The sequence below is a fragment of the Tsukamurella ocularis genome (assembly GCF_024807615.1).
Lineage (GTDB): Bacteria > Actinomycetota > Actinomycetes > Mycobacteriales > Mycobacteriaceae > Tsukamurella > Tsukamurella ocularis.
In genome coordinates this window covers 1-55,392 of the sequence record NZ_JANUCJ010000005.1, presented here as the reverse complement: position 1 = coordinate 55,392, position 55,392 = coordinate 1, and the positions used below count along the sequence as shown (strand labels likewise).

57 protein-coding genes (1 of these 57 only partly in view) are annotated in these 55,392 nt (G+C 70.6%); 34 read left to right on the top strand and 23 right to left on the bottom strand.

Annotation, left to right across the window (positions count from 1 at the left end):
* Positions 1–606: the 3' portion of an ABC transporter ATP-binding protein gene (locus HNP44_RS19075; RefSeq protein ID WP_259144516.1), read on the top strand. 456 nt of this gene lie to the left of the window's left edge; 606 of the gene's 1,062 nt are visible here — the last part of the coding sequence; its start codon lies beyond the left edge, outside the window; it ends in the stop codon at positions 604–606.
* On the opposite strand, the gene HNP44_RS19070 is transcribed toward HNP44_RS19075, so the two are convergent.
* The 3 genes from HNP44_RS19070 to HNP44_RS19060 form a co-directional block, all read right to left on the bottom strand.
* Positions 597–1,181 (bottom strand): DUF6928 family protein, encoded by a 585-nt coding sequence (locus HNP44_RS19070; RefSeq protein WP_259144518.1) that lies wholly within the window; start codon positions 1,179–1,181, stop codon positions 597–599. The genes HNP44_RS19075 and HNP44_RS19070 overlap by 10 nt on opposite strands.
* 67 nt (positions 1,182–1,248) lie before the next feature.
* Positions 1,249–3,222 (bottom strand): gamma-glutamyltransferase family protein, encoded by a 1,974-nt coding sequence (locus HNP44_RS19065; protein ID WP_259144519.1) that lies wholly within the window; start codon positions 3,220–3,222, stop codon positions 1,249–1,251.
* 74 nt (positions 3,223–3,296) lie between these two features.
* Positions 3,297–3,770 (bottom strand): M15 family metallopeptidase, encoded by a 474-nt coding sequence (locus HNP44_RS19060; protein ID WP_374758809.1) that lies wholly within the window; start codon positions 3,768–3,770, stop codon positions 3,297–3,299.
* A gap of 185 nt (positions 3,771–3,955) precedes the next feature.
* Here HNP44_RS19060 and rapZ point away from each other — a divergent pair, with 185 nt between their 5' ends.
* From rapZ to HNP44_RS19015, 9 genes are all read left to right on the top strand, one after another.
* On the top strand, positions 3,956–4,813 hold the full coding sequence (gene rapZ, locus HNP44_RS19055) for an RNase adapter RapZ (RefSeq protein WP_164711730.1): 858 nt from the start codon (positions 3,956–3,958) through the stop codon (positions 4,811–4,813).
* A complete protein-coding gene (locus HNP44_RS19050) occupies positions 4,810–5,772 on the top strand; it encodes a gluconeogenesis factor YvcK family protein (protein ID WP_259144520.1) in 963 nt (320 codons plus the stop codon). Before rapZ ends, HNP44_RS19050 begins: the two co-directional genes overlap by 4 nt.
* A 63-nt stretch (positions 5,773–5,835) precedes the next feature.
* Positions 5,836–6,813, top strand: a complete 978-nt coding sequence (gene whiA, locus HNP44_RS19045; RefSeq protein ID WP_259144606.1) for a DNA-binding protein WhiA — start codon at positions 5,836–5,838, stop codon at positions 6,811–6,813.
* Positions 6,814–6,895: 82 nt separating this feature from the next.
* The gene (gene gap / locus HNP44_RS19040; protein ID WP_259144521.1) at positions 6,896–7,912 is read left to right on the top strand and encodes a type I glyceraldehyde-3-phosphate dehydrogenase; all 1,017 of its coding nucleotides are present in this window, start codon (positions 6,896–6,898) and stop codon (positions 7,910–7,912) included.
* The gene (locus tag HNP44_RS19035) at positions 7,912–9,150 is read left to right on the top strand and encodes a phosphoglycerate kinase (RefSeq protein ID WP_259144523.1); all 1,239 of its coding nucleotides are present in this window, start codon (positions 7,912–7,914) and stop codon (positions 9,148–9,150) included. Before gap ends, HNP44_RS19035 begins: the two co-directional genes overlap by 1 nt.
* On the top strand, positions 9,147–9,929 hold the full coding sequence (tpiA, locus tag HNP44_RS19030) for a triose-phosphate isomerase (RefSeq protein ID WP_259144524.1): 783 nt from the start codon (positions 9,147–9,149) through the stop codon (positions 9,927–9,929). Before HNP44_RS19035 ends, tpiA begins: the two co-directional genes overlap by 4 nt.
* Before the next feature lie 89 nt (positions 9,930–10,018).
* Positions 10,019–10,255, top strand: coding sequence for a preprotein translocase subunit SecG (gene secG / locus HNP44_RS19025; protein ID WP_068520767.1), 237 nt, complete (start codon positions 10,019–10,021; stop codon positions 10,253–10,255).
* Positions 10,256–10,398: 143 nt separating this feature from the next.
* Positions 10,399–13,152 carry a phosphoenolpyruvate carboxylase gene (ppc, locus tag HNP44_RS19020; RefSeq protein WP_259144525.1) on the top strand — a complete coding sequence of 918 codons (2,754 nt, stop codon included), beginning with the start codon at positions 10,399–10,401 and terminating at the stop codon, positions 13,150–13,152.
* Positions 13,153–13,207: 55 nt separating this feature from the next.
* The gene (locus tag HNP44_RS19015) at positions 13,208–13,651 is read left to right on the top strand and encodes a limonene-1,2-epoxide hydrolase family protein (protein ID WP_259144526.1); all 444 of its coding nucleotides are present in this window, start codon (positions 13,208–13,210) and stop codon (positions 13,649–13,651) included.
* Between the two features lie 200 nt (positions 13,652–13,851).
* Here HNP44_RS19015 and HNP44_RS19010 read toward each other — a convergent pair whose 3' ends face one another.
* Positions 13,852–15,000 carry an acyl-CoA dehydrogenase family protein gene (locus tag HNP44_RS19010; protein ID WP_259144528.1) on the bottom strand — a complete coding sequence of 383 codons (1,149 nt, stop codon included), beginning with the start codon at positions 14,998–15,000 and terminating at the stop codon, positions 13,852–13,854.
* Between the two features lie 109 nt (positions 15,001–15,109).
* Positions 15,110–16,396 (bottom strand): hypothetical protein, encoded by a 1,287-nt coding sequence (locus HNP44_RS19005; RefSeq protein WP_259144530.1) that lies wholly within the window; start codon positions 16,394–16,396, stop codon positions 15,110–15,112.
* A 32-nt stretch (positions 16,397–16,428) separates the two neighbouring features.
* Between HNP44_RS19005 and HNP44_RS19000 the strand changes: the two genes are divergently transcribed.
* From HNP44_RS19000 to HNP44_RS18980, 5 genes are all read left to right on the top strand, one after another.
* Positions 16,429–17,841, top strand: a complete 1,413-nt coding sequence (locus HNP44_RS19000; RefSeq protein ID WP_374758808.1) for a lipase family protein — start codon at positions 16,429–16,431, stop codon at positions 17,839–17,841.
* A 175-nt stretch (positions 17,842–18,016) separates the two neighbouring features.
* Positions 18,017–18,388 (top strand): YbaB/EbfC family nucleoid-associated protein, encoded by a 372-nt coding sequence (locus HNP44_RS18995; RefSeq protein WP_259144532.1) that lies wholly within the window; start codon positions 18,017–18,019, stop codon positions 18,386–18,388.
* Positions 18,385–18,693 (top strand): hypothetical protein, encoded by a 309-nt coding sequence (locus tag HNP44_RS18990; protein ID WP_259256925.1) that lies wholly within the window; start codon positions 18,385–18,387, stop codon positions 18,691–18,693. The genes HNP44_RS18995 and HNP44_RS18990 overlap by 4 nt, the downstream gene beginning before the upstream one ends.
* Positions 18,690–19,631: a WXG100-like domain-containing protein gene (locus tag HNP44_RS18985; RefSeq protein WP_259144536.1), complete on the top strand. Its 942-nt coding sequence runs from the start codon at positions 18,690–18,692 to the stop codon at positions 19,629–19,631. The genes HNP44_RS18990 and HNP44_RS18985 overlap by 4 nt, the downstream gene beginning before the upstream one ends.
* 23 nt (positions 19,632–19,654) lie before the next feature.
* Positions 19,655–20,347, top strand: coding sequence for a VOC family protein (locus HNP44_RS18980; RefSeq protein WP_259144538.1), 693 nt, complete (start codon positions 19,655–19,657; stop codon positions 20,345–20,347).
* Here HNP44_RS18980 and pgl read toward each other — a convergent pair.
* From pgl to tkt, 5 genes are all read right to left on the bottom strand, one after another.
* On the bottom strand, positions 20,344–21,102 hold the full coding sequence (gene pgl / locus HNP44_RS18975) for a 6-phosphogluconolactonase (protein WP_259144540.1): 759 nt from the start codon (positions 21,100–21,102) through the stop codon (positions 20,344–20,346). The genes HNP44_RS18980 and pgl overlap by 4 nt on opposite strands.
* Positions 21,102–22,016, bottom strand: a complete 915-nt coding sequence (gene opcA, locus HNP44_RS18970) for a glucose-6-phosphate dehydrogenase assembly protein OpcA (RefSeq protein WP_259144541.1) — start codon at positions 22,014–22,016, stop codon at positions 21,102–21,104. The genes pgl and opcA overlap by 1 nt, the downstream gene beginning before the upstream one ends.
* A complete protein-coding gene (zwf, locus tag HNP44_RS18965) occupies positions 22,013–23,533 on the bottom strand; it encodes a glucose-6-phosphate dehydrogenase (protein WP_259144542.1) in 1,521 nt (506 codons plus the stop codon). The genes opcA and zwf overlap by 4 nt, the downstream gene beginning before the upstream one ends.
* Before the next feature lie 65 nt (positions 23,534–23,598).
* Entirely contained in the window at positions 23,599–24,705 is a 1,107-nt protein-coding gene (tal, locus tag HNP44_RS18960) for a transaldolase (RefSeq protein WP_259144543.1), read from the bottom strand.
* A gap of 8 nt (positions 24,706–24,713) precedes the next feature.
* Positions 24,714–26,813: a transketolase gene (gene tkt, locus HNP44_RS18955; protein WP_259144544.1), complete on the bottom strand. Its 2,100-nt coding sequence runs from the start codon at positions 26,811–26,813 to the stop codon at positions 24,714–24,716.
* 305 nt (positions 26,814–27,118) lie between these two features.
* Here tkt and HNP44_RS18950 point away from each other — a divergent pair, with 305 nt between their 5' ends.
* The gene (locus tag HNP44_RS18950; RefSeq protein ID WP_259144545.1) at positions 27,119–28,099 is read left to right on the top strand and encodes a heme o synthase; all 981 of its coding nucleotides are present in this window, start codon (positions 27,119–27,121) and stop codon (positions 28,097–28,099) included.
* Entirely contained in the window at positions 28,099–28,728 is a 630-nt protein-coding gene (locus HNP44_RS18945; protein WP_259144546.1) for a maleylpyruvate isomerase family mycothiol-dependent enzyme, read from the top strand. The genes HNP44_RS18950 and HNP44_RS18945 overlap by 1 nt, the downstream gene beginning before the upstream one ends.
* An 11-nt stretch (positions 28,729–28,739) precedes the next feature.
* Here the strand turns inward: HNP44_RS18945 and HNP44_RS18940 are convergent, their stop codons facing one another.
* Positions 28,740–29,318 carry a TetR/AcrR family transcriptional regulator gene (locus tag HNP44_RS18940; RefSeq protein WP_259144547.1) on the bottom strand — a complete coding sequence of 193 codons (579 nt, stop codon included), beginning with the start codon at positions 29,316–29,318 and terminating at the stop codon, positions 28,740–28,742.
* A gap of 93 nt (positions 29,319–29,411) precedes the next feature.
* Between HNP44_RS18940 and HNP44_RS18935 the strand changes: the two genes are divergently transcribed.
* A complete protein-coding gene (locus HNP44_RS18935; RefSeq protein WP_259144548.1) occupies positions 29,412–30,716 on the top strand; it encodes an NADH:flavin oxidoreductase/NADH oxidase family protein in 1,305 nt (434 codons plus the stop codon).
* Here the strand turns inward: HNP44_RS18935 and HNP44_RS18930 are convergent.
* The gene (locus HNP44_RS18930; RefSeq protein ID WP_259144549.1) at positions 30,705–31,670 is read right to left on the bottom strand and encodes a quinone oxidoreductase family protein; all 966 of its coding nucleotides are present in this window, start codon (positions 31,668–31,670) and stop codon (positions 30,705–30,707) included. The genes HNP44_RS18935 and HNP44_RS18930 overlap by 12 nt on opposite strands.
* 86 nt (positions 31,671–31,756) lie before the next feature.
* Here HNP44_RS18930 and HNP44_RS18925 point away from each other — a divergent pair, with 86 nt between their 5' ends.
* A complete protein-coding gene (locus HNP44_RS18925; RefSeq protein WP_259144551.1) occupies positions 31,757–32,326 on the top strand; it encodes a dihydrofolate reductase family protein in 570 nt (189 codons plus the stop codon).
* A 34-nt stretch (positions 32,327–32,360) separates the two neighbouring features.
* On the opposite strand, the gene HNP44_RS18920 is transcribed toward HNP44_RS18925, so the two are convergent.
* The 5 genes from HNP44_RS18920 to mptB are packed head-to-tail and all read right to left on the bottom strand — an operon-like array spanning position 32,361 to position 37,193.
* Positions 32,361–32,654: a hypothetical protein gene (locus HNP44_RS18920; RefSeq protein ID WP_224648657.1), complete on the bottom strand. Its 294-nt coding sequence runs from the start codon at positions 32,652–32,654 to the stop codon at positions 32,361–32,363.
* Positions 32,651–33,631 (bottom strand): COX15/CtaA family protein, encoded by a 981-nt coding sequence (locus HNP44_RS18915; RefSeq protein WP_259144553.1) that lies wholly within the window; start codon positions 33,629–33,631, stop codon positions 32,651–32,653. The genes HNP44_RS18920 and HNP44_RS18915 overlap by 4 nt, the downstream gene beginning before the upstream one ends.
* 39 nt (positions 33,632–33,670) lie before the next feature.
* Positions 33,671–34,456, bottom strand: coding sequence for an ABC transporter permease (locus HNP44_RS18910; RefSeq protein ID WP_259144555.1), 786 nt, complete (start codon positions 34,454–34,456; stop codon positions 33,671–33,673).
* Between the two features lies 1 nt (position 34,457).
* Entirely contained in the window at positions 34,458–35,390 is a 933-nt protein-coding gene (locus HNP44_RS18905; protein WP_259144557.1) for an ABC transporter ATP-binding protein, read from the bottom strand.
* Between the two features lie 6 nt (positions 35,391–35,396).
* Positions 35,397–37,193, bottom strand: coding sequence for a polyprenol phosphomannose-dependent alpha 1,6 mannosyltransferase MptB (mptB, locus tag HNP44_RS18900; protein WP_374758807.1), 1,797 nt, complete (start codon positions 37,191–37,193; stop codon positions 35,397–35,399).
* 112 nt (positions 37,194–37,305) lie between these two features.
* On the opposite strand from mptB, the gene HNP44_RS18895 reads away from it, so the two are divergent.
* From HNP44_RS18895 to HNP44_RS18860, 8 genes are read left to right on the top strand one after another with little or no spacing between them, the layout of a single operon-like run.
* Positions 37,306–38,007, top strand: coding sequence for a helix-turn-helix transcriptional regulator (locus tag HNP44_RS18895; RefSeq protein ID WP_224648714.1), 702 nt, complete (start codon positions 37,306–37,308; stop codon positions 38,005–38,007).
* Positions 38,004–39,434 (top strand): Fe-S cluster assembly protein SufB, encoded by a 1,431-nt coding sequence (gene sufB, locus HNP44_RS18890; protein ID WP_259144560.1) that lies wholly within the window; start codon positions 38,004–38,006, stop codon positions 39,432–39,434. The genes HNP44_RS18895 and sufB overlap by 4 nt, the downstream gene beginning before the upstream one ends.
* Positions 39,434–40,609: a Fe-S cluster assembly protein SufD gene (sufD, locus tag HNP44_RS18885; RefSeq protein ID WP_259144562.1), complete on the top strand. Its 1,176-nt coding sequence runs from the start codon at positions 39,434–39,436 to the stop codon at positions 40,607–40,609. The genes sufB and sufD overlap by 1 nt, the downstream gene beginning before the upstream one ends.
* A gap of 18 nt (positions 40,610–40,627) precedes the next feature.
* A complete protein-coding gene (gene sufC, locus HNP44_RS18880; RefSeq protein ID WP_259144564.1) occupies positions 40,628–41,398 on the top strand; it encodes a Fe-S cluster assembly ATPase SufC in 771 nt (256 codons plus the stop codon).
* Entirely contained in the window at positions 41,395–42,666 is a 1,272-nt protein-coding gene (locus HNP44_RS18875; RefSeq protein WP_259144565.1) for a cysteine desulfurase, read from the top strand. Before sufC ends, HNP44_RS18875 begins: the two co-directional genes overlap by 4 nt.
* Positions 42,666–43,124 (top strand): Fe-S cluster assembly sulfur transfer protein SufU, encoded by a 459-nt coding sequence (gene sufU / locus HNP44_RS18870; protein WP_259144566.1) that lies wholly within the window; start codon positions 42,666–42,668, stop codon positions 43,122–43,124. The genes HNP44_RS18875 and sufU overlap by 1 nt, the downstream gene beginning before the upstream one ends.
* Complete coding sequence (locus HNP44_RS18865; protein WP_259144567.1) at positions 43,121–43,507, top strand: metal-sulfur cluster assembly factor; 387 nt, start codon at positions 43,121–43,123, stop codon at positions 43,505–43,507. Before sufU ends, HNP44_RS18865 begins: the two co-directional genes overlap by 4 nt.
* 12 nt (positions 43,508–43,519) lie before the next feature.
* Positions 43,520–44,110 (top strand): hypothetical protein, encoded by a 591-nt coding sequence (locus HNP44_RS18860; RefSeq protein ID WP_259144568.1) that lies wholly within the window; start codon positions 43,520–43,522, stop codon positions 44,108–44,110.
* A 14-nt stretch (positions 44,111–44,124) separates the two neighbouring features.
* On the opposite strand, the gene HNP44_RS18855 is transcribed toward HNP44_RS18860, so the two are convergent.
* Positions 44,125–45,009 (bottom strand): bifunctional helix-turn-helix transcriptional regulator/GNAT family N-acetyltransferase, encoded by an 885-nt coding sequence (locus tag HNP44_RS18855; protein WP_259144569.1) that lies wholly within the window; start codon positions 45,007–45,009, stop codon positions 44,125–44,127.
* 112 nt (positions 45,010–45,121) lie between these two features.
* Here HNP44_RS18855 and HNP44_RS18850 point away from each other — a divergent pair, with 112 nt between their 5' ends.
* The gene (locus HNP44_RS18850; protein WP_259144570.1) at positions 45,122–46,642 is read left to right on the top strand and encodes an AMP-binding protein; all 1,521 of its coding nucleotides are present in this window, start codon (positions 45,122–45,124) and stop codon (positions 46,640–46,642) included.
* A gap of 1 nt (position 46,643) precedes the next feature.
* On the opposite strand, the gene HNP44_RS18845 is transcribed toward HNP44_RS18850, so the two are convergent.
* Positions 46,644–47,093 (bottom strand): MarR family winged helix-turn-helix transcriptional regulator, encoded by a 450-nt coding sequence (locus tag HNP44_RS18845; RefSeq protein ID WP_259144571.1) that lies wholly within the window; start codon positions 47,091–47,093, stop codon positions 46,644–46,646.
* A gap of 128 nt (positions 47,094–47,221) precedes the next feature.
* Between HNP44_RS18845 and HNP44_RS18840 the strand changes: the two genes are divergently transcribed.
* A complete protein-coding gene (locus HNP44_RS18840) occupies positions 47,222–48,445 on the top strand; it encodes an acyl-CoA dehydrogenase family protein (protein ID WP_259144613.1) in 1,224 nt (407 codons plus the stop codon).
* Between the two features lie 116 nt (positions 48,446–48,561).
* Positions 48,562–48,693: a hypothetical protein gene (locus tag HNP44_RS18835; RefSeq protein ID WP_259144573.1), complete on the top strand. Its 132-nt coding sequence runs from the start codon at positions 48,562–48,564 to the stop codon at positions 48,691–48,693.
* Positions 48,694–48,768: 75 nt separating this feature from the next.
* Here the strand turns inward: HNP44_RS18835 and HNP44_RS18830 are convergent, their stop codons facing one another.
* Positions 48,769–49,332 carry a LysM peptidoglycan-binding domain-containing protein gene (locus HNP44_RS18830; RefSeq protein ID WP_259144576.1) on the bottom strand — a complete coding sequence of 188 codons (564 nt, stop codon included), beginning with the start codon at positions 49,330–49,332 and terminating at the stop codon, positions 48,769–48,771.
* Positions 49,333–49,462: 130 nt separating this feature from the next.
* Between HNP44_RS18830 and trxA the strand changes: the two genes are divergently transcribed.
* On the top strand, positions 49,463–49,831 hold the full coding sequence (trxA, locus tag HNP44_RS18825; protein WP_224648586.1) for a thioredoxin: 369 nt from the start codon (positions 49,463–49,465) through the stop codon (positions 49,829–49,831).
* Here the strand turns inward: trxA and HNP44_RS18820 are convergent.
* The 3 genes from HNP44_RS18820 to HNP44_RS18810 are packed head-to-tail and all read right to left on the bottom strand — an operon-like array spanning position 49,800 to position 52,596.
* Positions 49,800–50,876: a lycopene cyclase family protein gene (locus tag HNP44_RS18820; RefSeq protein WP_259256924.1), complete on the bottom strand. Its 1,077-nt coding sequence runs from the start codon at positions 50,874–50,876 to the stop codon at positions 49,800–49,802. The two genes, trxA and HNP44_RS18820, sit on opposite strands and share 32 nt — an antisense overlap.
* A complete protein-coding gene (locus HNP44_RS18815) occupies positions 50,873–51,502 on the bottom strand; it encodes a response regulator (protein WP_259144578.1) in 630 nt (209 codons plus the stop codon). Before HNP44_RS18815 ends, HNP44_RS18820 begins: the two co-directional genes overlap by 4 nt.
* Entirely contained in the window at positions 51,499–52,596 is a 1,098-nt protein-coding gene (locus tag HNP44_RS18810) for a sensor histidine kinase (RefSeq protein ID WP_259144579.1), read from the bottom strand. Before HNP44_RS18810 ends, HNP44_RS18815 begins: the two co-directional genes overlap by 4 nt.
* Positions 52,597–52,704: 108 nt before the next feature.
* On the opposite strand from HNP44_RS18810, the gene HNP44_RS18805 reads away from it, so the two are divergent.
* The 3 genes from HNP44_RS18805 to HNP44_RS18795 all read left to right on the top strand — a co-directional run.
* A complete protein-coding gene (locus HNP44_RS18805) occupies positions 52,705–54,228 on the top strand; it encodes an ArnT family glycosyltransferase (RefSeq protein ID WP_259144580.1) in 1,524 nt (507 codons plus the stop codon).
* A 33-nt stretch (positions 54,229–54,261) separates the two neighbouring features.
* The gene (gene lgt / locus HNP44_RS18800) at positions 54,262–55,287 is read left to right on the top strand and encodes a prolipoprotein diacylglyceryl transferase (protein ID WP_259144581.1); all 1,026 of its coding nucleotides are present in this window, start codon (positions 54,262–54,264) and stop codon (positions 55,285–55,287) included.
* Positions 55,288–55,297: 10 nt separating this feature from the next.
* A partial coding sequence (locus HNP44_RS18795; RefSeq protein WP_259144614.1) for a pyruvate kinase occupies positions 55,298–55,392 on the top strand: 95 nt, incomplete at its 3' end.

The following is a 55,392-nucleotide window of genomic DNA, read 5'->3' as shown; positions in this document are numbered from 1 at the left end:
CGGGCGCTCGCCGGGGCGCCGCAGATCATGCTGCTCGACGAATCCTTCTCCGCCCTCGACGCGGGCCTGCGCGTCGCGACCCGCGCCGCCGTCGCCGACGTCCTCGGCGCCGCGGGCATCACCACGGTCCTCGTCACCCACGACCAGGCGGAGGCGCTCTCCTTCGCCGACCAGGTGGCCGTGCTTCGCGGCGGCGCCCTGGAACAGGTCGGCCCGCCGGCCGGCGTCTACGCGCGCCCCGCATCGGAGGTCGTTGCGCGGTTCCTCGGCGACGTCGTCGTGCTCGACGGTGCGCTCGATGGTGCCGCCGCCGAGACGGTGCTGGGGCGGATCCGCGTCGCCGGGAACGACGGTGCCGCGGCGCCCGGCCCGGTGCCGCTTCTGTTGCGCCCCGAGCAGATCCGGATTGCGGGGGAGGGCGTGCCCGCCACCGTCACCCGGGTCGAGTTCTTCGGTCCGGACGCCACCGTGGGGCTGAGCCTCGCCGACGGGACGAGCATCGAGATCCGGCATCCCAGCACCGAACTGCCCGCGCCAGGCGATGGCGTGCGGCTGCAGGTGGTGGGGGAGGCCGTGATTCTCGAATCGCCCGCGGCTCAGCGGTAGACGAGGAGGGGCACCGTCGCCGGATCGAGGTTGTCAGCGGAGTACGGACCTTCGTAGCAGTACCCGAGGCGATCGAGGATGGCGTGCTCGGTGATCCAGCCGAAATCGTCGTCCTCACCGTGGAGGACGCGCTCGAACGGCAGCCTTCCGCCCTCGTCCACGATCACCCCGTCGTCACTCGAGCCGGCGAACGACCGGATCAGTTCTCCGCGGCGCCAGGCGGCGAAGCATCCCATGTCGACGACGGAATGGAGTACGAACACGTCCGCGTCGTAGCCGTCGATCAGCGCCACGCCCCAGCCCTCGACGGTCTGCTCGAACCAGGACAGAACATCGTCGCTGGCGACGATGACGAGGTCGCCGTAGACCGCCACCGCGATCTCGCCGTCCTCGGGGTAGACGTCGACAAGGAGATCACCTCTCCGGTGCGATCGGCGCGATCGGCCCCAAGAACGCTTGCCGAGGACCGCGGTCGCCAAGGCGTCGCTCGCCTCGACGTCCAGCGGTGGCAGATTCCGAAGCCGTTCCGCCGGATCGGATCGGCACGCGACGACGAAGTTGCACTTCATTCCCATGCCGGGGAGCGTAGGCGCGGTGCCTTGCGCGGCGCTTGGACCGGGCCAGTGGGCTCCGGGGCTCGGATCAGCTGCCGCCGAGGACGACCCCCTCGCGGCGTGGATCGACGCCACCCTCGTACACCTCGCCCTGCTTGACGATCGCGGAGAGCCCCGACACCTGTGGCGCGAGGTTCAGCTGGTGTCCGAGCGCTCGGAGTTGCTCGACGACCTTGCGCCCCTCGTCGGTGTTCAGCGTCGGGTGCGCGCTGTCCACGTTCGTCTTCGCCGTGTTCGCCGCGCCGAAGTTCGCGAGGCCGACGGCCTGCTGCGGGTTCAGCTTCCAGTCGGTGAGGCCGATGATCGTCTTGATGACGTACTGGATGATGACCGCGCCGCCGGGGGAGCCGAGCGCGCCGATCGCCTCGCCGCGCGCACCGTTCGCGCCGCGGCCGAAGAGGATGGTCGGCGACATCGAGCTGCGCGGGCGCTTGTTCGGCTGTACCCGGTTCGCCACCGGTAGGCCCGCGGAGTCGGCGGGCTCTGCGGAGAAGTCGGTGAGCTGGTTGTTCAGCAGGAAGCCGTCGACCATGCGGTACGAGCCGAAGGCCGACTCGATCGTGGTGGTCATCGACGCGACGTTGCCGGCCTTGTCGAGCACCGTGATGTGGCTGGTGCCGTGCTCGGGCGTCGTCGTGACGCCCGGTGTGGCGGTGGCGAACTCGCCGGGCTTCGCTGTGCCCATGGTCTTGTTCCGGTCGATGAGCTTCGCGCGGCCCGCCAGGTACGCCGGGTCGACGAGCGCTGCCGGCGAGCCTCCGGGCAGCGGGATGAAGTCGGGATCGGCGATGTACTTGTCGCGGTCCGCGTAGGCGAGGCGCTCGGCCTCGGAGATCAGGTGGATGGCCTCCGCGGTGGGGATGCCGCCGTCGGGCCCCGGATCGCCGCCGTGCACCGCGGCGGGACCGAGGTTCGACAGATCGAAGGAGTTGAGGATGCCGAGCGCCTGCGCCACCGTGATCCCGCCCGACGAGGGTGCGGGCATGCCGCACAGCTCGCGGTCGCGATAGGGCGTGCACACCGCCTCGCGGGTCTTCACCGCGTACTGCTCGAGGTCCTGCACGGTCATCGTGCCGGCGGTGCGGCCGCCGGTCGTATCGCGCACGGAGGCGACGATCGCCTCGGCGATCGGCCCGGTGTAGAAGGCCTTGGCGCCCTCGGAGGCAATGGCGCCCAGGGTCTTCGCGTACGCCGGGTTGGTGAGCTTGACGCCGGCCTTCTTCGGCGCACCGTCGGGCTCGAGGAAGTAGGCCCGCAGGTCCGCGTCGTTGGCGAAGTTCTTCGCTTCGTCGGCGATCGCGCCGGCCAGGCGCGGGCTGATCTCGAAGCCGTCGTCGGCGATCCTCACCGCGGGGTCGAAGAGCTCGCGCCAGGTCTTGCTGCCGTGCTCGCCGTGGACGGCCTCCAACAGTCGCAGCGCGCCGGGCACGCCGACGGCGCGGCCGGACGAGCGGGCGTCGGGCTTGGGCTCCGTCCGGTCCTCGGGGGAGACCCACCGGAGGTAGTTCTCGTCGGCGCTCGCGGGTGCGGTCTCGCGGCCGTCGTACGCCTGCACCTTCTTCGACTTCGCGTCGTAGTACAGCAGGAAGGCGCCGCCGGCGATTCCGGAGGACTGCGGCTCGACGAGGCCGAGCACCGTCTGCGCCGCCACGAGGGCGTCGGCCGCACTCCCGCCCTGCGCGAGCACCTCGCAGGCGGCTTTCGTGGCGATCGGGTTCGCGGTGGCGACGCCGTAGTCCTTGGTGTGCGTGACGGGCAGGCCGGACCGGTACCCGGACGCGCCCTCCGGGTTGGTGCTGATGTCGCGCGGCCCGGTCGGCGACGCCGTGGCCGAGGGCCGGTACATCGTGCCCGTCGGGCTGGCGGCGTCGCATCCGCCCGCCGCGATCGTCACGGACGACGGTCCGCCGGACGGTCCGCCATCCGAACCGGAAGTACCGCACGCCGTGAGCGCGAGGGGAATGACGACTGCGGCCGCGGCCGCCGACCTGAGACGGAGCATGACGTCCTCCACGAGAATCGGGTCATCGAAACCTAGCACCGGCCCATGAGCCGCGCGAAGGGTTCGCCGAGACGTCAGCGGTAGGAGGCGTCGGGCACCATCGGCGGGCAGGCACTGCCCGGGGACGTGGCGAGTTCGAAGTGCCACCACTCATTGTCGAAGGTGCGGCACAGGCCCCACCGGTTCCCGTTCGCCTGCAGCCATGCCGCGCCGCGCCATGGGCCGACGTCGACCGCCTCGCCGGCGACGTGCGGGGACTCGGCGGGCGGGAGCACCCAGCGGCGCGCCGCCGCGGGGGAGCCGTACCGGGCGAGCCCGTCCTCCCACAGCCACTGCTGTTGGCTCCACGAGCGTTTGCCGGACGTGATGCTGAGCACCACACCGTTCGCGGCGGCGGCGCGGTACGCCGCCGAGTAGGCCTCCGCGAGGGCCGGATCGAGACCCGCGGTGCCGGGCGCCGTGTCCGCCGACGCCGCGGGAGCCACCAGCACGGACGCCGCCACGGCGAGGGCTGCGGCGGTCAGGGTGGCGGTACGGGGGACGGACACGACGATGACTCTAGGCGGTCGGCGGTCGCGAGTGGACGGCCCGCCGAGACCACCGCGGGAAGCTGCTGCGGTGGCTAGGCTGGAGCAGTACCGACGAGCCAGGAGGAGGGTCCGTGCGCCCGACCGGGAATCCGGACGACCGAGCCGAGGAACGGACCGTCGGCGAACACCGCAGCGACGGTCCCATGGACGTGCTCCTGGTGACCGGCCTGTCCGGGGCCGGCCGCGGCACGGCGGCCAAGGTCCTCGAAGATCTCGGCTGGTACGTCGCCGACAACCTGCCGCCCGCGCTGATCAGCAACATGGTCGACATTTCGCTGGCCGACGAGTCGCGGATCCACCGGCTGTGCATCGTGACCGACGTGCGCAGCCGCACCTTCACCGGTGACTTCGCGAACATCCGGCGGGAGTTGGCGGAGAAGGATATCGAGCCCCGCGTACTGTTCCTCGACGCCTCCGACGAGACCCTCATCCGCCGGTTCGAGCAGGTGCGTCGTAAGCACCCGCTGCAGGGCAGCGGCACGCTCGCCGAGGGCATCGCCGCGGAGCGCCGGATCCTGCAGCCCATCCGGTCGACCGCCGACCTGGTGCTGGACACCTCGACGCTCTCGGTCGCCCGGCTGCGCGAGACGATCGAGAACTCTTTCCGGACGCTGCGCTCGGGCACGATCACCGTCACCGTCGAGTCCTTCGGCTTCAAGAACGGCATCCTGCTGGACGCGGACATGGTGCTGGACGTGCGCTTCCTCCCGAACCCGTTCTGGGTGCCCGAGCTGCGTCCGCTCAACGGTTTGACCGAGGAGGTCTCGGGGTACGTGCTGGGGCAGCCCGGCGCGTCCGATTTCCTCGACACCTACGCGCAGCTGCTCGACCCGCTGCTCGCCGGCTATCGGCGCGAGGGCAAGACCTACCTCACGGTGGGCATCGGCTGTACCGGCGGCAAGCACCGCAGCGTCGCGATGACCGAGGAGCTGGTGCGCCGGCTCGCGGGCCGGCCGGGCATCGAAGTCCGTGCCGCGCACCGGGATCTGGGGCTCGAATGACGGCCTTGAAACTGGCCTCCCTCGGCGGTGGCCACGGTCTGTTCGCGACCCTGCGCGCGGGTCGCGCCCTCGGTGCGGAGATCACCGCCATCGTGACCGTCGCCGACGACGGCGGATCCTCGGGCCGGCTGCGGAGCGAGCTCGGCATCATCCCGCCCGGCGACCTGCGCATGGCGCTGGCGGCTCTCATGCCGGACGACGACCGCGGCGAGTTCTGGGCCGGGATCCTGCAGCACCGTTTCGGCGGCGGCGGCGCGATGGCCGGACACCCCGTCGGGAACCTACTGCTGGCCGGGCTGTGCGAGGTCCTGGGCGACCCCGTCGACGCCCTGGACGCGATCGCCGACCGGTTCGGCGTCCAGGGCCGGGTGCTGCCGATGGTGCCGGGGCCCTTGCGGATCGAAGCCGATGTGACCGGGCTCGAGGACGACCCGCGGCTGTCGCGCGTGATCCGCGGGCAGGTCGCCGTGGCCGTGACGCCGGGGCAGGTGCGCCGCGTCCGGCTGCTGCCCGCGCATCCCGAGGCGTGCGCCGACGCGGTCGAGGCCATCCTCGCCGCCGACGTCGTGACGCTCGGCCCCGGCTCGTGGTTCAGCTCCGTCATCCCGCACGTCCTCGTGCCCGAGCAGATGGACGCGCTGCGGCGTACGTCGGCCCGGCGGGTACTGATCCTGAACCTGGCACCCGAGCCCGAGGAGACGGGGGGCTACTCGCCCGAGCGACACCTGCACGTGCTCGCCGCCCACGCCGACGGGTTGCGCTTCGACGACGTCCTCGTCGACGCCCGGACAGTGCCCCCGGGCACCGAGCGCGAGCACCTCATCCGCGCCACCGCGCTCCTCGGTGCGACGCCCCACTTCGTGGACGTCGGCATGCCCGGGACGCACCAGCACGACCCCGAGGCACTGGCAGCCGCGATCGCGAAAGTGGCCTACAGTGAACTCTCGGACCGCGAATAGTCAACCTTTTCCTTTCCCATCCGATGTAGTCGACATTTTCCCTAGGAGGGTCCAGCTGTGGCGCTGACATCCCAGGTCAAGGACGAGCTGAGCCGGCTCTCCATCACCCAGGTGAGCGCGCGCCGCGCCGAGGTCGCCTCGTTGCTGCGCTTCGCGGGGGGCCTCCACATCCAGGGCGGCCGGGTGATCGTCGAGGCCGAGGTCGACACGGGGATCACCGCCCGGCGGCTCCGCAAGGAGATCCTCGACCTGTACGGCTACAACTCGGACGTGCACGTGCTCAGCGCGGGCGGCCTGCGCAAGGCAGCGCGCTACATCGTCCGCGTGGTCAAGGATGGGGAAGCGCTCGCCCGGCAGACAGGTCTGCTCGACATGCGCGGCCGGCCGGTCGTCGGGCTGCCCTCGCAGATCGTCGGCGGCTCGGTGCACGACGCCGAGGCCGCGTGGCGCGGTGCCTTCCTGGCGCACGGCTCGCTCACCGAGCCCGGCCGCTCGAGCGCGCTCGAGGTCTCGTGCCCGGGCCCCGAGGTGGCACTCGCCCTCGTCGGCTGCGCGCGCCGGCTCGGCGTCACCGCCAAGGCCCGCGAGGTGCGCGGCGCCGACCGCGTCGTCGTCCGCGACGGCGAGGCCATCGGCGCGCTGCTCACCCGCATGGGTGCCAACGACACGCGCCTCGTCTGGGAGGAGCGCCGTATGCGGCGCGAGGTCCGGGCGACGGCTAACCGGCTCGCGAACTTCGACGACGCCAATCTCCGTCGCTCCGCCCGGGCCGCCGTCGCGGCCGCGGCGCGCGTCGAGCGGGCACTCGAGATCCTGGGCCCCGACGTGCCCGACCACCTGGCGCAGGCGGGCTCGCTGCGCGTGCAGCACCGTCAGGCCTCGCTCGAGGAACTGGGGCAGCTCGCCGACCCGCCCATGACCAAGGACGCCGTCGCCGGACGGATCCGCCGCCTGCTGTCCATGGCGGACAAGCGCGCCGCCACCGACGGGGTGCCCGACACCGAGTCCGCTGTCACCGCGGACATGCTCGACGAGGGCTGAGCGTCTCGGTAACGCCGAGCGGCGGGGGTGTTCCGGGGCTACCGTTGACGGGCAGGTATTCCTGACCCGAAGGAGCACTACAGTGACGGTTCGCGTAGGTGTCAACGGATTCGGTCGGATCGGCCGCAACTTCTTCCGGGCGGTCGCCGCCCAGAAGGCCCTGGGGACCACGGACGTGGAGATCGTGGCGGTCAACGACCTGACCGACAACGCCATGCTCGCCCATCTTCTCAAGTTCGACTCCATCCTCGGCCGTCTCGACGCGGACGTCGTTGCCGACGGCGACACGATCCGTGTGGGCGATCAGGTGATCAAGGCGCTCGAGGTCCGCGAGGGGCCGTCGGCGCTGCCCTGGGGCGACCTCGGCGTCGACGTGGTGATCGAGTCGACGGGCATCTTCACCGCCCGCGACAAGGCGCAGGGTCACCTGGACTCCGGAGCCAAGAAAGTGATCGTCTCGGCGCCCGCGGCCGGCGCCGACCTCACCGTGGTGATGGGCGTCAACGACGACAAGTACGACGGCAGCCAGCACGTCATCTCCAACGCCTCGTGCACGACGAACTGCCTCGGCCCGCTGGCGAAGGTGGTCAACGACGAGTTCGGCATCGTCAAAGGTCTGATGACCACGGTCCACGCGTACACGCAGGACCAGAACCTGCAGGACGGCCCGCACAAAGACCCGCGCCGCGCCCGCGCCGCCGCGATCAACGTGGTGCCCACCTCGACGGGAGCGGCAAAGGCGATCGGGCTTGTGCTGCCCGAGCTGGAGGGCAAGCTCGACGGCTACGCGCTGCGGGTGCCGATCCCCACGGGCTCGGTCACCGACCTCACCGTGCAACTCGCGAACAAGGCGAGCGTCGAGGAGATCAACGCCGCGATGAAGGCCGCGGCCGAGGGGAAGCTCAGGGGCATCCTCAAGTACTACGACGCCCCGATCGTCTCGTCGGACATCGTCACCGACCCGCACAGCTCACTCTTCGACGCGGGTTTGACCAAGGTGATCGACGATCAGGCTAAGGTCGTGTCCTGGTATGACAACGAATGGGGCTACAGCAATCGCCTCGTCGACGTGACTGATCTGGTAGGTAAATCGCTCTGATGACCGTTTCCACTCTTTCCGACCTGCTGTCCGAGGGCGTCGAGGGACGCACCGTGCTCGTCCGCAGCGACCTCAACGTGCCGCTCGACGATGCCGGCGTGATCACCGACGCCGGTCGCATCATCGCCTCGGTGCCCACGCTCAAGGCGCTCGCCGAGGCCGGGGCCAAGGTGATCGTCACCGCGCACCTCGGCCGCCCGAAGGGCGCACCCGACCCGAAGTTCTCGCTCGCGCCCGTCGCGAAGGAGCTGGGGGAGCGGCTGGGCCGCAACGTCCAGCTCGCGGGCGACGTGGTGGGCCAGGACGCGCTCGCGCGCGCCGAGGGCCTCACCGACGGTGATGTCCTCCTCCTCGAGAACGTGCGCTTCGACCCGCGCGAGACCAGCAAGGACGACGCCGAGCGCGAGGCGCTCGCCCGCGACCTCGCCGAGCTCGTCGACGTCTCCTCGCACGCAGGCGAGGGCGCCTTCGTCTCCGACGGCTTCGGCGTCGTGCACCGCAAGCAGGCCTCCGTCTTCGACGTCGCGAAGCTGCTCCCGGCCTACGCCGGCGGCCTCGTCGACGCCGAGGTCACGGTGCTGGCGCAGCTGACCGAGAACCCGTCGCGGCCCTACGCCGTGGTGCTCGGCGGCTCCAAGGTCTCCGACAAGCTGGGCGTGATCCGCGCGCTGGCCCCCAAGGTCGACACCCTGGTGATCGGCGGCGGCATGGCCTTCACCTTCCTCGCCGCGCAGGGCTACTCCGTGGGCACCTCGCTGCTGCAGGAGGACCAGATCGAGACCTGCAAGCAGCTGCTGGAGGAGTTCGGCGACGTGCTGCACCTGCCGGTCGACGTCGTGGTCGCCGACGCCTTCGCCGCCGACGCCGCGTCGAAGACGGTGGCCGCCGACGCCATCGAGGACGGCTGGATGGGCCTCGACATCGGCCCCGAGTCCGCCCAGCGCTTCGGCGCCGTGCTCACCCAGGCCAAGACGGTGTTCTGGAACGGCCCCATGGGCGTCTTCGAGTTCCCGGCCTTCGCGGCCGGCACGAAGGCTGTCGCCGAGTCGGTCATCAAGGCCACGAGCAACGGCGCCTTCACCGTGGTGGGCGGCGGTGACTCGGCCGCGGCCGTGCGCACGCTGGGCCTCGACGAGGACGGCTTCAGCCACATCTCCACCGGTGGCGGCGCCTCGCTGGAGTACCTCGAGGGCAAGGAGCTCCCGGGGCTGAAGGTCCTCGAAAGGGGTGACGCATGAGCCGTAAGCCGCTCATCGCCGGCAACTGGAAGATGAACCTCAACCACCTCGAAGCGATCGCGGTGGTGCAGAAGCTGGCCTTCGCGTTGCCGGACAAGTACTTCGCGCACGTCGACGTGACGGTGATCCCGCCGTTCACCGACCTGCGCTCGGTGCAGACGGCCGTCGACGGCGACGACCTGAAGATCACCTACGGCGCGCAGGACCTCTCGCCGCACGACTCCGGCGCCTACACGGGCGACATCTCCGGCGCCTTCCTCGCCAAGCTCGGGTGCACCTACGTGGTGGTCGGGCACAGCGAACGCCGCACCATCCACGGCGAGACGAACGAGATCGTGCTCGCCAAGACCACGGCGGCGCTGCGGCACGGCCTGACCCCGATCGTCTGCATCGGCGAGGGCCTCGACATCCGCGAGCAGGGCACCCAGGTCGAGTACAACGTCGAGCAGCTCAAGGGTTCGCTCGCCGGGCTGACCGCCGAGGAGCTGTCCAAGACGGTCATCGCGTACGAGCCCGTCTGGGCGATCGGCACCGGCAAGGTCGCGACCCCGCAGGACGCGCAGGAGGTGTGCGCCGCGGTGCGGGCCACCATCGCCGAGCTCGGCGGCGCCGAGGTGGCCGCGGGGATCCGCGTGCTCTACGGCGGCTCGGTGTCCAGCAAGAACGTGGGCGAGCTCGTCGCGCAGCCCGACGTGGACGGCGGCCTCGTGGGCGGCGCCTCGCTCAAGCCCGACGAGTTCGCCGCGCTCAGCGCCATCGCCGCGGGCGGGCCGCTCTGATCCGGAGCGGGCCGCTGTTGGCCGCCACGCCCGCCACGCCCTGAACGACCGACGTCGACCGGAAGGTACACTGGATCCTCGTGGAAACATTGCAGCTGGTGCTGAAGATCGCCATCCTCGTGCTGAGCCTGCTGCTGGTGGTGCTCGTCCTGCTCCACCGCGGTAAGGGTGGCGGCCTGTCGTCGCTGTTCGGCGGCGGTGTGCAGTCGTCACTCTCGGGCTCCTCGGTGGTGGAGAAGAACCTCGACCGGGTGACGATCTTCGTCGGCATCATCTGGACGGTGTGCATCGTCGGCGTCACGCTGAGCATCAAGCTGACGTCCTAGACGTCGCCCCGAAGACTTCGGCGAGGCGCCTCGAACCCGCAGGGTTCGGGGCGCCTTCGTCGTTGGCGGGGGTGCCGCCGGGCAGGGCGCCCATATGAGCGCTGGCCTCGAAATCTGAGCAGGCGGTAGGAATACTGCCCAGCATGACCAGTGAGCCGGCGCGCGCCGCCACCGAACCCCTCCGTGACGACATCCGGCTGCTGGGCGGGATCCTCGGCGACACCATCCGCGAGCAGGCCGGGCCGCAGATCTTCGACCTCGTCGAACGCGCCCGGCAGGAGTCCTTCGCCGTGCGCCGCTCCGAACTGGACCGCGAGCAGCTCGCCGCGCTGTTCTCCGACGTCCCGACCGGCGAGGCGATCCCGGTCATCCGCGCCTTCTCGCACTTCGCGCTGCTCGCCAACCTCGCCGAGGACCTGCACCGCGAGCGCCGGCGCGCCATCCACGTCCGCGCGGGAGAGCCGCCGCAGGCCTCGTCCCTCGCGCATACCTATGGCCTCCTGGAGGACGCGGGCCTTGACGGTGCCGACGTCGCCGCGGCGCTCCGGCACGCGCTCGTCGTGCCCGTGATCACCGCCCACCCGACCGAGACCCGGCGGCGCACCGTCTTCGACACCCAGCACCGGATCACCGAGCTCATGCGCTACCGCGACCGGACCCAGCTGGATGCGCGCGAGGAGGAGCAGACCCAGGTCGCGCTCCGGCGCCAGATCCTCACCCTGTGGGACACCGCGCTGGTGCGGCTCGAGCGGCTGCGCATCCAGGACGAGATCGAGAACGGCCTGCGGTACTTCGATTCCGCCTTCCTGCAGGTGATGCCCGCGATCAACCGAGAGGCCCGGATCCGACTGCGCGAGCTGTACCCCGGGACGAACCTGTTGTCCGAGCCCATCGTGCGCCCCGGATCGTGGATCGGCGGCGACCGCGACGGCAACCCGTACGTCACCGACGAGGTGGTCACCATGGCCTCGCGGCGGGCCGCCGCCACCGCCATCGGGCACTACCTGCGCGAGCTGCTGCAACTGGAGCAGGAGCTCGCGCTCAGCTCCCGCCTCACGACCGTCGCCGACGAGCTGCTGGCCCTTGCCGCTTGGGACGATTCTCCGCGCCGCGCCGACGAGCCCTACCGACGCGCGCTGCACGGCATCCGCGGCCGCCTCACCGCCACGGCGGACGGGCTGCTCGACGAGCAGCTGGACGCGCGCACCGACATCGGGGCCGAGCCCTACGGCGGACCGTCGGAGCTGCTCGCTGACCTGAGTGTCGTGGACGCCTCCCTGCGGGCCGGCGGCGACGGCCTCATTGCCGACGACCGCCTGCAGTCGCTGCGGGAGGCCGTGAACACCTTCGGCTTCCACCTCTCAGGCCTCGACATGCGGCAGAACTCCGACGTGCACGAGGAGACCGTCGCGGAGCTCTTCGCGTGGGCCGGCGTGCACGCCGACTACGCGGCCCTTGACGAGGAGGACCGGGTGCGCCTGCTCACCGCCGAACTCCGCCTGCGGCGGCCGCTCGTGGGACCGGGCGCGGAGTTCTCCGACCAGACGGCGAAGGAGCTCGGCGTGCTCCGGGCCGCGGCGCGCGCCGTGGAATCCCTCGGCGCCAAGGCGATCCCGAACTACATCATCTCGATGTGCACCTCTGTCTCCGACCTGCTCGAGGCCGCGGTGCTGCTCAAGGAGGCGGGGCTACTGCGCCCCGACACCGACGGCGGCGCCGACTGCCCGGTCAACATCGTCCCGCTCTTCGAGACGATCGAGGATCTGCAACAAGGCGCGGCGACGATGCGCGCCGCGTTCGCCGTGCCGGCCTATCGCTCGCTGGTCGACGGCAAGGGCGGGCTGCAGGAGATCATGCTGGGCTACAGCGATTCCAACAAGGACGGCGGCTACCTCGCGGCCAACTGGGCGCTGTACCGCGCCGAGCTGGACCTCGTTGCGATGGCGCGGGACGCCGGGATCACGCTGCGGCTCTTCCACGGCCGCGGTGGCACCGTCGGGCGCGGCGGCGGGCCGAGCTACGACGCGATCCTCGCGCAGCCCCCGGGCGCTGTCCGCGGCTCGCTGCGGCTCACCGAGCAGGGCGAGATCATCGCCGCCAAGTACGCCGAACCCGCACTGGCCGTGCGGAACCTGGAGTCCCTGGTGGCGGCGACGCTGGAGTCCTCGCTGCTGGACGTCGAGGGCCTCGGCGACGACGCGGAGGACGCGTACGCGGTGCTCGATGAGCTCGCCGCCCTCGCGCGCGACGCCTACGGCGACCTCGTGCACCGCACCGAGGGCTTCGTCGAGTACTTCACGACCGCGACGCCCGTGGGGGAGATCGGCTCGCTGAACATCGGCTCGCGGCCCAGCTCGCGGAAGCAGACGTCGAAGATCTCCGACCTGCGCGCCATCCCGTGGGTGATGGCGTGGTCGCTGTCGCGGGTCATGCTGCCGGGCTTCTACGGCACGGGAACGGCGTTCGAGACGTGGATCGGGGGAGACCCGGCCCGCCTGGACCGGCTGCGGGACCTGTACCGGCGGTGGCCCTTCTTCCGGTCGGTGCTCTCCAACATGGCGCAGGTCCTCGCCAAGTCCGACCTGGGCCTGGCGGCCCGCTACGCGGATCTCGTGCCGGACCCGGCGCTGCGCGAGCGCGTCTTCGGCAAGATCGCCGACGAGCACCGCCGCACCATCGAGATGTACTTCGCGATCGCCGAGACCGACGACCTGCTCGCCGACAACCACGCCCTCAAACGCTCCGTCTTCAACCGGTTCCCCTACCTCGAGCCGCTCAATCACCTGCAGGTGGAGTTGTTGCGTCGGTACCGTGCGGGCGACGAGGATCCGCTGGTCCAGCGCGGCATCCTGCTGACCATGAACGGCCTCGCGACGGCGCTGCGCAACTCGGGCTAGCGTCTCCGCCCCAGGGCGGAGGACGGGGGCGCCGCGCGGCGGTACTGTCGGCCGCATGACTGACGTAGTGGTGCAGGACGAACGGGCGACGGTACTGACCTTCCTCGCCGATATGCAGGACGGTCGGGCGGAGGAGGCGGTCGCCGCCTTCGACGAGGACGTGGTTTACACGAACGTGGGCCTCGCGACCCTGCGCGGGCGCAACCGCGCGGGCCGGGTGATCCGGTTGCTCGCGCAGCCGGCCCTCGGCTTCGGCGTGGAGGTCACCTCCATCTCGTCCGACGGTGCCGTCGTCCTCACTGAGCGCATCGATGAGCTTCGGGTGGGCTCGCTGCGCGTGCGGTTCTGGGTGTGTGGACGGTTCGACGTCCACGACGGCCGGATCGTGCTGTGGCGCGACTACTTCGACAACCTTGATATCGCCAAGGGTGTCGTGCGCGGTGTGCTCGCGCTGGTGATCCCGGCCGCGCAGCGGAAGCTGTCGCCGCTCCAGCGCTGAGACGTCAGTTCTCGCTCGTGTGCGGATCTCACCGCGGATGTCGGCCTTGTGGTTGCCCCCGAGCCCGACGCCGAGCAGGTAAGGGGAGCCCGACTCGTAGCGCGGGGCGACAGACGACCGGATGCGTCGGTCCCCGACCGACGGCTGCGCCCGGGTGTCATCCGAACGGATGACACCCGGGCGCCGGGGATCTCGTGTGCTCAGAGCGTGCGCGCGATGATCTCCTTCATGATCTCGTTCGTGCCCGCGTAGATCATGTTCACCCGGTTGTCGACGAAGAACCGCGCAGCGGGGTACTCGGCCATGTAGCCATAGCCGCCGAAGAGCTGCATCATTTCGCTGGCCGCGTGCTGGGCGCGGTCCGAGGTCCACCACTTGGCCATGGCGACCGTCGGGATGTCGAGCTCGCCCTTGATGTGCTTCTCGATGCAGTCGTCCACGAAGATGCGGGCGATCGTGGTCTCGGTGTGCACCTCGGCGAGCTTGAACTTGGTGTTCTGGAAGCCGAAGACGGGCCGGCCGAACGCCTCCCGCTCCTTGGTGTAGCGGAGGGTCTCCTCGAAGATGACCTCCATGCCGGCGACGCACGCCTGGCCGATGATGAGGCGCTCCTGGGGCAGCTGCTGCATGAGCTGGTAGAAGCCCTGGCCCTCTTCGGTGCCGAGCAGGTTCGCGACGGGCACGTGGACGTCGTCGAAGAAGAGCTCGGACGTGTCCTGTCCCTTCTGGCCGATCTTGTTGAGGATGTTGCCCTTGCGGAAGCCCTCGCGGTCGGCCTCGACCAGGATCAGCGAGATGCCGGCGGCGCCCTCGTCGGGGTTGGTCTTGCAGACTAGGACCACGATATCGGCCTGCTGGCCGTTGGTGATGAACGTCTTGCTGCCGTTGATCACGTACTCGTCGCCGGTCTTGATGGCACGGGTCTTCACGCTCTGCAGGTCCGAGCCGGTGCCCGGCTCGGTCATCGCGATGGCGCCCACGGCCTCGCCTGAGGCCATCTTCGGCAGCCAGGTCCGCTTCTGCTCCTCGGTGCCGTACGCGAGGATGTAGTGCGCGACGATGCCGTTGTGCAGCGAGACGCCCCAGCTGGTGTCGACGGCCTGCGCCTGCGCGGCGATGAGCACCGCCTCGTGCCGGAAGTCGCCGCCACCGCCCCCGTACTCCTCGGGGATGGATAGGCACAGCAGGCCGAGCTCGCCGGCCTTGTTCCACAGGTCGCGATCGACGTGGTGCTGCTCGGCGAACTTCTCGATGTTGGGGGTGAGTTCCTTGGACAGGAACTTGTCCGCGAGGTCGCGGAGGGCGTCGAGCTCGTCGTTCATCCAGCTCGAGCGGCGGCGTGCGGCCATTGGGGTGACCACCTTTCTGCGGAGGGTTGCCGCACCACTTAATCAGAACCGGATCGACGAAAACAAGCACGGGTGCAGGATTTGATGCTGACCTGCAGGCCGACGACGCCTACGGGTAGTCCACTTTCAGGCCGTTCACCAGAGAAGTAAGCATCTGCGGCAGCGATGCGATCGGCCGGTGGGACTGCATCTGCACCTCGTACGGGGTGCGGAAGGTCCGCTCGAGTGACGCCCAGTCGTTCCTGAACGTCCATTGGTACTTCGGGACCAGTTGCTCGGTGATGTAGTCCCAGCGCTCGGAGAAGACGGACCAGTTCCAACTCGGCAGTGGCAGAGTGACCACGGCCCGCTTCCCGTTCTGCGCGATCACGGTGTACCGCACCGGGCGGTACTCGCGTAGCGGGATCACGCCGGCGACGGACGGCGATCCCGCCACGGTCGACAGGTAGGTGATGGCCTCACCCACGTCGCCTTTGTACCGTCGAACCTGGTCCCATTGCGCGCCGATGTTGTCCCGCTGCTCGCGACGCAGCAGGGCCGCGTTGCCCGCCGTGATACGCGCTTCGTCGCCCGAGGCCACGTCGCGCCACGCCGCCATGATCGCGTCATCGAACAGGCCCGCTCGGTGCATCTCCTCCAGTGCCGCAATGCCCTTCTCGGAGTAGGCGATGTGCATGGGCATCAGGTCGGAGTAGATGTTCTTCTGCATGACCAGGATCATCCCGATACTCCAGTTCAGATCCTGCGGGGTGATCGTTCGCGCGGCGCGCAGCAATGCGGCCATCCCCGTGGGTAGGAGCGAGATCGCCTGCGGCCCGAGCCTGTCAGTGAGCACCTTGTCGATCTCGTTGACGGCGCCTTGGAGCCCGGGGAGGCTGAACGCCGCACCCGCCATCTCGAAGTCCAGGAGGCCTCCTCCGAAGTCGGCGCCCACCTGTCCGCCCTGGCCCGCCCACCGCAGTTCGCGGTGTTGTAACTGGAGCTGCTCGTACAGCGCGTAGGACTTGTTGAGGTTGTCGTAGTTCGCGCCGACTCCTGCGCGGGGATTCCAGGCGGCGAGGTCGATGCCGGCACGCTCGGTCGACCGCACGAGCCAGTACTGCTGCAGCAGTGTGGCGTAGCGCTTCGCCGGAGTTCCCGCGCGCCGTGCGTCGCCGAGCGCGCGTGTGAGGGGTGCCAGGGTCGTGGGCAGGGCGGGGTTCAGTCCGCCGGGAGCAGTCGAGGCGTCGCGGTTCGTCATCGTCATATCCAGATACGACGGTGCCGCGCTCACGGCGGGCACGGACGGGATGGCGAGTGCGCCGGCCAGCGCTACGGCGCTCGCCGCGAGCACTCCACGTAGCCGTCGAGCGGGGGGCGCGATGGCGCGAGTATTGCGCATGATGAGTGATGCCATGGACGCATCATTGCATCTGTACACTCACCGAAATGACGTTGGGTATTGGATCGCAAAAATCGCCTAAGCTCGGGCAGGCCCCGTCGCGTCTCCCGCGATTCGTGGTCGCGGTCGTTGCGCTGTGCGTGACAGCCACGACGATGGCGCCGGCGGCCTTCGCCGAGCCGGCCACGCCCACCGCTCCGCCCGTCGAGCCCTCGACACCGAGCCTCGAGAAGGTGTTCAACGGCTACGTCGCGGGTGCATTGACGTCGGCACGACCGGGATCGCCGGAGGAGATCTTCACAGCGCTCACTGAGGACGATCCCTTCTACATGGAGCCCGCGCTGAAGGATTCCGATCGGCCCGGCACGCTTCTCAAGGCGATGAAGGTCGACGTGATGTTCACGGGAGTGAAGCCGGGGCGCCTCGACGCCTGGCGCACCATGTACGTCACCACAGGGATCGACGGCACCTCACGGCGGATCTCGACCGGCATCGTGATGATTCCGCAGACAGGGAACCCGAACCGGGAGAAGTCGATCATCGGCTATCAAGAGGCGAACGACTCCGTCGGCTGGGGCTGCCACCCCAGCACGCAGTGGACAGGCAAGAATCCGATCGACGGCGCCTCGTGGTCGGCGCTCGGACCGCTCGCTCTGATGCTCGGCAATGGCGATGCAGTCGCGATCAGCGACGTCGGCAACGATGCCGACCGAACGCCGCATGGCGTCTTCGCCAGCAAGTTCGCAGGCCACGCGCTCCTCGACGGTGTCAGAGCGGCGCAGAAGCTCACGGAGGCGGGCCTGTCGAAGGACGCGCCGGTCGGCCTGTTCGGGATTGCGGGCGGCGGTGTCGGTGCTGCGACCGCCGCTACGGCGGCGAAGCAGTACGCCCCTGACCTCCGGGTCAAGGCGACGGTGCTCGAGGGCATGGTGGTGGACCAGCGCACGTTCATGAAGACCTCGACAGGTTCCCTCGGAGCGGGTTTCGCGTTCGCGACACTCCTCGGTCTCGAGCCGGAGTACCCCGAGATGAAAGTCGACGAGCAGCTCAATCCCGTGGGTAAGGCGATCGCCGACATCTTCCGTACCCAATGCCAGTCGGTGTACTTCGCCATGCCCTTCGTGCCGCTCGGAGCTCTGTTCCGCAACGGTCAGACCCCGGATCTGCAGCCGACCTTCCAGCGCGCGTTCGACGACAACGACCTGTTGACAGCGAGCGGCCCCACGCCTGCCGCACCCGTCCTGATCACGTCGTGCGCCAAGGACGACTCCTTCATGTCCCTGGTTCCCGCCGAGGACGCGCGCAAGCTCACCACAACGTGGCGTCGAGGCGGAACGGACGTCTCCTACCGCCCCACGGACTGCAGCATGAGCAAGATGATCACAGACCTCTACGGGTGGGGGACCGACCTGTTCGGGATGCAGACCATCAGCTGGCTGCACGACCGTCTGTCCCGATAGCCGCATTCGAGCAATCGTGCTGGACGAGGGTGGCAACGATCGCATCTGCTTGTCCGCGCGCGGTGTCGTTGCGATGACAATTGTTCGGCTTCGGGGGCTTTCGTTGGCTATGGAGAGTCTCCTACCTGCGGGAACAGAAAGTCGGAACCGATCATGGAGCCGGTGCGTCTAATTGATGCGGAGGAAAAACCAACGAGATCGGGGGAACGAGTTGGAGACGACACCGCAGGTCTGGACGGACGTCGCTCACGCGGAGAAGACGTTCGAGCAGGCGCACGAGGTCCGTGAGCGATTGGCCCGAGTTTCGGGCAGCGGGACGGCCGCACGGGGGGACGTGCGGGTCACCGTCGGGATGGGGGGACGGCTCGCGGGGGTGGTGATCGCGGGACGCGCGATGGAGTACTCGGGGGAGGCTCTGAGCGCGGAGATCATGACGGCGGCCTCCCTGGCCGAGAAGGCAGCGGCCAGGGAGGTCCACTCGATCGCCACCGAGTTCTATCCGGAGCTCGACTTCTGGGATCAGTACACGGGGGAGGCCGAGCGGTGACGGATTGTGTGATCACGCCGGCCACCGCTGTCGCTCATGAGAATGCTCTGACCACGATCGCGACGACCGTCAGTGCCGCCGGGACGACGTCGGCGTCGAACCGGGTGGGCGACGGTGACTACGGCGCCCTCTTCGGATGGCTGGCCACCCGGGTGAACAACGCTCTCGACGACCTCACGGAATCGGTCTCCACGCATGGCGGCGAACTCGAGACGCACCGTGCCGAGTTCCGGCGAAACATCATGGTGAACCAGGAGACGGATCGGGGCGGCGCGACCGCGCTGACGGAAACCGGGCGACGATGAGCGGCGACGGTGTGATCGGCACCGTCGGCGACGCCGTCGCCGGGATTCCGCTCGCCGAAGCCGTGGTCGACGCCGCGGAGGCCGTTGTCGAGGATCAGAGCGCGATGGGGCTGCTCGCCGCGGTCGTGAGCATCGGCTCCGAAGTGAGCAGCGCGGTGCAGGATCCGATCGGAACCTTCTTCGCCTCAGGCGTGGGCTGGGTCATCGAGGCGATCCCGGCGCTGAAGTCCTCCTTGGACGCCGTGTCCGGAGATCCGGACAAGATCGAGGACCTGAGCGAAGTGTGGACGGAGAAGGTCGCGACCCCGCTCGCCGGGGTCGCCGACGACGTACGGACCGCGTCGTCCGCGACGTCATCCGGGTGGTCGGGCGTCGACGCCGACGCCTACCGCACGGCCACGACGGCCCTTGCCGAGCACAGTGAGGCGCTCGGTACCGCGGCGCGAGCCGCCGCGACCGGCTTGAGTATCGCGGGAGCTCTCGTCGTCGAGGTCCGCAACTTCATCAGAGACGAGCTCGCGTCCCTTGCGGCGTGGGCAGCGGCGAGTTACGCGGCCGCCACGGCGACGTCGATTCCCACCGGCGGCGCTTCCGTGGTGGCAGCGACGAACACGATCCTTCTGCGCGGTGCCACCCTCGCACAGAAATTCGCCGGGGTGCTTCGCAAACTCACCACGCAGCTGGAGGCTCTCGCCGACAAGGTCTCCGCCCTCGGCACGGCCGCGCGGGCGCTGAAGCGCGCCGGCACCGGCATCGAGAACGTCGCCGCGGCGACGACGCGCGCAGTTGATGACGGAGTCGTCATCCGGACAGCGTTCCACCTCGCGGGCAACAGACCGATCTCCTCCGTCGGTGAGGCCGCAGCGTCGGCTGGCGCCAGCGGGATCAAGGCCGTGGGTGACGGTTGGACTACCTGGACCGGCACGCAGCCCGCGTGAATCACATGCGGCAGGATGGCGGGGTGACTTCCACAGCTGCACGTGACCTGGTCATCCTCGACGTCCCGGCCGAGGCGCGGGCCGCCCATGCGCGGCTCCTCGGCGCCGAAGCCGCGGAGCGCTACACCGCGGAGGGGATTGAGATCGCCATCGGCGCACCGTCGTGGGCGGGCGCCTCAGGCCTCCTCGTCGCGGCGGACGACGCTGCCCTGGCCGCGAAGCTCGCCGAACGCCGCGGGCTCACCCTGACGGACGTCAGCACCGGATTCGCCGGTGCGGCCGACGGACTCGTCCTCGGATATGCCGGTCCGACGGTACCCGGCGCCGTGCCCGGCGCGGAGATCACCGGCGTGGATCACGTCGTGCTCACATCGCCGAACCGCGACCGGATCATCGCCACCCTGTGCGGCCGGCTCGACTTCGACCTGCGCCTCGACCGGGTCCAGTCGTGGGGCGTGCACCAGCTGTTCTTCCGCCGCGGTGACCTGCTCGTCGAGGTAGTGCTGCAGGAGGGCGAGGATGTGAATCTCGCCGGCCCGGACGCCGTGTGGGGCGTGGCGTGGCGCACCGTCGACGCGGATGCGACCCGCGCCCGTCTGACCGAGCAGGGCATCACCGTGGGCGACGTGCGGCGCGGCGCGAAGCCGGGCACGCGGGTCGCAACGGTCAAGGACCCCGCGCTGGGCGTCCCGACGATCGTGATCGAGCAGTCCTAGCCGAGTCGTGACGCGGCGGCACCGTCGAGGTACCAGACGGTCTCCTCGGAGCCGTGCGCGCCGGCGCAGGGCCAGTCCTCGGGCGACGCCCCGCCGACCCCGGCGGCCACGGCCTCGGCCTTCTCGGCGCCGGAAACGAGGAGCCACACGTGGCGTGCGGCGGCGACCGCCGGCAGGGTCAGTGTGAGGCGCCGCGGCGGCGGCTTGGGGGAGTCGCCGACCGACACCACGACGGCCTTCGTCTCGCGGACGGCGTCGGTGTCAGGGAAGAGCGAGTTGATGTGGCCCTCGCCGCCCATGCCGAGCAGGTGCACGTCGAACCGCGGCGCGGTGCCCGCGCCCGCCGTGACGGCGTTGCCGCGGGCGGCGGCGTTGTCCGCCAGGCGCTTCGCGTAGACGCGGGCGGCCAGCTCGCCGTCGCCGCTGAACTCGTCCGAGGCGGGGAAGCGGTAGACGTTCGCGTCCGGAATCGGCACGTGCGCGAGCAGTGCGTCCTCGGCCTGCAGCACGTTCCGGTCGGGATCGTCGCCCGCGACGAAGCGCTCGTCGCCGAAAAAGACGTCGACGCGCGACCAGTCGATTACCTTGTCCCGCAGCGCCGCTGAGAGGGCGTTGCCGTTGGTGCCGCCGGTCAGGACGATGGAGGCGAAGCCCCGTTCGGCCTGCGCCTGCTCGATCACGGCGACGAGGTCGTCCGCGGCCGCCGCGACGAGGGCGTCAGCATCGTCGAACGTGCGGACGGTGGGCTCGGTCATCAGGGCATCTCCGATCGGTCCACGTCGGACACGCCGCCCAACGCCGTGTAGTAGATGTCGTCGTCATCGAGGCGGCGCAGCTCCTCCGCGAGGCAGTCGGCCACGTCCCGCCGGCGGATCGCGACGCGACCGTCGGGCTGGCCCGGACGCACAAGGACGGCCGTCGAGTTCTGGTCGAACTCCAGGCGCAGCGGGCCGCTCGCGCGGTCGAGCTGCACCTCGAAGCTGCCGGCGCGGCGCCGCACGGGCACGCCGAGCTGTGCCCGCAACCATCCCGCGAGCAGGTCGATGCCGGGGCTGTTCGACGGTCCCGTCACCACCGCAGACGTGATCGGCTCGAACGGCGGCTGGTCCAGCGCCGATGCGAGGAGCGCACGCCACGGGGTGATCCGCGACCAGGCCAGGTCCGAATCGCCCGGCGCGAAGCCGTCGCGGCGCCGCGCGAGCACGGCGACGGAATCGTCGGACGCGGTGGCATCGGTGATGCGGCGGGTCGCGAGCGCGCCCACCTTGTCGGCCGAGGGCACCGCGGGCGCGGCGCCGGGCCACCAGGCGACGACCGGCGTGTCCGGGAGTAGGAAGGGCACGATCACCGAGGCGCCGTGGTCGGCGAGCTCGCCGAACAGGCGCAGCACCACGACCTCCGACGCGCCGGCGTCGCCGCCGACGCGGATCTGCGCGTCGAGGCGGGTCCGCTCCGCGCGGGGGCCGCGGGCCACGACGATCACGCGGCACGGGTGCTCGCGCGACGCGGCGTTGGTGGCCTCGATGGCGCTCTCGGTGGGCTCGCCCTCCTCGGCGGAGATGATGAGCGTGAGCACGCGGCCGAGGGTGACCGCGCCGCCCGACTCGCGCAGGCGGACGAGCTGCTTCGAGACGTCCTGGGTGGAGGTGTCCGGCAGATCGAGAATCATGGGCGCCGCCACGTCCTTCCGGTCCGGTCCAGCATCTTCTCGGCCGATTCCGGGCCCCACGTCCCGGACTCGTACTCCTCGGGCCTGCCGCCCTCGGCCCACAGTGCGAGTACCGGGTCGAGGATCTTCCACGACAGCTCGACCTCGGCGTTCACCGGGAACAACGACGGCTCGCCCAGCAGCACGTCGAGGATCAGCCGTTCGTAGGCCTCGGGGGAGCTCACCGTGAAGGCCTCGCCGTAGCTGAAGTCCATGTTGACGTCGCGGACCTCCATGGAGCTGCCCGGCACCTTGGAACCGAACCGGAGGGTCACGCCCTCGTCGGGCTGCACGCGGATGACGAGCGCGTTCTGGCCCAGCTCCTCGGTCATGGTGTCGTCGAAGGGCAGGTGCGGCGCGCGCTTGAACATCAGCGCGATCTCCGTGACGCGGCGCCCCAGTCGCTTGCCGGTGCGGAGGTAGAAGGGCACGCCCGCCCACCGCCGGGAGGCGATCTCGACGGTGATCGCGGCGTAGGTCTCCGTGGTGGAGGTCTCGCTGAAGCCCTCCTCCTCGAGGAGACCCACGACCTTCTCACTACCCTGCCAGCCCGGCCCGTACTGGCCGCGCGCGGAGGTCTCTGCGAGGGGTTCGACGGGGGAGGTGGCCGAGAGCACCTTGATCTTCTCGGCCTGCAGCTCCGCCGGATGGAAGCTGGTGGGTTCCTCCATCGCGATGAGGGCCATGAGCTGCAGCAGGTGGTTCTGGATCACGTCGCGGGCAGCGCCGATGCCGTCGTAGTAGCCCGCGCGGCCCCCCAGGCCGATGTCCTCGGCCATGGTGATCTGGACGCTGTCCACGTAGTGGCTGTTCCACGTCGGTTCGAACAGCTGGTTCGCGAAGCGCAGCGCCAGGATGTTCTGCACCGTCTCCTTGCCGAGGTAGTGATCGATCCGGAAGACCGACTGCTCGGCGAAGACGTCGTTGACGACGGCGTTGAGCCTCTGCGCGGACTCGAGGTCGTGCCCGAAGGGCTTCTCGATCACCACGCGCCGCCAGCCCTCGGACTGGTCCGCCAGGCCCGAGCGCTTGAGCTGCTCGCACACCGTGGGGAAGGCGTCCGGCGGGATGGAGAGGTAGAACGCGGTGTTGCCGCCGGTGCCCCGCTCGGCGTCCAGGTCGGCCAGCGCCGTGGAGAGCCGGTCGAAGGAGTCGTCGTCATCGAAGGCGCCCTGGACGAACCGGATGCCCTCGGCCAGACGCTCCCAGACATCGTCGCGGAACTCGGTGCGCGAGTGCGCCTTCGCGGCCTCCCGGACCGTCGCAGCGAAGTCCTCGTCGGTCCACGGGCGGCGGCCGAAGCCCACCAGCGAGAAGCCGGGCGGGAGGAGGCCGCGGTTAGCGAGGTCGTACACGGCGGGCATCAGCTTGCGCCGCGACAGGTCGCCGGTGACACCGAAGATCACCAAGGACGAGGGCCCCGCGATCCTCGGTAGCCGACGGTCCTTCGGGTCCCGAAGGGGATTGCCGAGCATCATCGGGTCCCATCCGTCTGGTGTCGTTCCGTGGTCGCGGCGGCGCGCTTCGTCCAGGTCACCGGGTATTAGGCCCCGGTCTTGAGCTGCTCGGCGGTCGCGTCGAGCAGCTGCTGCCAGGCCTGCTCGAACTTCTCCACGCCCTCGGTCTCGAGGAGCTCGAAGACGGCCGACAGGTCGACGCCCGCGCCCTGCAGGTCGGCGAAGACCTGCGCCGACTCCTCCGCGCGACCGATGATCGTGCCGTCGGTGACCGTGCCGTGGTCGGCGAACGCCGCCATCGTGGCGCCGGGCATGGTGTTGACGGTGTTCGGGGCGATCAGCTCCGCGACGTACAGGGTGTCCTTGTACGCCGGGTTCTTCACGCCGGTCGACGCCCAGAGGGGGCGCTGCACGTTCGCGCCCTCGATCGCGGCGAACCGGGCCGCGCCGAAGATCTCCTCGTAGGCGGCGTAGGCCAGGCGCGCGTTGGCGAGGCCGGCCTTGCCACGCAGTGCGAGCGCCGCGTCGGTGCCGATCGCTTCGAGCCGCTTGTCGATCTCGGTGTCCACGCGGGAGACGAAGAACGAGGCGACCGAGTAGATGTCGGCCACGTTCCGGCCGGCGGCGGCCGCCGCCTCGATGCCGTCGAGGTAGGCGTCCATGACCTGGCGGTGGCGCTCCACCGAGAAGATCAGCGTCACGTTCACCGAGATGCCCTCGGCGATCACGCGGGTGATCGCGGGCAGCCCGGCGAGGGTCGCGGGGATCTTGATGAGGACGTTCGGCCGGTCGACGATCTTGTGCAGCTCGATCGCCTGGGCGACGGTGCCCTCGGTGTCGTGCGCGAGGCGCGGGTCGACCTCGATCGAGACGCGGCCGTCGACGCCGCCGGTCCGCTCGAAGACGGGGGCCAGCACGTCGCACGCCGCGCGGACGTCGTCGGTGGTGACGGTGCGGATCGTCTCGTCAACTCCGGCGCCGCGGGCGGCGAGCTCGGCGACCTGCGCCGCGTACTCGGTGCCCTTGGACAGTGCTGCCTGGAAGATCGCCGGGTTCGTGGTGACGCCGGTGACGGAGTCCGTCTCCGGGAGCTCCGCAAGCTTGCCGGACTGGATGAGGCCGCGCGAGAGGTCGTCGAGCCAGACGGAGACGCCGGCCTCGTACAGGGCGGCGAGATTCGGGTTCTGAGCCATGGTGTGCGCTATCCCTTCAGATTGGCGAGGGACTGCTCGGCCTTCTGGGCCACGTTCTCGCCGGTGAATCCGTACTTAGCGAACAGGACCTTGTCGGAGGCGGACTCGCCGAAGTGCTCGAGCGAGACGACCTCGCCGAAGCCGCCGACGATGCGCCACCAGGACTGGGCGATGCCGGCCTCGACGGCGACGCGCGCCTTCACCGACGGCGGCAGCACGCTGTCCTGGTATGCCTGGTCCTGGGCGTGGAACCACTCGACCGAGGGCATGGAGACGACGCGCGCCTTGATGTCCTTCGCAGCGAGCAGGTCGGCTGCTTGCAGGGCCAGCTGCACCTCGGAGCCGGTGCCGATGATGATCACGTCGGGGGTGGCACCGTCGGCGTCCTTGAGGACGTAACCGCCGCGCGCGACGCCCTCGGCGGACGTGCCGGGCAGGATCGGCACGCCCTGCCGGGTGAGGATCAGTCCGGTGGGGCCGTTGCCGCCCGTGCGCTCGAGGGTGGCCTTCCACGCCGCGACGGTCTCGTTCGCGTCGGCCGGGCGGACCACGTTCAGGCCCGGGATGGCGCGCAGCGCGGCGAGGTGCTCGACCGGCTGGTGCGTGGGGCCGTCCTCGCCGAGGCCGACCGAGTCGTGCGTCCACACGTAGATCGGGTCGATGTCCATGAGGGCCGCGAGCCGAACCGCAGGGCGCATGTAGTCCGCGAACTGCAGGAAGGTGCCCGCGTAGGGGCGCGTCTTCCCGTGCAGCACGATGCCGTTGAGGATCGAGCCCATCGCGTGCTCGCGGATGCCGAAGTGCAGCGTGCGGCCGTAGGGCTGCGCGTTCCAGTCCTCGGTGGAGATCGACGTGGGGCCGAAGGAGTCGGCGCCCTTGATCGTGGTGTTGTTCGAGCCGGCGAGGTCGGCGGAGCCGCCCCACAGCTCGGGCAGGGTCTGTCCGGCCGCCGCGAGGAAGGCGCCCGACGCGGCGCGGGTCGCAATGCCCTTGTCCTCGACCGTCCAGGTGGGCAGCTCGGCGTCCCAGCCCGCGGGCAGGGTGCCGGCCTCGAGCCGATCGAGCAGCGCCTTGCGCTCCGGGTTGGCGGCGGCCCACGCGTCGAAGCGCACGTTCCACGCCTCGTGCTCGGCCTGGCCGCGCTTGATCAGCTCGCGCGAGTGCGCGATGACCTCGGGGGCGACGTCGAAGCTCTTCGCCGGGTCGAAGCCCAGGATCTCCTTGACCGCGGCCACCTCGTCGGCGCCGAGCGCGGAGCCGTGCACGCCGCCGGTGTTCATCTTGTTCGGAGCGGGGAAGCCGATGATCGTGCGCACGATGATGATCGACGGCTTGTCGGTGACGGCCTTGGCGGCCGCAGTGGCCTCCTCGATCGCCGTGACGTTCTCGCCGCCCTCTACGTACTGCACGTGCCAGCCGTAGGCCTCGTACCGCTTCGCCACGTCCTCGGACAGCGCGATGTCGGTGTTGTGCTCGATGGAGATCTTGTTGTCGTCGTAGAAGAGGACGAGGTTGCCCAGTTGCTGGGTGCCCGCGAGCGAGGACGCCTCGGAGGTGACGCCCTCCTCGATGTCGCCGTCGGAGGCGATGACGTAGATGAAGTGGTCGAACGGGCTCTGGCCGGGTGCGGCCTCCGGGTCGAACAGGCCGCGCTCGTAGCGCGAGGCCATCGCCATGCCCACTGCGGACGCGAGGCCCTGGCCCAGCGGGCCGGTGGTGATCTCGACGCCCTGGGTGTGCCGGTACTCCGGGTGGCCGGGGGTCAGCGAGCCCTCGGTGCGCAGCGCCTCGAGGTCGCCCAGCTCCAGGCCGAAGCCGCCCAGATACAGCTGCGTGTAGAGCGTGAGGCTGGAATGGCCGCAGGAGAGCACGAACCGGTCGCGGCCGATCCAGTGGGTGTCCGACGGGTCGTGCACCATGAGCTTCTGGAACAGCGTGTAGGCCAGCGGAGCGAGGCTCATCGCGGTGCCGGGATGGCCGTTGCCGACCTTCTGCACCGCGTCGGCCGCCAGCACCCGGGCGGTATCCACCGCGCGCGTGTCGAGATCGGTCCAGTCGGCGGGGTGATGCGGAGTGGTGAGGGTGTGGATCTCGGCGGTGCTGGTCACGGCTGGCGGACTCTCCTGGTCGTGGGGGCGTGCGTGCTCAAGTGTGAACCCTACTCGGCGGCGATGCACGGTCTGCGGAAACTACCGGGTAGGCGACGGGTGGCCGCCGCCACGGTTCGCGGCGGCGATCCCGATTCGGCGCCGGGGAGTCGGAGGACTACCATGGCTCGTAGTAGATGGGGTCGGCGCCGGTCGCGGGCCCGCGGTGGGGCAGCTGCCACACCGCCCGCGGTCGGTCAGCCCCGGCCGCGGAAGAACGTCACGTCCGGTCTCGTCCGGACACGGCAGAAGAGAGTGCGGCACAGATGGTTTTCAAGGGCGGGCACGGGACGAACACCCCAGACGCTCGCTCGGCGGCCGCGCCGATCCCCGCGTCCTTCGCCGGCCGCGCCGGACAGACGGTGCTCGCGTACATCGCGCTGACCAAGCCGAAGGTGATCGAGCTGCTGCTCGTCGCCACCATCCCCGTGATGTTGCTGGCAGATCGTGGCCACGTGAACCTGCCGCTCATCCTGTCGACGCTGTTCGGCGGCTGGCTCGGCGCCGCATCGGCGAACACGCTCAACATGGTCGCGGACGCCGACATCGATCAGAAGATGAAGCGCACCGAGCGGCGCCCGCTCGCGCGGCACGCGGTGCCCGTGCGGCACGCGCTGATCTTCGGCCTGGTCCTGGCCGCGGCCTCGTTCGTGTGGCTGTGGCAGATGGCGAACCTGCTGTCCGCGGTGCTCGTACTGGTCACGATCGCGTTCTACCTGTTCGTGTACACGATGCTGCTCAAGCGGCGGACCTCCCAGAACGTGGTCTGGGGCGGGGCCGCGGGCTGCATGCCCACCCTCGTGGGCTGGGCGGCCGCCACCGGCACCATCGAGTGGCCGGCGATCGTGCTCTTCCTGGTGATCTTCTTCTGGACGCCGCCCCACACCTGGGCGCTCGCGATGCGCTACAAGGAGGATTACAAGGCGGCCGGCGTCCCGATGCTGCCCGTCGTCGCGCCGGAGACCACCGTCGCGCGACAGATGGTCTGGTACACGTGGGCCACCGTCATCACCACGCTCGTGCTGATCCCGGCCGCGGGCCTGGTCTACGCGATCGCCGCGGCGCTGTGCGGCGCCTGGTTCCTCTACGCGGTGCACAAGCTGTACTCGCAGACCAAGGCGGGGCAGGAGATCAAGCCGCTCAAGGTCTTCCTGCAGTCGAACAACTACCTCGCCGTGCTGTTCTGCGCGCTTTCGGTGGACTCGATCCTCAACTACAGCACCGTCTGGCAGTTGCTCGGTCACTGATGGCCGCCTCCGACCGCGACCTCTGGCCGCTGATCTTCGCCGAGCGCGCCGCACTGGCAGAGGACCTCGGCGCCCTCGCGGACGAGCAATGGAGCACCCCGTCGCTCTGTGCGGGGCTGACGGTGCGCGACGTCCTGGCCCATCTGACCGCCGGGGCGTCCGATAATCCCGCCGTCTGGTTCGCGGGCGTTCTGCGCAATCGCTTCGACTTCGACGCCAACGTCGCGCAGCGGCTGGCCAAACGACTGGGCGACGCTCCCGCGGACACGCTGCGCCTGTTCCGCGGCGTGGGCACGAGCCGGACGAAGGCTCCGATCCCCGTCGCCGCCATGCTCGGCGAGATCGTGGTGCACGGCGAGGACATCCGGCGCCCGCTCGGCATCGTCCGCGCGTACCCGGGGGGCGTGGTCGAACGCGTCGCCGCGTTCTACGCCGGATCCGACCTCATGCTGCCGTCGGCGACCCGGGCCCGCGACCTGCGGCTGCGCGCCACCGACGGCGCCTTCGCCGTCGGCGACGGACCGGAGGTCGCCGGACCCACCGTTGCGCTGGTCATGGCGCTCACCGGGCGGGACGAGTACCTCGCCGAGCTGACCGGCCCAGGCCTGGCGGAGTTCGCCTCCCGCTGAGCCGCCGGAGGTCAGGCCTGCGCGATCCCCAGCGCCGCGGTCACCGTCGCGCGGACGCGCCGGTGCACCTCCTGCGGCGACGAGGCGTCGAGCTTGCCGTCGAGATGCAGGAACGCCAGGCCGTGCACCAGGGCCCAGACCGCCGTCGCGGTGTCCTCGGAATCCGATGCGGCGCCCTGCAGGGTCTGCCCGATCAGGCCGGTCAGGTACGTCTTGATCATGTCCACCGCCTCGACGCGGTCCGGGTCTGTGCCGCAGGGCTCGGCGAACATGGCGCGGAAGAGGCCGGTGCGCCGCAGGGCGAAGTCCACGTAGGCGATCGCGATGTCGGCCAGGTCGTCCGGGCCGGACGGTGCCGGGGACGCGGCGGTCAGGGCCGCCGCCAGCTCGCGGTAGCCGACGGCGGCGACTGCCGAGATCAGGGCGCCCCGATCGGGGAAATGCCGGTAGGGCGCGGCGGTCGACACCCCTGCGCGCCGGGCGACGGCTCGCAGCGACAGGTCGGTGGCGCCGCCCTCCTCATCGAGGATCTCGACCGCGGCGCCCACGAGCGCGCCGGGCAAGTCGCCGTGGTGGTAGGTGGTGCTCATGGTGACAATCTACCTCAGTGTTGACACCGCTTACATATGCCGCTAATGTAAGCGGTGCTCACGCGATGCTTACACCGTCTTGAAAGGCGCCCCATGTCCGACCTGTTCTCCGCGCTTACTCTCCGCTCCGGTGCCGTCCTGCCCAACCGCATCGCCAAGGCCGCCATGGAGGAGGGCCTCGCGGGCGCGGACCAGGCGCCCGATAGGCGCACCGTCGAGCTGTATCGCCGCTGGGGCGCCGGCGGCACCGGCCTGCTCATCACCGGCAACGTCATGGTCCACGCCGAGGCGCTCACCGGGCCGGGCGCGATCGTCCTCGATGCACGCTCGCCGCTCGCGCCGTTCCGGGCCTGGGCCACGGCCGCCAAGGAGAACGGGGCGAGCATCTGGATGCAGATCAGCCACCCGGGCCGGCAGATCCAGAAGGACATGCCCGGCGTCGTCTGGGGGCCGTCCGCGAAATCCGTCGACCTCGGCAGCGCCCTGTCGAGCCGATTCGCCACGCCGACGGCCATGAGCGAGGCGCAGATCCGCGCCACCGTCGCCCGCTTCGCCACGACCGCCCGTCGGGCGGAGGAAGCCGGATTCGACGGGGTCGAGGTGCACGCCGCGCACGGTTACCTGCTCTCCCAGTTCCTCTCGCCGCTGGTCAACACCCGCACCGACCAATGGGGCGGCCCGCTCGAGAACCGCGCCCGCCTCCTGCTCGACATCGTCCGCGCGATCCGGGACGAGGTCGCCCCCGGCTTCGCCGTCGCCGTGAAGCTCAACTCCGCCGACTTCCAGCGCGGCGGCTTCGACGCCACCGATGCCCAGGCTGTGATCGCCATGCTCGCGCCGCTCGGCGTCGACCTCGTGGAGGTCTCGGGCGGCAGCTACGAGAGCCCCGCAATGACCGGCCGCGCGACCGGTCCCGCGGCCGACGGCCGCCCCGGCGACGCCCGCAGCGTCGCGCGCGAGGCCTACTTCCTCGACTTCGCCGCAGACCTCGCGGTTACTAGCGAGATCCCGCTCATGCTCACCGGCGGCATCACTCGCCGAGCGACCGCCGAGGCCGTCCTCGCGGAGAACGTCGCGGTTGTGGGCATTGGGACCGCGCTGTCCGTGGCGCCGGACCTGCCCGCCCGCTGGCGCGCGGGCGACGGCACCGTCGGCGCCCTGCGGCCCGTGACGTGGAAGAACAAGCCTCTCGCGTCCATGGCTTCGATGGCGCAGGTCCGCCACCAGCTGCGGCGCATGGCGGCCGGGAAGGAACCGCGCCCCGGCGTGCTGCCGGTGCTCGCGCTGGTCCGTGACCTCGCCGTCGTGCGACGGGCCCTCGGCCGATACCGCCGCTGGCTCGCGGCGCGCCCGGCCGACGGTGCCGCGCTCACCGCGGCAGCGATGTCAGGGGAGTAGCACCACCGAGCCCGTGGTCCTGCGCGCCTGCAGGTCCGTGTGGGCGCGCCCGGCCTCGGCAAGCGGGTACGTCGCACCGACCGTGAACCGCAGCGAGCCGTCGCGCAGGCCGTCGAGCACCGCGCCGCTGCGACGGGCGAAGTCCTCGCCCGTCGCGACGTGGTGCGCCAGGGTGGGGCGCTGCACGAACAGCGAGCCCAGCGGGTTGAGGCGCTGCAGGTCGAAGGGCGGCACGGGGCCAGACGCCGCGCCGAACAGCACGACGATGCCCTTGTGTCGCGTCGCGAGCAGCGAGGCCTCGAAGGTGTCCTTGCCCACGCCGTCGTACACGGCGGCGACGCCCGCGCCGTCCGTCAGCTCCCGCACGCGGGTCGCGACGTCTTCGTCGTAGCGCAGCACCTGCCAGGCGCCCGCCTCGCGCGAGAGCCGCTCTTTCTCGTCGGTCGAGACCGTTGTGATCACACGGGCGCCGAGCGCGGTCGCCATCTGAGTCACGAGCAGGCCGGTGCCGCCCGCGCCGGCGTGCACCAGCACGGTGTCGCCCGCCTGCACCGGGTGCGAGTCATGGGTCAGGTAGTGGGCCGTCATGCCCTGCAGCAGGACCGACGCCGCGACCTCGGGTGTTACCCCGTCGGGCACCGCGACGGTGCGCTCCGCCGGCACGGTCACGAGCTCCGCATAGGAGCCGGGCCCGTCGCACCAGGCGACCACGTCGCCCACCGCGCGGTTCGTGACGCCCTCGCCGACCGCGACCACGGTGCCGGACCCCTCGCTGCCCGGGATGTACGGCAACGCGGTGAGGTACATGCCCTCGCGGAAATAGGTATCGATGAAGTTGACCCCGATGGCGCTCGTGCGGACCAGCACCTGGCCCGGTCCGGGCGCCGGGTCCGGAACCTCGCCGTAGGTCAGGACTTCCGGGCCGCCGTGTTCTGTCACCGTGATCGCGCGCATGACTCATCTCTACCGCACGCGGTGTGGCAGGGTCGACGGGGCCGCAGAATCCGGCCCGCACATCCCGTCGACCGAGGAGTCCTCGCTTGCGTTCACTCGTGTACTACGTCGCCGTCTCGCTGGACGGCCGGATCGCCGGCCCCGAGGGCCAGTACGACTTCTACCCCGTCGACGAGGAGTACTCGCGGCAGATGAACGAGGAGTGGGGCGACGGGCTGCCGACGGGTCTGCACGAGGCGCTGGGCATCACGCCGCCGCTCACCAAGTGGGACACCGTCGTGATGGGACGCGCCACGTACGCGCTGGGCACCGACATGGGCGTGAACGACCCGTATGCGCACCTGCGCACGATCGTCTACTCGCGGTCGCTCGACGCCGCGGACTTCCCCGAGGTCGAGGTGATCGCCGAAGATCCTGTCGCACATATGCGGGCGCTCAAGCAGGAGGCCGGCGGCGACATCTGGCTGTGCGGCGGCGGAAAGCTCGCCGCCACGCTCGCGCCCGAGGTCGACAGGCTGGCGCTGAAGATCTATCCCGTGACCGCGGGCGACGGCATTCCGCTGTTCGCGGGCGGCTTCGCGCCGCAGCAGTGGAGGCTCGTCTCGCACCGCGCGTTCGACATCGGGGTGATCCTGGCGCAGTACGAGCGCGCCTGAGCCCGGCCGCACCGGGCGCGGAGCCGGGCGGGTACTAGCGGGACGAAGCCCGGTAGCCGGCCATCCGCTCGTGATGGCCGGGCTCCGTGGTGGCCTTGCTGACCAGCTCGCGATCCCAGTCGGAGGTGTCGAGGCCGGCCTTCTCGGCCGCGTCCTTCGCCTGCGCGGGGTTCGCGACGATCTGGTCGCCCATGATCCCGTCGCCGCCGACGAGCGTGATGCGCACGCCCTCCTCGCCCATGTTCTGCAGCACGGCGGTCGCCCCGTCGTGCTGGGCGGCGAAGCGCTTCAGGCGGGAGACGACGTTGCCGGGGGCCTGCTCAGTCATGCCGCCAGCTTATCGGGCGTGACGTCGGAGGCGCGCAGCACCCGCGCCTGCATGAGCCGGTAGAGGATCGCGGTCTCGGTGATCACCGACATCGCGCCCGCCACGTGCAGCACCACGAGCAGCGCTGGGACGCCGGTGAAGTACTGGACCACTCCGATGAGGGACTGCGCGGCGACCACCGCGAAGACGATCTTGAGGCGCCGCCGGACGGCCTCGCTCGACGGCCCGCGGACGATGAGCACGGCCGCCCACACCAGGATCGCGACGTACACCGCCACCAACAGACCGTGGGTCAGGGACAGGAGCGGGATCGACACGTCGAGCCGGTCGATGGCCTTCGGATTGGTGCGGTCGCCCGCGTGCGGGCCGGCGGCCGTGACCACGACGCCCGCCGCGAGCACGAAGGACATGACGATCGCGGAGACGGCGACCAGCCGCCGGGCGCCGGCGGGCGCCGCCTCGATCTCGACCCCGTCGTCGGGTTCGCCGACCTTGGCGTACAGCGTCGCGGCGATCCACACCATCGCGCAGGAGACCAGCATGTGGGCACCCACGACCCACCAGCGCAGGCCGGTGAGCACCGTGACGCCGCCGAGGATGCCCTGAGCGAAGGTCGAGAAGGGCAGGATCCAGGCGTAGACCAGGATCTCGCGGCGCCGCCGGGCCCGCGCCACGGCGAGCACGATCGCGATCGACGTAGTGACCACGATCCACACCGCGATCTGCCGGTTGCCGAACTCGATGGCCTGGTGCCACCACGGGACCTCGTCCTGCGGGATCGGCAGCAGGGAATCGTCGAAACACTTGGGCCACGTCGGGCAGCCCAGTCCCGAGCCGGTCACGCGCACCACCGAACCGGTGACGGCGATGAGCGCCTGGGAGAGCAGCGCGGCGAGCGCGATCCGCTGCTGCGCCTTCACGCTGGGGAGCGGCAGGCGGTCGACGAGGCGCAGGAAGAGCTGGTACACGCCGATCATCGTACGTGGGCGTCCCGCGGCTACTACGTCCTGTAGTGGCTAACCGGTGAACCGGAACAGGCGGACGGCCGCGGCGGACCCGACGACACCCCACGCGGCGAGCACCGTCAGGCCGAGCCAGTCGACGCTGCCCGTGGTCGACGCGAGGGTGAGCGCCTCGGTCAGCGAGCCCGACGGGGACAGGCGCGCGAGCACCAGCACCGCGTCCGGTACGTGCTCACGGACCACGACGAGGGAGGCGATGGCACCCATGACGAACCACAGCAGGTTCGCCAGCGCGAGCACCACCTCCGCCTTGAGCGTGCCGCCGAGCAGCAGACCCAGCGAGGCGAAGGCGGAGACCCCGAGCGCGAGGATCGGCGCCCAGAGCGGCAGCCCGACGGGCTCGGGTCGCCAGCCCAGCGCGAAGCCGATCCCGCCGAGGAGCGCCGCCTGCAGGACCACCACGATCACCACGGCGAGGGTCTTGCCGCCGATGACGCCCCACCGGGGCAGCGGCGTTGCGCCGAGCCGCTTGAGCGCGCCGTAGCGCCGGTCGAAGCCGACGGCGATGGCCTGGCCGGTGAACGCCGTCGACATCACGGCCACGGCCATCACGGCCGGGACCAGGGCGTCGATGCGGGTGGCGTCCCCGCCGATCGGCAGCACCGCGAAGCCGACGAGCAGCGCGATCGGGATGAACATCGTGAGCAGCAGCTGTTCGCCGTTGCGCAGCAGGAGCGTGAGCTCCATGCGTGTCTGTGCGGCGAGCATCGCCGTGGGGCGGGCTGCCTCGGGGTTCGGCAGGAAGGTGCCGGGGGCGAATCGGGGCTCTGCTCGGTTCACGTCATCCCCTCAAATCGCGGCCGGTCAGGTCGAGGAAGACGTCCTCTAGGGTCCGCGTGCCCACCCGCAGGTCCGTCAGCAGGGCGCCCTGTGCCGCGAAGTGCGCTGCCGCGTCGGCGATCACCGTGGGTGTCACCTCGGCGCCGCGCACCACGTAGACGGAGCCGTGCGCGTCGGTGCTGTCCACCGTCGCGGTGAAGCCCGTGCCCAGCCGGGCGGCCAGAGCGGAGGCGTCCAGGCCCGACGGTGCAGTCACCCGCAGCTCGTGCTCGGCGCCGAGGCGCGTGAGCTCCGCGGGCGTGCCGTCGGCCACCGCGCGGCCGCGGTCGATGATGACGACGCGGTCGGCGAGGGCCTCTGCCTCGTCGAGCAGGTGCGTGGTGAGCAAGACCGTCACGCCGTCGCGGCGCAGCGCGGCGACGAGGTCCCACACCAGCAGGCGCGCCTGGGCGTCGAGGCCGGCGGTGGGCTCATCGAGGAAGACCAGCTCGGGGCGGCCGACGAGCGCGCAGGCCAGAGACAGCCGCTGCTGCTGGCCGCCGGAGAGCCGGCGGTAGCCGACGTTCACCACGTCGGTGAGGCCGAGTGTCGAGAGCAGCCAGTCGGGGTCGAGTGGGTTCGCGGCGTAGGCCGCCACGAGGCGCAGCATCTCGCCGGTCTTCGCGCCCGGGTAGGCGCCGCCGCCCTGCAGCATGACGCCGATCCGGGGCTTGAGACGCGCGGCGTCGGCCACCGGGTCGAGGCCGAGGACCTCGATGCGGCCCGAGTCGGGCGAGTCGAAGCCCTCGCACATCTCGACGGTCGTGGTCTTGCCGGCGCCGTTGGGCCCGAGCAGGGCGAGAACGCTGCCGCGCTCGACGGTGAGATCGAGCCCATCGACGGCGACGACGTCGCCGAATCGCTTGGTGACGGAGGTCGCGGACAGTGCGGGCACGGAAAGTCAGACTACCCGGCCGGTGCGGCGGCGGCGTTCGCGGTGGCGGGGGAGTTCGAAGGCCAGGTAGACGGCCAGCGCGACGATGACGACCGTCGACATGCCTGCCTTGGCGATGACGTAGGGCTCGATCTCTCCGCCGTTGGGCATGAGCATCACCGAGATCACGCCGGAGACGATGACCGCGGCCAGACGGAAGCCGGGCGCGGTGGCCCATGCGGCGAGCGGCACGATCGCCCACAGCAGGTACCAGGGCTGCACGACGGGGAACAGCAGCACCAGTGCCGCCATCGAGATGCCGAGCGAGCCGACGGGGTGGATCCGGCCCGACAGCGTCGCGATGAGCATGCGCAGCACGATCACGGCGGCGAGCGCGGCGGCGATCGGCCTGGTGATGGCGAGGATCGCCGTGGTGTGGTCGCCGAGGCCCAGCAGCACTCCGGCCTGCCCGGCCCCGAGGCCCAGCACCGTCGGGACGGAGAGCCAGGAGCGGACCTTGTTGGCCGTGCCGAGGGTGCCGGCGTCGAGCCAGCCGTAGCCCAGGCCCGTCGCCTGGCAGACCACGACCACCACGACGACCAGCACGACCACCAGGAAGCCCGCGGACGTCGCGAGCGCGACGAGGGTGCGGCCCGCGTTCGGTCTCCACTCGGCGAGCGCGGTCCGCCAGTCGCGCAGGCGTCCGCCGATGTTGGGAAAGCTGCCGCCGAGGCGTCGCGCGAGTGCCATGCCGATGAAGCCGAGCGCGAGCACGGACGTGATCTTGATCAGCCCGGACAGGGCGATCATCGCGGCGCCCGCGGTCAGCAGTCCGCCCGCTCTGGTCGGGGTGAAGCCGTTGAGGAAGGGGCGTCCCGCGTCGATCGCGCGGAGCGCCCACTCCATCCCGACGAGCATCATGCCGAGCATGAGGGCCTCGTTGTGGATGCCCGCGATGAGATGGAAGATGACCAGCGGATTCGCCGCGCCGAGCCACAGCGCGGCCACCTCATTCACGCCGCAGCGGCGCGCGAGCCGGGGGAGTGCCCACACGATCATCGCTACGCCGGCCAGGGCCAGCACACGGTGCAGCACCACTCCGGCGACGATGTTCTCGCCGGTCAGCCACGTGATACCGCGGCCGAGGTAGAGGAACAGCGGCCCGTACGGCGCGGGGGTGTCGCGCCAGATGTTCGGCACCGAGCGGGTGAAGACGTGGTCGATGCCCAGCGCCGCGGCGGGGCCGATCTTGTACGGGTCCAGCCCGCGGGCGGTGATCTCCGACTGCGCCAGATAGGAGTAGACGTCCTTACTGAACATCGGGGGCGCGAACAGGAAGGGCAGCACCCACAGCGCGAGGATCCGGTCGAATCCGCGGCGGGTCAGCCGGCGAGGCGGCGCCGGCTCGGCGTGGGCGTTCGGGTTGAGGTAGCCGATCGTGTACCTGCGCAGCAGCACCCACGCGATCATCAGCATCGCGGTGCCGACCATCGTCACCGTCAGTGCCGTCGACTGCATCCGGAACATGAGGCCGATCAGCCGGCGCCCGGCGATCGGGTTCTGCACCACGGGGAACGAGCCCACACCGAGCGCGCCGAAAGCGATGAGCACGGCGCCGACGCCGCCGAAGGTCGCGATCGTCCGGACCGTCCGCTTCTCCTGGGCGTTGAGGTCCGGGTACTGCTGCTCGTCGGTGTGCAGGCGGTTCACCGTGCCCCCGGGGCCGCTCGCCGCGATGCCCGACGGTGCCCCGCCGGGCTTGGTCAGGCCGAGGTAGTCCGCGAACGTGCGCACAGGAGCCGGGAGAGAGGGGGTAGCGCGCACGTCCGCAAGAGTAGACGGTGCCCGGCTCGTCGTGCGCGCCCCTGGGGCGAGGAGCGCTGAGCTTAGCCTGACCTTGCTGGAAGTGCCGGACGAATTAGGAAACAATCGTGTTGTGAAATACGAGCAGCACGAGGCGCACGCCTCCTCGGCCCAGCGTGACGGGGACACCCGTGACGCCGTGGTCGGGCTGCTCATGAACCGGGGCCAGGCCACCGCGGCCGATATCGGCGAGGCCCTGGGGATCACGACCACCGCCGTGCGCCGCCATCTCGACAATCTGCTCGAGGCGGGCGACGTGACGGTCGCGCCACCGTCGGGCCTGGGCGGCCGGGGGCGGGGACGTCCCGCGAAGGAGTTCCTGCTCACCCCCTCCGGGCGGCGGCGTCTCGGCCAGGGCTACGACGCCCTGGCGGTCGACGCCCTCCGCGCTCTGCGCGAGGTCGGCGGCGAGGAGGCGGTGCGCACCTTCGCGCGGCGCCGGGCCGAGCAGGCCATCGGCACCATCAGCCCCACCGAGTCCGCGGACCCGGTGGACGGTGCCCGTAGGATCGCGGCGGCCCTCTCGGACGCCGGATTCTCCGCCGATGCCCGAGAAGTGGGCAACGGCGTCCAGATCTGCCAACACCACTGCCCGGTGTCGGAGGTCGCATCCGAGTTCCCCGAACTGTGCGAGGCCGAAATTTCGGCGATCGAGCAGGCGTTGGGAACTCATGTACAGCGTTTGGCCACCATCGCCAATGGTGACCGCGCCTGCACCACCCACGTGCCCCTTGAGCGCGTGGTCCGCGAGCAACCCGCTAAGGAGCTTCGATGACAACGGTCGAGAACGGCCCGCTGTCCCAGGAGGAGACCATCGCCTCCCTGGGCACCTACGGCTACGGCTGGCACGATTCCGACGCCGCTGGCGCCTCGGCGCAGCGCGGCCTCTCCGAGGCCGTGGTCGCCGATATCTCCGGCAAGAAGAACGAGTCGGAGTGGATGCTGAATCAGCGCCTCAAGGCCCTGAGCATCTTCGAGAAGAAGCCGATGCCCTCCTGGGGCAGTGACCTCGACGGCATCGACTTCGACAACATCAAGTACTTCGTGCGCTCCTCGGAGAAGCAGGCCGAGTCCTGGGAGGACCTGCCCGAGGACATCAAGAACACCTACGACAAGCTCGGCATCCCCGAGGCCGAGAAGCAGCGCCTCGTCGCCGGCGTCGCCGCCCAGTACGAGTCCGAAGTCGTCTACCACTCGATCCGCGCCGACCTCGAGGAGAAGGGTGTCATTTTCATGGACACCGACACCGGGCTGCGTGAGCACCCGGAGCTCTTCGAGGAGTACTTCGGCTCGGTGATCCCCGCGGGCGATAACAAGTTCTCCGCGCTGAACACCGCCGTGTGGTCGGGCGGCTCGTTCATCTACGTGCCCAAGGGCGTCCACGTGGACATCCCGCTGCAGGCCTACTTCCGGATCAACACCGAGAACATGGGCCAGTTCGAGCGCACCTTGATCATCGTCGACGAGGACGCCTACGTGCACTACGTCGAGGGCTGCACCGCGCCGATCTACAAGTCGGACTCGCTGCATTCCGCGGTCGTCGAGATCATCGTCAAGAAGGGCGGCCGCTGCCGCTACACGACCATCCAGAACTGGTCGAACAACGTGTACAACCTGGTCACCAAGCGGGCCAAGGCCGAGGCCGGCGCCACCATGGAGTGGATCGACGGCAACATCGGCTCCAAGGTCACCATGAAGTACCCGGCCGTGTGGATGATGGGCGAGCACGCCAAGGGTGAGGTGCTCTCCGTGGCCTTCGCCGGCGAGGGTCAACACCAGGACACCGGCTCCAAGATGGTGCACTTCGCGCCGAACACGTCGAGCAACATCGTCAGCAAGTCGGTCGCCCGCGGTGGCGGCCGGGCGAGCTACCGCGGCCTGATCCAGATCAACAAGGGCGCGCACGGCAGCCGATCCACCGTCAAGTGCGACGCGCTGCTCGTTGACTCGATCTCGCGGTCCGACACGTACCCGTACGTCGACATCCGCGAGGACGACGTGACGATGGGCCACGAGGCCACCGTCTCGAAGGTCTCCGACGACCAGCTCTTCTACCTGATGAGCCGCGGACTCACCGAGGACGAGGCCATGGCGATGGTGGTGCGCGGCTTCGTCGAGCCCATCGCCAAGGAGCTGCCGATGGAGTACGCGCTCGAGCTGAACCGCCTGATCGAACTGCAGATGGAAGGGTCCGTGGGCTAGTGAGCAACACTCTCAACGAGGCCGTCGAGGCCCACCCCGTCGCCAACAAGGGTGCGCTGTTCACGTCCTTCGACGTCGCCGCCTTCGAGATCCCCAGCCATCGGGACGAGGCCTGGCGGTTCACGCCGCTGCGTCGCCTGAAGGGCCTCCACGACGGCTCCGCGCAGGCCGACGGTGCCGTGACCGCCACCGTCGACGCGACGCCGGAGGGCGTCTCCTTCGAGACCGTGGCGAGGACCGACGAGCGGATCGGTCAGGGCGGCACGCCCTTCGACCGCGTCGCGGCGCAGGCGTTCACGTCGACCACCGAGGCGCACGTGCTGACCGTCGCCAAGGAGGCCGAGGTCGCCGAGCCGATCTTCGTTCGCATCGCCGGGCCCGGCGAGGGGAAGACGGCCTTCACGCACATCCAGGTGCGGCTCGAGCGGCACGCCCGCGCCGTGGTCGTGCTCGATCACACCGGCTCGGGCACGGTCGCCGAGAACGTCGAGGTCATCCTCGGCGACGGTGCCGCGCTGCAGATCATCGACGCGCAGGACTTCGCGGACGACGCGGTGTGGGTCACCCAGCACCACGTCCGCGTGGGCCGCGACGCGCACGTGCGCCACTTCGCCGTCCAGCTGGGCGGCGACCTGGTCCGCATGACCCCGCGCGTGCAGTTCGACGCCCCGGGCGGCAATGCCGAGCTGTTCGGCCTGTACTTCGCCGACGACGGGCAGCACCTCGAGCAGCGGCTGCTGGTCGACCACTCGGTGCCGAACTGCAAGTCGAACGTGGTCTACAAGGGCGCGCTGCAGGGCGATCCGTCCTCGAAGCTCCCCGACGCGCACACGGTGTGGGTGGGCGACGTCCTGATCCGTGCCGAGGCCGAGGGCACCGACACCTTCGAGCTGAACCGCAACCTCATCCTGACCGACGGTGCCCGCGCCGACTCGGTGCCGAACCTGGAGATCGAGACCGGTGAGATCGAGGGCGCGGGCCACGCCAGCGCCACCGGCCGGTTCGACGACGAGCAACTGTTCTACCTGCGCTCGCGCGGCATCCCCGAGGACGAGGCCCGTCGCCTGGTCGTGCGCGGCTTCTTCCAGGAGCTGATCGACCGGATCTCCGTCCCGGAGCTGCGTGAGCGGCTCTCCGCAGCCATCGAGAACGAACTCGCCACCGCCGGCGTCTAAGACTGATAGGGAATCATTTTGTCCACTCTGGAAATCCGTGACCTGCACGTCAACGTCGTGCAGGCGGACGAGAACGCCGAGCCGATCCAGATCCTCAAGGGCGTCGACCTGACGATCAACTCGGGCGAGACCCACGCGATCATGGGCCCCAACGGCTCCGGCAAGTCCACGCTGAGCTACGCCATCGCCGGCCACCCGAAGTACGAGGTGACCCAGGGCTCCATCACCCTCGACGGCGAGGACGTCCTCGCGATGACCGTCGACGAGCGCGCCCGCGCCGGCCTGTTCCTGGCGATGCAGTACCCCGTCGAGGTGCCCGGCGTCTCCATGTCGAACTTCCTCCGCTCGGCCGCCACCGCGGTCCGCGGCGAGGCCCCCAAGCTGCGGCACTGGGTCAAGGAGGTCAAGGAGGCGATGGGCGAGCTGTCCATCGACGCGCAGTTCGGCGAGCGCTCGGTCAACGAGGGCTTCTCGGGCGGCGAGAAGAAGCGCCACGAGATCCTGCAGCTGGGCCTGCTCAAGCCGAAGTTCGCCATCCTCGACGAGACCGACTCGGGTCTCGACGTGGACGCCCTGCGCGTCGTCTCGGAGGGCGTGAACCGGTACGCCGAGCGCGAGCACGGCGGTGTCCTGCTCATCACGCACTACACCCGCATCCTGCGGTACATCCACCCCGAGTTCGTGCACGTCTTCGTGAACGGCCGGATCGTGGAGTCGGGCGGCTCCGAGCTGGCCGATGAGCTGGAGGAGAACGGCTACGTGAAGTTCACCGAGGCCGTCGGAGCATGACCGCCTCGGTGAAGTCCGCCCTGGACATCGACGCGATCCGCGCCGACTTCCCGATCCTGTCCCGCACGGTCCGCGACGAGAAGCCGCTGGTCTACGTGGATTCCGGCGCCACCTCGCAGCGCCCGCGCCCGGTGCTCGACGCCGAGTGGGAGTTCCTCACCACGCACAACGCCGCCGTGCACCGCGGCGCGCACCAGCTGGCGGAGGAGGCGACCGACGCCTACGAGGACGCACGCGCCGCGATCGCGGAGTTCGTGCGGGTCTCGCCGGACGAGCTGGCGTTCACCAAGAACGCGACCGAGTCGCTGAACCTGGTGGCGTACACGCTCGGCGACGACCGCTCGGCCGCCGTCCTCGGCGGGCATCGCCTGCGCGAGGGCGACACCGTCGTCGTCACGGAGCTGGAGCACCACGCGAACCTCGTGCCGTGGCAGGAGCTGTGCCGCCGCACCGGCGCCACGCTCAAGTGGTACGGCGTCACCGACGAGGGGCGCATCGACCTGGACTCGCTGGAACTCGACGACTCGGTGAAGATCGTCGCGTTCACGCACGCCTCCAACGTGACCGGCGCGATCGCGCCGGTGCCGGAGCTCGTGGCGCGGGCACGTGCCGTCGGCGCCCTCGTGGTGCTCGACGCGTGCCAGTCCGTGCCGCACAGCCCCGTCGACTTCGCCGAGCTCGACGTGGACTTCGCGGCCTTCTCGGGCCACAAGATGTACGGCCCGTCCGGCGTCGGCGTCCTCTACGGCAAGCGCGCGCTGCTCGCGCAGCTGCCGCCCTTCATCACCGGCGGCTCGATGATCGAGACCGTCACGATGGAGGGCTCGACCTACGCCGCGCCGCCGCAGCGCTTCGAGGCGGGCGTGCCGATGACCTCGCAGGTCGTGGGCCTCGGTGCCGCCGTGAAGTACCTCGGTGCCCTCGGTATGGGCGACGTCGCCGCGCACGAGCACGCGCTCGTGGGCACGGCGCTCGACCGCCTCGACGCCATCGAGGGGCTGCGGATCGTCGGCCCGACCGAGAACCGGGACCGGGGGAGCGCCGTCTCCTTCGTGGTCGACGGCATCCACGCGCACGACCTCGGGCAGGTGCTCGACGACGAGGGCGTCGCCATCCGCGTCGGCCACCACTGCGCGTGGCCGTTGCACCGCCGGTTCGGCGTGGCCGCTACGGCGCGCGCCTCCTTCGGCGTCTACAACACGCCCGCCGAAGTGGACGTGCTCGCCGACGCGATCGTCAAGGCCCAGAAGTTCTTCGGGGTGATCTGATGCGCATGGAGCAGATGTACCAGGACGTGATCCTGGACCATTACAAGCACCCGCACGGCCGCGGGCTGCGCGAGCCCTTCGAGGCCGAGGTCCACCACGTCAACCCTACCTGCGGAGACGAGGTGACCCTGCGGGTGCACCTGTCCGACGACCACGAGACCGTCGTCGACGTCTCGTACGACGGCCAGGGTTGCTCGATCTCGCAGGCGTCGACCTCGGTCCTCACCGACCAGGTGATCGGCGAGCCCGTCGGTGAGGCCCTGAAGATGCTGCAGTCCTATACGGAGATGCTGCAGTCCCGGGGCCAGGTCGAGGGCGACGAGGATCTCATCGGCGACGGCATCGCCTTCGCCGGCGTCGCGAAGTACCCCGCGCGCGTCAAGTGCGCACTGCTCGGCTGGATGGCGTTCAAGGATGCGCTGTCCCAGATCATCGACTCGGAGGAGAAGACGGCATGAGCGAGAACGCTGCTGAGGCCGCCGGCACCGCGGCCGACCCGGCGCAGGCCGGCGACAACCCGCTGAACCTGCCCACCCTGTTCGACGTCGAGGAGGCCATGCGCGACGTGGTCGACCCCGAGCTGGGCATCAACGTGGTCGACCTGGGCCTGGTGTACGACCTCAAGGTCGACGACGATGCCGCGGTCCTCATCGACATGACGCTCACCTCGGCTGCCTGCCCGCTGCAGGACGTCATCGAGGACCAGACCCGGGCCGCGCTCGTCTCGTCCGGCCTGGCGACCGATGCCAAGATCAACTGGGTCTGGCTCCCGCCGTGGGGCCCGGACAAGATCACCGACGACGGCCGCGAGCAGCTGCGCGCCCTGGGCTTCACCGTCTAGAAACCGCCGGCGATGCCGCTGCGCAACAGGATCGACCCGTGGGGCCGGATCGTCGCCGATCCGGCCCGCGGTGCTTTCCTGGGCAACCGCGGAATCCTGCACGACGAGACCGGCATCGTCGTTCGCGAGCACGCGAATGCCATGTGGATCGCGTGCCGGCTCGACTTCAACGGCCGCTACCGCTCGCCGAAGCAGCCGGACCCACGCAGGTACACCCAGCTGTTCCTCTTCGACGAGGCCACTGCCTACGCCGCCGGCCACCGCCCGTGCGGCGAGTGCCGCAACGCCGACTACCGAGAGTTCAAGCGGCTCTGGGCCGTCGCGAACCCCGAGGTCGAGAACACGCCGAAGGTGATGGACCGGGCGCTGCGCGCCGAGCGCCGGGCCGGGAACGAGCCTGTCAACGTTCCGCCGCCCGACGGTGCCGTGATCACCGACGGCACGGACGCCTTCCTCCGCTGGAACGGCGCCTGGCTGCGCTGGAGCTTCGAGGGCTACACCCCGGCCGCACCGGCGGGGGAGCTGCGCCTGCTCACCCCGCCGTCGATCGTTCGGATGCTCCAGCGGGGCCTACCGGTGACTGCGCACGTGTCGGCGGGGTGACATCGTGGTGCCGTTCACAGGTCCTTGGCGAACCAGTGGTGCGCGTACGGGTTGTCGTTGTACCGCTCGACCTCGCGGTACCCGAGTTTGCGGTACAGCCCGATCGCTTCGGTGAGGTTGCCGTTGGTGTCCAACCGCACGGTCCGCGCGCCCGCGGCACGGGCCCGGTCCTCCAGGTCCGCCATGATCCGCCGGCCGAGTCCGAGGCCGCGCACCGACGGTGCCGCCCAGACGCGCTTGACCTCGGCGAAGCCGCCGTCCTGGAAGGCGAGGGCCCCGCAGCCGACGGTCTCCGCGCGCAGCGTCGCCACCAGCAGCAGACCCGCGGGTGGCGTGATCGCCGCGTCGCGCACCGCGCCGCCGAGTCCGGGGTCGAAGCCGTCCTGCAGCCGCTGGCCGAGCTCGGCGTAGTACGCCCGGGCCGCGAACTGCGCCGCCGCCGACATCGCGTCCACCTCGTCGACTCGCACGAGCGAGGCGACGAGCAGCCGCTCCACCTCGGCCATCGCGGCGACGAGCCGCCCGCGTTGCCCGTCCGACAGCGGCCCGAGCAGCGCGTGTGCGGCGTCATTGGACCGGGACTCGAGCTCGGCGTACTCCGCCGCGCCCGCGGGGGTGACCCGCGCGGTCCGGGCACGCCCGTCACCGTCGTCCTGCCCGACGGTGACCAGCCCGTCCGCCTCGAGCGCGCGCAGCAGCCGGCTGAGGTATCCCGAGTCGAGGTCGAGGCGGGTGCGCAGCTCGCGCACGCCGATCCCGCCGGCGGAGCGGCCGACCTCCCAGAGCAGCCGTGCCTGCCCGAGCGGCCGGTCTCGGGCGAGGTACTGGTCCTGCAGGACGCCGAGCCGCTGCGTGACCGCCCGGTTGAACCGCCGGACCTGCTCCACCTGTTCGCTCATATCTCTGACTTTAGTCAGGGATCTATCGGGCGGGCAACGGGGGACCGGGTCACTCGGCCGGGATTCACGGAACCCGCCGCGCGAGCGGAGGCGACGGCAATAGCCTGGCCGCATGTTCGTGAATCTGGGTGTGCGTGACTTCTTGAACCGGGCCGAGATCGTCTATCCCGACCGCATCGGCATGGTCGACGAGCCGGACCAGCCGGCGCCGTCGTGGGGCGAGAAGACCTACGCCGAGATGGCGGCCCTGGCCCGTGGGCAGGCCGCGCGCCTCGATGAGCTCGGCATCCCCGTGGGCGGCCGCGTCGCGATCGTCTCGCAGAACGCCGCGCGGCTGCTGACCTCGTTCTTCGGTGTCTCGGGTTGGGGCCGGATCCTGGTCCCGGTGAACTTCCGGCTCGCGCCCGCGGAGGTCGAGTACATCGTGGAGGACTCGGGTGCGGAGGTGCTGCTGCTCGACCCCGAGGTCGAGCACCTCGCCGAGACCGTGACCGCGAAGCACGTCTTCGTCCTCGGCCGCGACGACGACGCGATCTTCGGCGGCACAGCCTCTCCCGTGGCGTGGGCCGGCGATGAGAACGCCACCGCCACCATCAACTACACCTCCGGCACCACCGCCCGGCCCAAGGGTGTGCAGCTCACGCACCGCAACCTGTGGCTCAACGCCACGGTCTTCGGGCTGCACGTCGCACTTACCGATAACGACGTGCTGCTGCACACCCTGCCGATGTTCCACGCGAACGGCTGGGGCATGCCCTTCGCCGCCACGGGCGTCGGGATCAAGCACGTGGTCCTCCGCAAGGTCGACGGTGCCGAGATCCTCCGCCGCGTCCGCGATCAGGGCGTCACGATCATGTGCGCGGCGCCCGCCGTGGTGACCGCCGCGCTCGACGCGGCCGCCGAGTGGGACGGCCCCATCCCGGGGGCGGGCACGGTCCGCGTGGTCTGCGCGGGCGCGCCGCCACCCACGCGGGTGATCCATCGGGTGCGCTTCGAGCTGGGCTGGGAGTTCATCCAGATCTACGGCCTCACGGAGACGTCGCCGCTGATCACGGTGAACCGCGAGCGCGCCGAGTGGGCGGGCGACGACCCGATGGAGGTCGCCCGACGGCTCGGTCGCGCTGGCGCACCCGCCCTCGGCGTGGAGCTGCGGATCGACGAGGACGGCGAGATTCTCACCCGGACCAATCACGCGCTCACGGCGTACTGGAACAAGCCCGTTGAGACCGCCGCGGCGCTCGAGGGCGACTGGTTCCACACCGGCGACCGAGGGACCTTCGAGGGCGGCTACCTCACGATCGCCGACCGGAAGAAGGACGTGATCATCTCGGGTGGCGAGAACGTCACGTCGATCGAGGTCGAGGACGCGCTGGCCCTGCACCCCGCGGTGCGCGAGGTCGCGGTGATCGGCATCCCCGACGAGAAGTGGGGCGAGCTGGTCACGGCGATCGTCGTGGCCGACGGGGTGACCGCGGAGGAACTCATCGCGCACACCCGCGAGCACCTCGCCGGCTACAAGTGCCCCAAGCGGATCGACTTCGTCGACTCCCTCCCGCGGACCGCCACGGGCAAGATCCAGAAGTTCGTGCTCCGCGCCCCGTTCTGGGACGCGTTGGCGCGGAAGGTGAACTGACTCAGGCGTGCCAGGCGCGGTCGCCGATGTTGTCGATCATCCGCTGCAGGGTGCGGATCGTCGTGATGAAGTCCTCGTCGGTGACCCCGTCTCGGATCTGCGCGAGTGCGGCGCGGATGTCGGGCGAGGTCTCGTCGCGCCGCCGCTGCCCGGCCGGGCTGACGGTGAGGGCCCCGTCGGCGTCGTCGAGCAGGCCCGTCGCCACCAGGCAGGCGACATCGGGGCGTAGTGCGTCGTCGGTGTCGACGAAGCCCCGGTGGTATTCGACCACCTCGTTCATGCCGACGCCGCCGGGGCGGTCGGCGATGTAGTTCAGTGCCCACCACTGCGGCTGGGTGAGTCCGTGGCGCTCGAGCGTGGAGCGGATGAACGTGACGGCGGACCGTCCGGTCATGCTGGCCCAGTAGCCGATCGGTTGTACCAGGATGCGGTCGTTCGTGTAGTTCTCCATTCCTCGACGCTATTTTCTCGACAATGGTTGAGGTCAAGGCCTTCCTGGGGGTTCGGGTACCACCGGGCGGGGAGGAGTGCGAGGATGGACCCCAATATCTAGAACATGTTCTATTCATGGAGGTTGCGGTGTTCGAGTGGTCCGACGAAGACCTGATGGTGCGCGACGCCCTGCGGGCGTTCATCGACAAGGAGGTGCGCCCGCACGTCGACGAGCTGGAGACCGGCGCCCTGCCGCCGTACGACATCACGCGCAAGATGCTCCAGACCTTCGGGATCGACCAGGTCAACCGCGAGAACCTCGAGGCCGAGCTGGCCGCCGAGGAGGCGGGGGAGAAGCCTGCGGCCGCGGTCTCCAGTGCCCTGAGTTCGTCGATGTTCCTCATTCTCAACGTCGAGATGGCGGGCGTCAGTCTCGGCCTGATCGGCTCGATGGGCGTCTCGATGGGCCTGACGGCGTCCACCATCAAGTCCCGTGGCACCCTCGCGCAAAAGAAGCGCTGGCTGCCTGAACTGGTCACGATGGAGAAGGTGGGCGCGTGGGCGATCACCGAGCCCGACAGCGGCTCTGACGCCCTCGGTGGCATGAAGTCGACTGTTCGTCGTGACGGCTCCGGCGGCTACATCCTCAAGGGGCAGAAGACCTTCATCACCAACGGCCCGCATGCCGACACGATCGTCGTCTTCGCCAAGCTCGACGAGGGCGACGGCACGCCGATCCGCGACCGTAAGGTGCTCACGTTCGTGCTGGATACGGGGATGGAGGGGCTGACCCAGGGCAAGGCCTTCAAGAAGATGGGGATGATGAGCTCGCCCACCGGCGAGCTGTTCTTCGACGACGTGCGGCTCGGACCGGACCGGCTACTCGGCGAGACGGAGGAGACGCCGGGCGGCGGTGGGGCCTCCGCGAAGGCGGGCTTCACCGCCGAGCGTATCGGCATCGCGGCGCTGAGCCTGGGCATCATCAACGAGGCGCAGCGGCTGTCGATCGACTACGCGCGCTCGCGGACCCTGTGGGGCCAGGAGATCGGGAAGTTCCAGCTCATCCAGCTCAAGCTCGCGGAGATGGAGATCGCGCGGATCAATGTCCAGAACATGCTGTTCACCGCCATCGAGGCCTCGCGGGCCGGCAAGCCGCCGACGCTGGCGCAGGCCTCGGCGATGAAGCTGTACAGCTCGCGGGCCGCGACCGAGGTGGCGATGGAGGCCGTGCAGCTCTTCGGGGGCAACGGCTACATGGCGGAGTACCGGGTGGAGCAACTCGCGCGCGACGCGAAGTCGCTGATGATCTACGCGGGCAGCAACGAGATCCAGGTGACGCACGTGGCGAAAGGGCTGTTGCGCGGCGAGTGACGGTTATCGCGACCGATACGCGGTCTTAACGCGATAGTCGTTGCGCCACTCGGTAGTTCGGTTCGATACTCGATGGATCACCGTACGACCGGCACCGCCGGAGAAGGAACCGCACCATGTTCGCATTCGCCCGTCACCTGCACGCTCGCTGGACGATGACGCCGCAGGAGCGCCACAACCTCCGCCTGGCGAGTACGCCGCTCGCCGTCGTCTCGGCGTCGCTCGGTTGCCACCCGCGGACCCGCTGACCACGACGACAACGGCCCGCCCTCGCATGGTGCGAGGGCGGGCCGCTGCGTGATTCAGAGCGTGATCTTCGGCGATCAGGGGATGGTGATGACCTGGCCCACGTTGATCAGATCCGGGTTCGCGATGCCGTTGAGCTGCGCGATCTCCGTGTAGCGGTTGCCGTCGCCCAGGTACTGCTCGGCGATCGCCCACAGGGTGTCGCCGGAAGCGACGGTGTGGGTGCGCGGCGCGGGAGCGGCCGGCGCCTCGGCGGCGACGGGCTCGGGCTCGGGGGCGGCCTGACGAGCCGGGGCCGGCTGGTCGGTAGCGGTGTTGGAGGCCCACTTGTCGGCGTCGCCGGCGTAGACGACGAGGTTGCGGTCGTCCTGCAGGACGATGCGGTCGGCGCCAGTGCCCTCGGTGTTGGTCGACCAGACGCCCTCACCGGCGCCGTTGTACAGCACGAAGTTGCCGTCGGTCTGGAAGTTGGCCCGCTCGACGCCCTTGCCGTCGGTCGCGCTGGCCCACACCACGGTGCCGGCGCCCTCGGTGAGCACGAGGTTGCCATCGCTCTGCAGGGTCAGCGTGTAGCCGCCGTTGAGGGAGTCCAGGGTCTCCCCGAGGCCGAGCTGGTTTCCTGCGCGAAGCACGTCGGTCATGTGTATCCCCTTTGTCGATGTACTCGGTGTACATGTGGCGCGCGGGTGCGCGCCTCAGTAGACAATAGCGATCCCATCCGACATTTTGGCGAATGGGAATCATGGAGTCGGCAAAATCGTTGGAGGGGGTATGGCGACAGTTGAATTGACCGCAGACAAGTTCGATCAGACCGTGACCGGCAACGATATCGTGCTGGTCGACTTCTGGGCCTCCTGGTGCGGGCCCTGCCGCGCGTTCGCGCCGACCTTTGAGAAGGCATCGGAGACGCATCCGGATGTGGTTTTCGCGAAGGTGGACACCGAGGCCGAGCAGAGCTTGGCGGCCGCCGCGAACATCCGGTCGATCCCCACCCTCATGGTCTTCAAGAAGGGCAACCTCGTCTACAACGAGGCCGGCGCGCTCCCGCCCGCCGCGCTCGAGGACCTCATCGGCCAGGCCAAGGCGCTCGACATCGAGCAGGCCGAGGTCAATGCCGCCGGCGAGAAGCCCGCGGAGTAACCACAGGAGCAACCCCCCGCGCCAGGCGCCGGCGCAGCCCCCACGGCGCCGCCGCGAACGCCGCAGCCATCGCTGCGGCGTTCGTCGTTGCCGGCGTGCGCGGCGAGAGGAACGCCCGCACCCGCCGGTCCGGGAGCCCGAAGAAGACCTCGAAGAAATCGCGCTGCTCAGCAGGGGACATGCCCAGTAGCGCGCCCAGCGCCGCCGCGCGCAGGCGGTGCGCCGCCACCGCGTCTGCGGTCGCCGGGTTCCGGCCGTCCTGCAGAGCGGCGACCGCGTCATCGGCGAAGGCCAGTGACCCCGCCACCGAATACCCCGTCGCCGGGTGCAGCGTCGTGCCGCGCACCCCGGCCCCGCACCATCCCCGCCCGCGCCGCGGCCCGGGGTGCAGCAGCGGGAAGTCCACCCGCTCGTGCAGCGCGCCCGCCGCGACGCCGCGCGTCGCCAGACGCGCCCGCAGCCGTACCTCCAGCTCGTCGACGGTGACCGCCGGCGCGCCCGCGAGGCACGTTTCCTCCAGCAGCAGAGCGTCGCCCGAGACCCGGACCGCGTAGAGGAAGGACGCGGGCGCGTCGTCCGGCACGCCGGGCGCCGGGCGCCAGTCCATCCACAGCTCCTCGTGCGCGCCCGCCGGGACCAGCACCCCGGCCGCGGTCTGCCGGGGCACGTCCGTCGAAGCCGACGGTGCCGGCCCCCGGGCGTCGATCACGAATGCCGCGCCGTGCCCGTCGCGGCCCGCGTGCTCGGCGCGGACGTCCACCCCGTCGAGCGGAATAGCGCCCTGCACCGCGTCCACGTCGAGCATCGCGTACTCGCGCCGGAGGTCGTGCCGGGTCCGTACGACGACCTGCGGCGACGAGACGGCCGAGACCACGTCGGCCGGCAGCCACGCCGGAAGCTCGTCGGCCCACAGTCCGAAGGTGCGCCGCCAGCGCGCGTCCGGCGCGGGATCGAAGGCCCGTACCCGCAGGCCCGCCGCCGCAGCGCGGTGCGCGACCGCGCGCCCCGCCGGCCCGAGACCCAACACCACAAGGTCGGCGCTCACTGCGCCGCCCCGAGCAGCGCGAGCTGCGTGCGGTTCGCGCAGTCCAGCCGGGTCATCAGTGCGGAGACGTAGCCCTTCACCGTCGACTCGGCGAGGAACAGGCGCGCCGCGATCTCCGCGTTCGATGCGCCCGTCGCCAGCTCGCGCAGCACGTCGCGGTCCCGCTCGCCGAGGGCGTCGATGCGCGGGTCGCGGCGTGGCCGGTCGCCGGCGAGGCGCACGAGGCGGGCCAGGGCGTCGGGGGAGAGCAGCGAGCCGCCCGCCGCCGCGGTGCGCACCGCCGACGCCAGTAGCGCCGGCTCGGCGGTCTTCACCACGAAGCCCGCCGCGCCGGCGGCCAGCCCGTCGACCAGCACCGCGTCGGTGTCGAGGGTGGTGATGAGCACGACCGCGATCGGCGGATCGAGGTCGCGCAGCGCGCGGGTCGCGACGATCCCGTCGACGCCGGGCATCCGCACGTCGAGCAGCGCGACCTGCGGCGCGTGCGCGATGCCCGCCTCGACGGCGGCGGCGCCGTCGGCCGCGGTCGCGACCACGTCGAGGTCCGGCTCGGCCGACAGCGTCGAGCGCAGGTACTCCCGCACGAGCGGGTCGTCGTCGGCCACCAGGACGCGCACCGTCGTCATCGGGCGGCCGCCGGGAAGTCGGCCTGCAGCGTCCAGCCACCGTCGGGTGAGGGGCCGTGACGGAGGGTGCCGCCGACGAGCGCGGTGCGGGCCGCCAGGCCCCGCAGTCCCGTGCCGCTGCCGGTCGCGACGAGCGCCGGGTCGGGGGCTGCCGACAGGTTGTGCACGCGCACGCCGCGGTCCGTGACCTCCACCTCGACCGGCGCGCCCGCCGCGTGCTTGCGCGCGTTCGCCAGGCCCTCCTCGAGGACGCGGGCCAGGCAGTCGGCGCTCGCGCGGGGGAGCGGCGCGGCGACGCTCCCGCTCAGGTCGACGTGCTGGCCCGTGTCCCGGGCCCGGACCACCGCCTCCGCGATGGTGCCGTCGAGATCGGCCGGGCCGACGAGCCCGCTGACCGCCAGCGGGGCGGCCGGGGCGTCAGCGGTCTGCAGCCCGACCACCACCCGGCGCAGGTCGGCGAGCGCGGCCTGCGCGTCCTCCTCGATCCCGGGCTGCGCCGCCGCGCGCGCCGCGAGCACGATCCGGGTCAGGCGCGCCGTCGCGAGGTCGTGCAGCTGGGCCGCCAGCGCGAGCCGCTCGTCGGCGCGGACCTGCCGAGCGGCGAGGGCCCGACGCTCCCGCTGGGCGTCGCGCAGCCGCAGCCCCAGCCCGAAGGTCGTGCCGCCGAACACCGGGGCCAGCGAGCCGAGCGCGCCCCACACGGAGTGCGAGGACGCCGCCACGGCGGCCGCGAAGACCACGAACGGGGCGAAGGCGGTCACCGCCTCGCGGCGGTCCCGCGCCGTCTGCGCCGCCGCCGAGGAGATGAGAGACGCCGCCACCGCGACCCAGATCGCCGCACCCGAGGCGGTCGCCTCGGCCCACGGGCCGAGCGCGAGGTAGCAGCAGGCGGCCGCGACGACCGGCGCCGCGACGACGGGGCGCAGCGGCCCGACCGCCGCGGACGCCGCGAGCATCGCGGTCGCGCCCAGCCACAGGCCGGCGCCCCGCAGCGCGGGGAACAGCGCCATCACCAGCGCGACGGTGCCGGCCGCCGACACCACGAGCAGCGTCGCGTGGGCGGCCCGCGTGCGGGTGTCGGGTGCGAGTGGCATGCAGCCATCGTAGGGAGGGGCCCGACGGTGCCGGTACCTCCTTTCGTCGGTCGACGGGCCACCGAACGGCGCTACCGGCGTCGCGCCCGATCGGCGACGGTCGAAGGCATGACATCGCAGGTCATCACACCCGACTCCGCTCCGACCGCCGGATCGCGCGGCGCGTTCCCGCCGATCGCGCGGCTGCCGCTCGCCCTCGTGGGCACCGTCGTTCTCGCCGTGATGCTGCTCGGCAGCCGCAACTACGGCTACTTCTTCGACGAGGCCTACTTCGTCGTCGCGGGGCGGGACCACCCCGCCGCCGGGTACTTCGACCAGCCGCCGCTCGTGCCCTTGCTCGCCGCCGGCCTCGATCACCTCGCGCACGGGAACCTCGTCGTCCTGCGCCTGCCCGCGACCCTCGCGGTCGTGGCGATCACCCTGCTCGCCGGGCTCATCGCCCGCGAGCTCGGCGGCCGCGTCGGTGCGCAGGCCTTCGCCGCGGCAGCGGTCGCGATGTCGCTGGTCAGCTCCGTCGGACACTGGCTCGCGACCTACTCGCTCGACCCGCTGTGGTGGACGATGATCCTGTACCTGCTGGTCCGATGGGTGCGCATCCGGGACGACCGCCTGCTGCTCCTCGCAGGCGCCGTCACGGCGCTCTCCCTGCTCACGAAGTTCCTCGTGCCCGCGCTGTGGATTGCGGTGGCGATCGCCGCCCTCGCCTGTGGGCCTCGTCGGCTGCTCGCCCGGCCCGCCCTGTGGGCCGGCGGCGCCGTCGCGGTCGTCGCGATCGCCCCGACGCTCTGGTGGCAGGCCGGGCACGAGTGGGCGTACACCCGGATGGGGGCGGTCGTGCGGGCGGAATGGCCCGGCGGCGCCGGGTTCGCGCTCGTCGGCCTGTTCGGCGCGGGCCTGCTCATCGGTCTGCCGTTGCTGCTCGCCGGTGTCGTCGCGCTGCTCCGCTCGCGCGACCTGCGCCCGTACCGATTCCTCGGCGTCGCCCTCGTGCTGGTCGTGATTGTGATCGTGCTGACCCACGGCCGCTCGTACTACCTGGCCTCGGTGTACGCGCTGCCGATGGCCGCCGGCGCTGTCGTCGCCGAGCGGTGGCTCGCGCGTCGCGGGCTGCGGGCCGGCGGCGTGCTCCGCGCGGTCGCGGTCCTCGCGGTCCTCGGCTCCTCCGCCAGCTGGATCGCGGCCTCGCCGGTGTGGTCGCCGGCCGTCGCGGCGCGGATCGGCGCGCCCCCGCTGCGCGCGCCCGCGACGATGCTCGTCGAGGGGGACACGATGCTCCAGGGCCTGTCCGACACCGTCGTCGCCTCGTACCGGACGCTGTCGCCCGCGGAGCGCGACGGCACCGTCATCGTGGCCGAGAGCTACCCGTTCGCCGCGGCCGTCGACTTCTTCGGACGCGACGAGGGCCTGCCCCGCGCGTACAGCGGGCACCGGGCGTACTACTACTTCGGTTGCCCGCCCGAGGACGCCCGCGCGGTGCTCTGGATCGGCGACCCGTCGCCCGTGCTCGACGGGGCCTTCGCGCACCGTCGGGCCGTGCCGGCCCCCGGCGAGACGGGCGATCCCGTGGTGCAGCTCTACACCGAACGGACCGTCGCCTGGCCAGAACTGTGGCGGCGGCTGCGCTCGCAGTGACGGCCCGCGCTGGCGGTCAGTAGGGTGACGGGCGTGATCCTCGCGAGCATCCCGAGTCCCGCCCAGGGCGTATGGCACCTCGGGCCCGTCCCGATCCGCGCCTACGCGCTGTGCATCATCATCGGCATCGTCGTCGCCTGCTGGTGGGGTGACCGCCGCTGGGTGGCCCGCGGCGGCAAGCCCGGCCAGGTCCTCGACGTGGCGGTCTGGGCCGTCCCCTTCGGCCTCATCGGCGGCCGCCTCTACCACGTGCTCACCGACTTCAGCACCTACTTCGGCCCGAACGGCCGCGGTCTCGGCGCTGTCTTCCGCATCTGGGACGGCGGCCTCGGCATCTGGGGCGCCGTGGCCCTCGGCGGCGTCGGCGCCGCGATCGGCTGCCGGCAGCTCGGCATCAAGCTCGGCCCCTTCGCCGACGCGATCGCGCCTGCGATCATCGTTGCCCAGGCCATCGGCCGGCTCGGCAACTGGTTCAACCAGGAGCTCTACGGCGGCCCCACCACGCTGCCCTGGGGCCTGGAGATCTACGAGCGCGCCAACGACGTCGGTCAGCGCGGTCCCGACGTGCTCGACGGTCACAGCACCGGTGTCGTCCTCGCGGTCGTGCAGCCCACGTTCCTCTACGAGCTCATCTGGAACCTGCTGGTCGCGGCCTTCCTTGTCATCGTCGACCGTCGCTTCCGCATCGGCCACGGCCGCCTCTTCGCGCTCTACGTCGCGGGCTACTGCCTCGGCCGGTTCTTCATCGAGCTGATGCGCGACGACCACGCCACCCTGATCTTCGGAGTCCGGATCAACGTCTTCACCGCGGCGCTCGTCTTCGCCGGCGCGATCGCCTACTTCTTCCTCGCCCCGAAGCGGCGCGAGGACTCGGTCCTCCTTGACGAGCCGTCGGCGGCGCCGTCGGAATCGGCCCCCGAGCAGGGCGGATCGAGGCCCGTCGACGAGCCCGTGGCCCTCGAAAAGGCGGGCGACGGTGCCGACGCGGAGGCTGATGTTCGCCAGATGGATACCGGCGGGTTGCCGGGAGACTCCACATCGCGGAATAGGGAGGACTAACGTGGACGCCGTGACTCGTCGAACCAAGATTGTCTGCACCCTGGGCCCTGCTGTCGGAACTGATGAGAAGGTTCTTGCTCTTGTCGAGGAGGGGATGGATGTTGC

Bases quoted from the DNA above. Each gene is read 5' to 3' on its own strand.
- HNP44_RS19070 (WP_259144518.1), bottom strand. From the start codon at position 1,181: ATGGGAATGAAGTGCAACTTCGTCGTCGCGTGCCGATCCGATCCGGCG.
- HNP44_RS19065 (WP_259144519.1), bottom strand. From the start codon at position 3,222: ATGCTCCGTCTCAGGTCGGCGGCCGCGGCCGCAGTCGTCATTCCCCTC.
- rapZ (WP_164711730.1), top strand. From the start codon at position 3,956: ATGGACGTGCTCCTGGTGACCGGCCTGTCCGGGGCCGGCCGCGGCACG.
- HNP44_RS19050 (WP_259144520.1), top strand. From the start codon at position 4,810: ATGACGGCCTTGAAACTGGCCTCCCTCGGCGGTGGCCACGGTCTGTTC.
- HNP44_RS19035 (WP_259144523.1), top strand. From the start codon at position 7,912: ATGACCGTTTCCACTCTTTCCGACCTGCTGTCCGAGGGCGTCGAGGGA.
- tpiA (WP_259144524.1), top strand. From the start codon at position 9,147: ATGAGCCGTAAGCCGCTCATCGCCGGCAACTGGAAGATGAACCTCAAC.
- ppc (WP_259144525.1), top strand. From the start codon at position 10,399: ATGACCAGTGAGCCGGCGCGCGCCGCCACCGAACCCCTCCGTGACGAC.
- HNP44_RS19015 (WP_259144526.1), top strand. From the start codon at position 13,208: ATGACTGACGTAGTGGTGCAGGACGAACGGGCGACGGTACTGACCTTC.
- HNP44_RS19010 (WP_259144528.1), bottom strand. From the start codon at position 15,000: ATGGCCGCACGCCGCCGCTCGAGCTGGATGAACGACGAGCTCGACGCC.
- HNP44_RS19005 (WP_259144530.1), bottom strand. From the start codon at position 16,396: ATGGCATCACTCATCATGCGCAATACTCGCGCCATCGCGCCCCCCGCT.
- HNP44_RS19000 (WP_374758808.1), top strand. From the start codon at position 16,429: ATGACGTTGGGTATTGGATCGCAAAAATCGCCTAAGCTCGGGCAGGCC.
- HNP44_RS18995 (WP_259144532.1), top strand. From the start codon at position 18,017: ATGCGGAGGAAAAACCAACGAGATCGGGGGAACGAGTTGGAGACGACA.
- HNP44_RS18985 (WP_259144536.1), top strand. From the start codon at position 18,690: ATGAGCGGCGACGGTGTGATCGGCACCGTCGGCGACGCCGTCGCCGGG.
- pgl (WP_259144540.1), bottom strand. From the start codon at position 21,102: ATGACCGAGCCCACCGTCCGCACGTTCGACGATGCTGACGCCCTCGTC.
- opcA (WP_259144541.1), bottom strand. From the start codon at position 22,016: ATGATTCTCGATCTGCCGGACACCTCCACCCAGGACGTCTCGAAGCAG.
- zwf (WP_259144542.1), bottom strand. From the start codon at position 23,533: ATGATGCTCGGCAATCCCCTTCGGGACCCGAAGGACCGTCGGCTACCG.
- tal (WP_259144543.1), bottom strand. From the start codon at position 24,705: ATGGCTCAGAACCCGAATCTCGCCGCCCTGTACGAGGCCGGCGTCTCC.
- HNP44_RS18950 (WP_259144545.1), top strand. From the start codon at position 27,119: ATGGTTTTCAAGGGCGGGCACGGGACGAACACCCCAGACGCTCGCTCG.
- HNP44_RS18945 (WP_259144546.1), top strand. From the start codon at position 28,099: ATGGCCGCCTCCGACCGCGACCTCTGGCCGCTGATCTTCGCCGAGCGC.
- HNP44_RS18940 (WP_259144547.1), bottom strand. From the start codon at position 29,318: ATGAGCACCACCTACCACCACGGCGACTTGCCCGGCGCGCTCGTGGGC.
- HNP44_RS18935 (WP_259144548.1), top strand. From the start codon at position 29,412: ATGTCCGACCTGTTCTCCGCGCTTACTCTCCGCTCCGGTGCCGTCCTG.
- HNP44_RS18930 (WP_259144549.1), bottom strand. From the start codon at position 31,670: ATGCGCGCGATCACGGTGACAGAACACGGCGGCCCGGAAGTCCTGACC.
- HNP44_RS18920 (WP_224648657.1), bottom strand. From the start codon at position 32,654: ATGACTGAGCAGGCCCCCGGCAACGTCGTCTCCCGCCTGAAGCGCTTC.
- HNP44_RS18915 (WP_259144553.1), bottom strand. From the start codon at position 33,631: ATGATCGGCGTGTACCAGCTCTTCCTGCGCCTCGTCGACCGCCTGCCG.
- sufB (WP_259144560.1), top strand. From the start codon at position 38,004: ATGACAACGGTCGAGAACGGCCCGCTGTCCCAGGAGGAGACCATCGCC.
- HNP44_RS18875 (WP_259144565.1), top strand. From the start codon at position 41,395: ATGACCGCCTCGGTGAAGTCCGCCCTGGACATCGACGCGATCCGCGCC.
- sufU (WP_259144566.1), top strand. From the start codon at position 42,666: ATGCGCATGGAGCAGATGTACCAGGACGTGATCCTGGACCATTACAAG.
- HNP44_RS18865 (WP_259144567.1), top strand. From the start codon at position 43,121: ATGAGCGAGAACGCTGCTGAGGCCGCCGGCACCGCGGCCGACCCGGCG.
- HNP44_RS18860 (WP_259144568.1), top strand. From the start codon at position 43,520: ATGCCGCTGCGCAACAGGATCGACCCGTGGGGCCGGATCGTCGCCGAT.
- HNP44_RS18855 (WP_259144569.1), bottom strand. From the start codon at position 45,009: ATGAGCGAACAGGTGGAGCAGGTCCGGCGGTTCAACCGGGCGGTCACG.
- HNP44_RS18850 (WP_259144570.1), top strand. From the start codon at position 45,122: ATGTTCGTGAATCTGGGTGTGCGTGACTTCTTGAACCGGGCCGAGATC.
- HNP44_RS18845 (WP_259144571.1), bottom strand. From the start codon at position 47,093: ATGGAGAACTACACGAACGACCGCATCCTGGTACAACCGATCGGCTAC.
- HNP44_RS18835 (WP_259144573.1), top strand. From the start codon at position 48,562: ATGTTCGCATTCGCCCGTCACCTGCACGCTCGCTGGACGATGACGCCG.
- HNP44_RS18830 (WP_259144576.1), bottom strand. From the start codon at position 49,332: ATGACCGACGTGCTTCGCGCAGGAAACCAGCTCGGCCTCGGGGAGACC.
- trxA (WP_224648586.1), top strand. From the start codon at position 49,463: ATGGCGACAGTTGAATTGACCGCAGACAAGTTCGATCAGACCGTGACC.
- HNP44_RS18815 (WP_259144578.1), bottom strand. From the start codon at position 51,502: ATGACGACGGTGCGCGTCCTGGTGGCCGACGACGACCCGCTCGTGCGG.
- HNP44_RS18810 (WP_259144579.1), bottom strand. From the start codon at position 52,596: ATGCCACTCGCACCCGACACCCGCACGCGGGCCGCCCACGCGACGCTG.
- HNP44_RS18805 (WP_259144580.1), top strand. From the start codon at position 52,705: ATGACATCGCAGGTCATCACACCCGACTCCGCTCCGACCGCCGGATCG.